At 52.7% G+C, this 57,671-nt stretch carries 50 protein-coding genes and 1 pseudogene (1 of these 51 only partly in view); 29 read left to right on the top strand and 22 right to left on the bottom strand.

Annotation, left to right across the window (positions count from 1 at the left end; all coding sequences use genetic code 11):
* From ACLJTG_RS03220 to narK, 7 genes and pseudogenes are all read right to left on the bottom strand, one after another.
* Window positions 1-80 (bottom strand): annotated as a pseudogene (locus ACLJTG_RS03220) (hypothetical protein); the annotation flags it as partial.
* Window positions 81-181: 101 nt separating this feature from the next.
* Window positions 182-1,711, bottom strand: coding sequence for a tetratricopeptide repeat protein (locus tag ACLJTG_RS03225; protein WP_001212711.1), 1,530 nt, complete (start codon window positions 1,709-1,711; stop codon window positions 182-184).
* Window positions 1,712-1,952: 241 nt separating this feature from the next.
* A complete protein-coding gene (gene narI / locus ACLJTG_RS03230; protein ID WP_000545594.1) occupies window positions 1,953-2,630 on the bottom strand; it encodes a respiratory nitrate reductase subunit gamma in 678 nt (225 codons plus the stop codon).
* Entirely contained in the window at window positions 2,630-3,340 is a 711-nt protein-coding gene (gene narJ, locus ACLJTG_RS03235) for a nitrate reductase molybdenum cofactor assembly chaperone (RefSeq protein WP_000571667.1), read from the bottom strand. Before narJ ends, narI begins: the two co-directional genes overlap by 1 nt.
* Window positions 3,337-4,872 carry a nitrate reductase subunit beta gene (narH, locus tag ACLJTG_RS03240; protein ID WP_001525419.1) on the bottom strand — a complete coding sequence of 512 codons (1,536 nt, stop codon included), beginning with the start codon at window positions 4,870-4,872 and terminating at the stop codon, window positions 3,337-3,339. The genes narJ and narH overlap by 4 nt, the downstream gene beginning before the upstream one ends.
* Window positions 4,869-8,612 (bottom strand): nitrate reductase subunit alpha, encoded by a 3,744-nt coding sequence (locus tag ACLJTG_RS03245; protein ID WP_000032883.1) that lies wholly within the window; start codon window positions 8,610-8,612, stop codon window positions 4,869-4,871. Before ACLJTG_RS03245 ends, narH begins: the two co-directional genes overlap by 4 nt.
* Before the next feature lie 387 nt (window positions 8,613-8,999).
* The gene (narK, locus tag ACLJTG_RS03250) at window positions 9,000-10,397 is read right to left on the bottom strand and encodes a nitrate transporter NarK (protein ID WP_000019848.1); all 1,398 of its coding nucleotides are present in this window, start codon (window positions 10,395-10,397) and stop codon (window positions 9,000-9,002) included.
* 340 nt (window positions 10,398-10,737) lie between these two features.
* On the opposite strand from narK, the gene narX reads away from it, so the two are divergent.
* Both narX and narL read left to right on the top strand, forming a co-directional pair.
* Complete coding sequence (gene narX, locus ACLJTG_RS03255; protein ID WP_000476244.1) at window positions 10,738-12,534, top strand: nitrate/nitrite two-component system sensor histidine kinase NarX; 1,797 nt, start codon at window positions 10,738-10,740, stop codon at window positions 12,532-12,534.
* Window positions 12,527-13,177, top strand: a complete 651-nt coding sequence (gene narL / locus ACLJTG_RS03260; RefSeq protein WP_001064598.1) for a two-component system response regulator NarL — start codon at window positions 12,527-12,529, stop codon at window positions 13,175-13,177. Before narX ends, narL begins: the two co-directional genes overlap by 8 nt.
* On the opposite strand, the gene ACLJTG_RS03265 is transcribed toward narL, so the two are convergent.
* On the bottom strand, window positions 13,178-14,602 hold the full coding sequence (locus ACLJTG_RS03265) for a YchO/YchP family invasin (protein ID WP_001116350.1): 1,425 nt from the start codon (window positions 14,600-14,602) through the stop codon (window positions 13,178-13,180). It lies immediately after the preceding gene.
* A 176-nt stretch (window positions 14,603-14,778) separates the two neighbouring features.
* Here ACLJTG_RS03265 and ACLJTG_RS03270 point away from each other — a divergent pair, with 176 nt between their 5' ends.
* Window positions 14,779-15,132, top strand: a complete 354-nt coding sequence (locus ACLJTG_RS03270) for a DsrE/DsrF/TusD sulfur relay family protein (protein ID WP_001179794.1) — start codon at window positions 14,779-14,781, stop codon at window positions 15,130-15,132.
* 79 nt (window positions 15,133-15,211) lie between these two features.
* On the opposite strand, the gene chaB is transcribed toward ACLJTG_RS03270, so the two are convergent.
* Window positions 15,212-15,442, bottom strand: a complete 231-nt coding sequence (chaB, locus tag ACLJTG_RS03275; protein WP_001146392.1) for a putative cation transport regulator ChaB — start codon at window positions 15,440-15,442, stop codon at window positions 15,212-15,214.
* Window positions 15,443-15,708: 266 nt separating this feature from the next.
* Between chaB and chaA the strand changes: the two genes are divergently transcribed.
* A complete protein-coding gene (gene chaA / locus ACLJTG_RS03280) occupies window positions 15,709-16,809 on the top strand; it encodes a sodium-potassium/proton antiporter ChaA (protein ID WP_000148418.1) in 1,101 nt (366 codons plus the stop codon).
* 53 nt (window positions 16,810-16,862) lie between these two features.
* Here chaA and kdsA read toward each other — a convergent pair whose 3' ends face one another.
* The 6 genes from kdsA to hemA are packed head-to-tail and all read right to left on the bottom strand — an operon-like array spanning window position 16,863 to window position 22,166.
* A complete protein-coding gene (kdsA, locus tag ACLJTG_RS03285; protein WP_254494010.1) occupies window positions 16,863-17,717 on the bottom strand; it encodes a 3-deoxy-8-phosphooctulonate synthase in 855 nt (284 codons plus the stop codon).
* Window positions 17,718-17,754: 37 nt separating this feature from the next.
* Window positions 17,755-18,564 carry an invasion regulator SirB1 gene (gene sirB1 / locus ACLJTG_RS03290; protein ID WP_001257065.1) on the bottom strand — a complete coding sequence of 270 codons (810 nt, stop codon included), beginning with the start codon at window positions 18,562-18,564 and terminating at the stop codon, window positions 17,755-17,757.
* Between the two features lie 3 nt (window positions 18,565-18,567).
* Window positions 18,568-18,957 (bottom strand): invasion regulator SirB2, encoded by a 390-nt coding sequence (gene sirB2, locus ACLJTG_RS03295; RefSeq protein WP_000150667.1) that lies wholly within the window; start codon window positions 18,955-18,957, stop codon window positions 18,568-18,570.
* Entirely contained in the window at window positions 18,954-19,787 is an 834-nt protein-coding gene (gene prmC, locus ACLJTG_RS03300) for a peptide chain release factor N(5)-glutamine methyltransferase (RefSeq protein WP_000347310.1), read from the bottom strand. Before prmC ends, sirB2 begins: the two co-directional genes overlap by 4 nt.
* A complete protein-coding gene (gene prfA, locus ACLJTG_RS03305) occupies window positions 19,787-20,869 on the bottom strand; it encodes a peptide chain release factor 1 (RefSeq protein ID WP_000804703.1) in 1,083 nt (360 codons plus the stop codon). The genes prmC and prfA overlap by 1 nt, the downstream gene beginning before the upstream one ends.
* Before the next feature lie 40 nt (window positions 20,870-20,909).
* A complete protein-coding gene (hemA, locus tag ACLJTG_RS03310; protein ID WP_000173208.1) occupies window positions 20,910-22,166 on the bottom strand; it encodes a glutamyl-tRNA reductase in 1,257 nt (418 codons plus the stop codon).
* A 313-nt stretch (window positions 22,167-22,479) separates the two neighbouring features.
* On the opposite strand from hemA, the gene lolB reads away from it, so the two are divergent.
* From lolB to dauA, 4 genes are all read left to right on the top strand, one after another.
* Window positions 22,480-23,103: a lipoprotein insertase outer membrane protein LolB gene (gene lolB / locus ACLJTG_RS03315; RefSeq protein ID WP_000174484.1), complete on the top strand. Its 624-nt coding sequence runs from the start codon at window positions 22,480-22,482 to the stop codon at window positions 23,101-23,103.
* Complete coding sequence (gene ispE, locus ACLJTG_RS03320; protein ID WP_000988258.1) at window positions 23,100-23,951, top strand: 4-(cytidine 5'-diphospho)-2-C-methyl-D-erythritol kinase; 852 nt, start codon at window positions 23,100-23,102, stop codon at window positions 23,949-23,951. Before lolB ends, ispE begins: the two co-directional genes overlap by 4 nt.
* Window positions 23,952-24,216: 265 nt before the next feature.
* Window positions 24,217-25,164: a ribose-phosphate diphosphokinase gene (gene prs / locus ACLJTG_RS03325; RefSeq protein ID WP_001518537.1), complete on the top strand. Its 948-nt coding sequence runs from the start codon at window positions 24,217-24,219 to the stop codon at window positions 25,162-25,164.
* A 124-nt stretch (window positions 25,165-25,288) separates the two neighbouring features.
* Window positions 25,289-26,974 (top strand): C4-dicarboxylic acid transporter DauA, encoded by a 1,686-nt coding sequence (dauA, locus tag ACLJTG_RS03330; protein ID WP_001037182.1) that lies wholly within the window; start codon window positions 25,289-25,291, stop codon window positions 26,972-26,974.
* A gap of 44 nt (window positions 26,975-27,018) precedes the next feature.
* Here dauA and ychH read toward each other — a convergent pair whose 3' ends face one another.
* Entirely contained in the window at window positions 27,019-27,297 is a 279-nt protein-coding gene (gene ychH, locus ACLJTG_RS03335) for a stress-induced protein YchH (protein ID WP_000823878.1), read from the bottom strand.
* Window positions 27,298-27,572: 275 nt separating this feature from the next.
* Here ychH and pth point away from each other — a divergent pair, with 275 nt between their 5' ends.
* The 4 genes from pth (at window position 27,573) to ACLJTG_RS03355 (ending at window position 31,238) form a co-directional block, all read left to right on the top strand.
* Complete coding sequence (gene pth, locus ACLJTG_RS03340; RefSeq protein WP_000985595.1) at window positions 27,573-28,157, top strand: aminoacyl-tRNA hydrolase; 585 nt, start codon at window positions 27,573-27,575, stop codon at window positions 28,155-28,157.
* 116 nt (window positions 28,158-28,273) lie between these two features.
* Window positions 28,274-29,365, top strand: a complete 1,092-nt coding sequence (ychF, locus tag ACLJTG_RS03345) for a redox-regulated ATPase YchF (RefSeq protein ID WP_000505850.1) — start codon at window positions 28,274-28,276, stop codon at window positions 29,363-29,365.
* Window positions 29,366-30,123: 758 nt separating this feature from the next.
* Window positions 30,124-30,744, top strand: coding sequence for a hypothetical protein (locus ACLJTG_RS03350; RefSeq protein ID WP_198898145.1), 621 nt, complete (start codon window positions 30,124-30,126; stop codon window positions 30,742-30,744).
* Between the two features lie 38 nt (window positions 30,745-30,782).
* On the top strand, window positions 30,783-31,238 hold the full coding sequence (locus tag ACLJTG_RS03355) for a hypothetical protein (RefSeq protein WP_079951504.1): 456 nt from the start codon (window positions 30,783-30,785) through the stop codon (window positions 31,236-31,238).
* A gap of 474 nt (window positions 31,239-31,712) precedes the next feature.
* Here ACLJTG_RS03355 and ACLJTG_RS03360 read toward each other — a convergent pair whose 3' ends face one another.
* Window positions 31,713-32,978, bottom strand: a complete 1,266-nt coding sequence (locus ACLJTG_RS03360) for a DUF4427 domain-containing protein (protein ID WP_079951503.1) — start codon at window positions 32,976-32,978, stop codon at window positions 31,713-31,715.
* A gap of 494 nt (window positions 32,979-33,472) precedes the next feature.
* Here ACLJTG_RS03360 and hyaA point away from each other — a divergent pair, with 494 nt between their 5' ends.
* From hyaA to ACLJTG_RS03415, 11 genes are all read left to right on the top strand, one after another.
* Complete coding sequence (hyaA, locus tag ACLJTG_RS03365) at window positions 33,473-34,591, top strand: hydrogenase 1 small subunit (RefSeq protein WP_001058308.1); 1,119 nt, start codon at window positions 33,473-33,475, stop codon at window positions 34,589-34,591.
* Complete coding sequence (hyaB, locus tag ACLJTG_RS03370; protein WP_000070982.1) at window positions 34,588-36,381, top strand: Ni/Fe-hydrogenase large subunit; 1,794 nt, start codon at window positions 34,588-34,590, stop codon at window positions 36,379-36,381. Before hyaA ends, hyaB begins: the two co-directional genes overlap by 4 nt.
* A gap of 18 nt (window positions 36,382-36,399) precedes the next feature.
* A complete protein-coding gene (hyaC, locus tag ACLJTG_RS03375; protein ID WP_000147031.1) occupies window positions 36,400-37,131 on the top strand; it encodes a Ni/Fe-hydrogenase b-type cytochrome subunit in 732 nt (243 codons plus the stop codon).
* Window positions 37,128-37,724: a hydrogenase 1 maturation protease gene (gene hyaD, locus ACLJTG_RS03380; RefSeq protein ID WP_000993807.1), complete on the top strand. Its 597-nt coding sequence runs from the start codon at window positions 37,128-37,130 to the stop codon at window positions 37,722-37,724. The genes hyaC and hyaD overlap by 4 nt, the downstream gene beginning before the upstream one ends.
* Window positions 37,714-38,118, top strand: a complete 405-nt coding sequence (gene hyaE / locus ACLJTG_RS03385) for a hydrogenase-1 operon protein HyaE (RefSeq protein ID WP_052932118.1) — start codon at window positions 37,714-37,716, stop codon at window positions 38,116-38,118. Before hyaD ends, hyaE begins: the two co-directional genes overlap by 11 nt.
* Window positions 38,115-38,963, top strand: a complete 849-nt coding sequence (locus tag ACLJTG_RS03390; RefSeq protein WP_000063377.1) for a hydrogenase expression/formation protein — start codon at window positions 38,115-38,117, stop codon at window positions 38,961-38,963. Before hyaE ends, ACLJTG_RS03390 begins: the two co-directional genes overlap by 4 nt.
* 75 nt (window positions 38,964-39,038) lie before the next feature.
* Window positions 39,039-40,583 carry a cytochrome bd-II oxidase subunit 1 gene (gene appC / locus ACLJTG_RS03395; protein WP_079951502.1) on the top strand — a complete coding sequence of 515 codons (1,545 nt, stop codon included), beginning with the start codon at window positions 39,039-39,041 and terminating at the stop codon, window positions 40,581-40,583.
* A gap of 11 nt (window positions 40,584-40,594) precedes the next feature.
* Window positions 40,595-41,731 carry a cytochrome d ubiquinol oxidase subunit II gene (gene appB / locus ACLJTG_RS03400; protein ID WP_000888118.1) on the top strand — a complete coding sequence of 379 codons (1,137 nt, stop codon included), beginning with the start codon at window positions 40,595-40,597 and terminating at the stop codon, window positions 41,729-41,731.
* A gap of 12 nt (window positions 41,732-41,743) precedes the next feature.
* Window positions 41,744-41,833, top strand: a complete 90-nt coding sequence (cbdX, locus tag ACLJTG_RS03405; protein WP_000270301.1) for a cytochrome bd-II oxidase subunit CbdX — start codon at window positions 41,744-41,746, stop codon at window positions 41,831-41,833.
* A 393-nt stretch (window positions 41,834-42,226) separates the two neighbouring features.
* On the top strand, window positions 42,227-43,501 hold the full coding sequence (locus ACLJTG_RS03410) for a Glu/Leu/Phe/Val family dehydrogenase (RefSeq protein WP_001526439.1): 1,275 nt from the start codon (window positions 42,227-42,229) through the stop codon (window positions 43,499-43,501).
* 213 nt (window positions 43,502-43,714) lie between these two features.
* Window positions 43,715-45,427, top strand: coding sequence for an alpha,alpha-trehalase TreA (locus tag ACLJTG_RS03415; protein ID WP_198898153.1), 1,713 nt, complete (start codon window positions 43,715-43,717; stop codon window positions 45,425-45,427).
* A gap of 62 nt (window positions 45,428-45,489) precedes the next feature.
* Here ACLJTG_RS03415 and ACLJTG_RS03420 read toward each other — a convergent pair whose 3' ends face one another.
* Window positions 45,490-45,744: a GlsB/YeaQ/YmgE family stress response membrane protein gene (locus ACLJTG_RS03420; RefSeq protein WP_000511323.1), complete on the bottom strand. Its 255-nt coding sequence runs from the start codon at window positions 45,742-45,744 to the stop codon at window positions 45,490-45,492.
* A 168-nt stretch (window positions 45,745-45,912) separates the two neighbouring features.
* On the opposite strand from ACLJTG_RS03420, the gene ycgR reads away from it, so the two are divergent.
* Window positions 45,913-46,647 (top strand): flagellar brake protein YcgR, encoded by a 735-nt coding sequence (ycgR, locus tag ACLJTG_RS03425; protein ID WP_079951501.1) that lies wholly within the window; start codon window positions 45,913-45,915, stop codon window positions 46,645-46,647.
* 13 nt (window positions 46,648-46,660) lie between these two features.
* Here ycgR and emtA read toward each other — a convergent pair whose 3' ends face one another.
* Window positions 46,661-47,272, bottom strand: coding sequence for a membrane-bound lytic murein transglycosylase EmtA (gene emtA / locus ACLJTG_RS03430; protein WP_000776974.1), 612 nt, complete (start codon window positions 47,270-47,272; stop codon window positions 46,661-46,663).
* 170 nt (window positions 47,273-47,442) lie between these two features.
* Between emtA and ldcA the strand changes: the two genes are divergently transcribed.
* Both ldcA and ACLJTG_RS03440 read left to right on the top strand, forming a co-directional pair.
* The gene (gene ldcA, locus ACLJTG_RS03435) at window positions 47,443-48,357 is read left to right on the top strand and encodes a muramoyltetrapeptide carboxypeptidase (protein ID WP_000051615.1); all 915 of its coding nucleotides are present in this window, start codon (window positions 47,443-47,445) and stop codon (window positions 48,355-48,357) included.
* A gap of 96 nt (window positions 48,358-48,453) precedes the next feature.
* Window positions 48,454-50,187 carry a potassium/proton antiporter gene (locus ACLJTG_RS03440; protein ID WP_000338376.1) on the top strand — a complete coding sequence of 578 codons (1,734 nt, stop codon included), beginning with the start codon at window positions 48,454-48,456 and terminating at the stop codon, window positions 50,185-50,187.
* Window positions 50,188-50,248: 61 nt separating this feature from the next.
* Here the strand turns inward: ACLJTG_RS03440 and dadX are convergent, their stop codons facing one another.
* Together dadX and ACLJTG_RS03450 are read right to left on the bottom strand one after the other, a co-directional pair.
* On the bottom strand, window positions 50,249-51,319 hold the full coding sequence (gene dadX / locus ACLJTG_RS03445) for a catabolic alanine racemase DadX (protein ID WP_000197908.1): 1,071 nt from the start codon (window positions 51,317-51,319) through the stop codon (window positions 50,249-50,251).
* 13 nt (window positions 51,320-51,332) lie between these two features.
* Entirely contained in the window at window positions 51,333-52,631 is a 1,299-nt protein-coding gene (locus ACLJTG_RS03450) for a D-amino acid dehydrogenase (RefSeq protein ID WP_001266937.1), read from the bottom strand.
* Window positions 52,632-52,953: 322 nt separating this feature from the next.
* On the opposite strand from ACLJTG_RS03450, the gene ACLJTG_RS03455 reads away from it, so the two are divergent.
* Window positions 52,954-54,486: a SpoVR family protein gene (locus ACLJTG_RS03455; RefSeq protein ID WP_001240762.1), complete on the top strand. Its 1,533-nt coding sequence runs from the start codon at window positions 52,954-52,956 to the stop codon at window positions 54,484-54,486.
* Window positions 54,487-54,532: 46 nt separating this feature from the next.
* Here the strand turns inward: ACLJTG_RS03455 and fadR are convergent, their stop codons facing one another.
* A complete protein-coding gene (gene fadR, locus ACLJTG_RS03460; protein ID WP_000234826.1) occupies window positions 54,533-55,252 on the bottom strand; it encodes a fatty acid metabolism transcriptional regulator FadR in 720 nt (239 codons plus the stop codon).
* A 219-nt stretch (window positions 55,253-55,471) separates the two neighbouring features.
* Here fadR and nhaB point away from each other — a divergent pair, with 219 nt between their 5' ends.
* Window positions 55,472-57,016, top strand: coding sequence for a Na(+)/H(+) antiporter NhaB (nhaB, locus tag ACLJTG_RS03465; protein WP_000406446.1), 1,545 nt, complete (start codon window positions 55,472-55,474; stop codon window positions 57,014-57,016).
* Window positions 57,017-57,157: 141 nt separating this feature from the next.
* Window positions 57,158-57,671, top strand: partial view of a disulfide bond formation protein DsbB gene (gene dsbB / locus ACLJTG_RS03470; protein WP_410958890.1) — the 5' portion only. The gene runs 17 nt beyond the window's last position; the window shows 514 of its 531 coding nt (coding positions 1-514); its start codon is at window positions 57,158-57,160; its stop codon lies off the right edge, out of view.

Raw genomic sequence — 57,671 nt, forward strand, 5'->3', positions numbered from 1 at the left:
CGCAGCGAGAAAGCGTTGCCGCAGGCAACGACCCGAAGGGCGAAGCGCGCAGCGCTGAGTCATCCTTCCCCCACCACCATTACTTCATAAGGCACCAATTTCAAATCAATCAGCACTGCCCCGTATCCTTACCCCACAGGCAGACTGCACTCCATGGCGCCATGGCTTATTGGCTATCTTATCAATACTTCTTCCTGGCAATCTTTTTCGCCTCCTTTGATTGGTTGATTTTTCGCCTGATGAGATCAAAGGCGGCATATGTCTCGCTAAGTTGATCTGGGGTGAGCGTTCCCTTGAGTCGGTTTCTTTCGGCAATGAGCGCTGAACAATCATCCTTAGATTTTTCCGTATATATACTTGCCATGTAATACCAAATATAGGCCTGCTTATTATCTTTAGGCACACCCTGGCGCCCATGAGCATAAATTTCCCCAAGCGCTGATTGTGCCGGAGTAAACCCCTGCTCTGCCGCTTTGAGGTACCACTTCAGCGCATTCCGGCTATTTTCAGGCACGCCTCTTCCCGTGCTATATGCTACGCCAAGCTGATATTGCGCTTTCGCAAAATCCTGTTTTGCTGCTTTTCGATACCATGCGATAGCCTGTCTGTCGCTTTGCGCGACGCCGCGACCAAATGCAGACATGATGCCCAGATGCGTTTGCGCAGCAGGCAGCCCCTGGCGAGCGGCTTTGCGATACCACGCCAGCGCCTGTTGGTAGTCCTGAGAAACGCCCTCACCCTGCATAAACATCACGCCGATCGCATCCTGCGCCTCGGCCAATCCTTGCGCTGCAGCTCTGCGATACCACTCCAGCGCCAGGTTGTGATCTTTCAATAAGTGATAACCGTTGTAATACCATACGCCAAAATTGTACTGTACCTTTGCCATCACGCGTTGCGCTGTTTTTCGATACCACGTCTGAGAGTGAACCCGGTCAGCGGGATGCGCTTTATCATAGAGCGCATTCAGCGGAATGTGGCCTGGCGTATAGCTGCCTGGTATACCTTCATTAAGCCAGTAAACTGCCTGACGATAATCCTGAGGCACGCCTTCACCATAAAAATAGGCAACGCCAAGATAAAGTTGCGCGGGGTAGTACATATTTTCCGCCGCTTTACGCATCAAGATCGCCGTTTGCTGATAATCCTGAGGAACGCCCTGACCGTGGGCGTACATTACTCCAAGCTTAAATTGTGCTGACGAAGCTGAACCCTGTCCGCGGACAACGCCCGCATCATTGGTTGGAGAGGCGGCTTTTCGATACCACTCCAGCGCTAGCTGGGTATTTTGGGGAAACCCATCGCCATACATATAGGCGTCACCGAGAATTTCTTGCGTACTACTATCCCCTAGCTCTGCCGCCTTGCGATACCACTCCAGCGCTTTTTGTCGACTAAGTGGAAAATTTTCACCATAGTTGTAATGATAGCCAAGGATGAAATAGGAAAAATCCGAACCTTGTTTACCCGCTTTCTCCAGCCATTTTATGGCTAGTTTATAATCAGGCTTAACGTATCGCCCCTCCGCATACCAGCTTCCAAGCGAGAACTGCGCGCTTTCATCTCCTTGTTCCGCTTTTTGCTCTAATTCCTGAACGTACTGGCATTCTTCTGAGTCGGCGGGATAGCGCTCCTCGCAGACAGCAGCGTGAGCCATTTTTGAAATAAATATATTTAATATTATTATTTTGAAAATTGATGAAAAACGCATACAACTATCCTTATTGTCGTTTATGGCGTGATTATATGCTGCATCATCCTTTTTCTGCTTACAAAAAACTCGCACAGATGCTGAATAAACCCAAAAACAAAGAGTACGGATTCAGATGCCAGACATGGCAGACCCGCTGTAAACGAAACAAGGCGGCGGTCGATAAGGCATTTATGCCGCACTCCGGCAAACAGCCATAAAAAAACTCCGCCGAAGCGGAGTTTAGGGCATCGAGAGAAAATCAGTGACGTGCACGAACAATCTGGTATTTGCGGGTCAGATACTCGACCGGCACGCTCCAGATATGCACCAGGCGCGAGAATGGGAACAACAGGAACAGCGTCATCCCCAGTACCAAGTGCATACGGAAGATAAAGGCTACACCATCCAGATGTGCGGATGCGCCACCGTGGAAGGTCACAACTGACTGCGCCCACCCGACCAGCTTCATCATTTCACTCCCGTCCATATGCTGGGCGGAAAACGGAATGGTCAGCAGGCCCAGCGCGCACTGAATCACCAGCAGCGAGAGAATCAAAATATCGGCGCCGGTAGTGGTGGCGCGGACACGTGGGCTAAACAGACGACGCTTGAGCAGTAAAATACCGCCAACCAGTGTCAGCACGCCGCAGGCGCCGCCGGCAATCATCGCCATCTTCTGCTTCACGTCGACCGGCAGAAAAGCTTCATACATCCAGTGCGGCGTTAACATGCCCAGGAAGTGACCGGCGAAAATACCCAGAATCCCAATGTGGAACAGGTTTGACGCCAGGTTCATTCCTTTGCGATCCAGCATCTGACTGGAAGCCGCCCGCCAGGTGTACTGGCCGTAGTCGTAACGTAACCAGCTACCGATCAGAAATACCGATCCGGCAATGTACGGGTAGATATCAAAGAAGAACATATTCAGGAAGTGCATTAGTGCTGTCCTCCGGTGGTGATATTCAGATATTGCGGCGCCACGGCCCCGGCAAAACGACGCTGGTGAGCGGAGATTTCCGACTCGCCACACCCTTGATCGGCGAAGAATTTCACCTGCTCTTCTTCCCAGACCGCATCCAACGCCTGTGGGGTATCATCACGTGCTTCATTCGCAATTTTTTCAGCCACTTTGTCGCTGTCGATAACGGTATTCGCCAGTTTTAACAGCAGATCGAACAGCACCGCATAACGGCTGTCACGCTGTTGCAAACGTGCGCTGAGCAGCGCCAGAATCGGCGCGATATCCTGTAAACCCCCTAACGCTTCGCTTTTCGGCAACTGCGCAAGGTATTCCAGATACAGCGGCAGATGATCGGGAAGTTCGCGGCTGTCGAGCTGCAAACCGTGCTGTTCATACTGTGCCATCAGGTCAACCATCGCCTGACCGCGATCGCGGGATTCCCCGTGTACATGTTCAAACAGCAGCAGCGATGTGGCACGGCCACGGTCAAACAGTTCGCTATAAGCGGCCTGTACATCCAGCAGGTCCTGCGCGGTTAAATCGCGCAGGAAAACGCCCAGAGTCTGGGCATCCTCTTTATCCAGGTTCTCAGATGACGCGAGCGCATCGAACAACTCCTGCTGATGCTGCCACAGGGCAGCATCCGGGTACTCGAGCAGACGCGAAACAATGACGAGTTCAATCATGCGTGCGGCTCCGTTTTGCTGGTCACATCAACAGCGTCGATGCGGCGGCTGTTGAACAGATTGAATTTGGTATCAGACCCGTGGCAACCATCGCCGAAGGTAAAGCCACAACCGCTTTTCTCCGGGAATGCGTCACGCGCCAGTTCACGATGGCTGCTCGGCACCACAAAGCGATCTTCATAATTAGCAATTGCCAGGTAACGATACATTTCCTGCGCCTGGGCTTCGCTTAAACCCACCTCTTCCAGCGCGCGGGTATCCACTTTACCGTCTACGGTTTCCGCACGTTTGTAGTGACGCATCGCCAGCATCCGTTTCAGCGCCAACAGTACCGGCTGGGTGTCGCCAGCGGTCAACAGGTTCGCCAGGTACTGCACCGGGATACGCAGACTGTCTACATCCGGCAGAATACCGTTGCTGCCAAGTTCGCCCGCATCGGCGGCAGACTGAATCGGTGACAAAGGCGGTACGTACCAGACCATCGGTAGCGTGCGGTATTCCGGATGCAGCGGCAGCGCCAGCTTCCAGTCCATCGCCATTTTGTACACTGGCGATTGCTGCGCCGCATCGATCACGCTCTGCGGCACGCCGTCCTTCAGCGCCTGCTCAATGACAGCCGGATCGTTTGGATCGAGGAACACGTCCAGTTGACGCTGGTACAGATCTTTTTCGTTTTCCGTACTGGCAGCGCTTTCAATGGCATCGGCGTCATACAGCAGTACGCCAAGATAACGGATACGGCCAACACAGGTTTCCGAGCAAACAGTCGGCTGACCGGCTTCGATACGCGGGTAGCAGAAGATGCACTTCTCGGACTTGCCGCTCTTCCAGTTGAAGTAAATCTTCTTGTACGGGCAGCCGGTGATGCACATCCGCCAGCCGCGGCACTTGTCCTGGTCGATCAGCACGATGCCATCTTCTTCACGCTTGTAGATAGCACCGCTCGGGCAGGTCGCCACGCACGCCGGGTTAAGGCAGTGCTCGCACAGGCGCGGCAGGTACATCATGAAGGTGTTTTCGAACTGGCCGTACATCGCCTTCTGCATGTTTTCGAAGTTCTGGTCTTTGGCGCGTTTTTCGAATTCGCCACCCAGAATCTCTTCCCAGTTTGGCCCGCTGGTAATTTTGTCCATCCGCTGGCCGGTAATCAGCGAGCGCGGACGCGCGATCGGCTGATGTTTGCTTTCCGGCGCGGTGTGCAGATTCTGATAGTCGAAATCAAACGGCTCGTAGTAGTCATCCATACCCGGTAGATGCGGGTTAGCAAAGATTTTTCCCAGCAGCAGCGCACGGTTACCCATGCGCGGTTGCAGTTTACCGTTGATTTTACGGATCCAGCCGCCCTTCCATTTTTCCTGATTTTCCCAGTCATTCGGAAAACCAACGCCAGGCTTACTTTCTACGTTGTTGAACCACGCGTATTCCATACCTTCGCGACTGGTCCAGACGTTTTTACAGGTGACTGAACAGGTATGACAGCCGATGCACTTATCGAGATTCAGCACCATGCCGACTTGTGAACGAATTTTCATTTTACGCTCTCCTGTACCTGGTCATTGCCTTCGCCATCCAACCAGTTAATGTTCTTCATCTTACGTACCACCACAAACTCATCGCGGTTGGAGCCGACGGTGCCGTAGTAGTTAAAGCCGTAGGCTAACTGCGCATAGCCGCCGATCATATGGGTCGGTTTCGGCGTAATACGGGTCACCGAGTTATGAATACCGCCGCGCTGCTGGGTAATTTCCGACCCCGGCAGGTTTACGATACGTTCCTGCGCGTGGTACATCATGGTCATACCCGCCGGTACACGCTGGCTGACCACTGCGCGTGCGGTCAATGCGCCGTTGCTGTTGAAGACTTCGATCCAATCGTTATCTTCAATGCCCAGCTCTTTGGCGTCGGTTTCGCTCATCCATACAATCGGGCCGCCACGCGACAAGGTCAGCATCAACAGGTTATCGCTGTAGGTCGAGTGGATACCCCATTTCTGGTGCGGCGTCAGGAAGTTGAGCGCCTTCTCCGGATTACCGTTGGATTTACGCCCCATCACCGCTTTCACCGAGCGGGTGTCGATCGGTGGGCGATACACCAGCAGACTTTCGCCGAAGTCGCGCATCCACTGGTGATCCTGATACAACTGTTGACGACCAGACAGCGTACGCCACGGGATCAGCTCGTGAACGTTGGTATAACCGGCGTTATAAGAAACATGCTCATCTTCCAGACCAGACCAGGTCGGGCTGGAGATAATTTTGCGCGGCTGGGCCTGAATATCGCGGAAGCGGATTTTCTCTTCTTCTTTATTGGTTGCCAGATGCGTATGGTCGCGACCGGTAAACTCGCTCAGCGCCGCCCAGGCTTTCACCGCCACCTGACCGTTGGTTTCCGGCGCTAACGTCAGGATCATCTCTGCCGCGTCAATCGCCGTGTTGAGCATCGGCTGACCTTTCGCCGGACCGTCCGCTTTGGTGTAATTAAGCTTACGCAGCAAGTCCATTTCGCTCTGTGTGTTCCAGGCAATCCCTTTCCCGCCGTTGCCGATTTTCTCCATCAGCGGGCCGATAGAGGTAAAGCGTTCGTAAGTCGCCGGGTAATCGCGCTCAACGGTCATGATGTGCGGCGCGGTTTTCCCTGGAATCAGATCGCATTCGCCTTTTTTCCAGTCTTTCACGTCCAGCGGCTGCGCCAGTTCAGCGGCAGAATCGTGCTGGATCGGCAGCGTCACGACGTCAGTCTCTTTACCCAGGTGGCCTACACAGACTTCGGAGAATTTCTTCGCAATGCCTTTGTAGATTTCCCAGTCGCTTTTCGATTCCCAGGCCGGATCTACGGCGGCAGACAGCGGATGAATAAACGGATGCATATCCGAGGTATTCATATCGTCTTTTTCATACCAGGTGGCGGTCGGCAGTACGATATCGGAGTACAGGCAGGTGCTCGACAGGCGGAAGTCCAGCGTCACCACCAGATCCAGTTTGCCGTCCAGGCCATTGTCACGCCACTCCACTTCTTCCGGCTTCACACCGCCCTGTTTACCCAGATCCAGCCCCTGAATACCATGCTCAGTACCCAGCAGATATTTCAGCATATACTCGTGACCTTTACCGGAAGACCCAAGCAGGTTTGAACGCCAGATGAACAGGTTACGCGGGTGGTTTTTACCGTTTTCCGGCTGCTCGGCGGCAAAGCGAATCGAACCCTCTTTCAGGGATTTGACGGTATAATCTACCGGCGTCATACCGGCTTTTTCCGCTTCACGCGCAATATACAGCGGGTTAGTGCCTAACTGCGGCGCCGACGGCAACCAGCCCATACGCTCGGCGCGCACATTGAAGTCAATCAGATGGCCGCTATAGCGGGATTTGTCCGCCATCGGCGACAGTAATTCCTCGGCGGTCACCGTCTCGTAGCGCCACTGGCTGGAGTGGTTATAGAAGTAAGAGGTGCTATTCATGTGACGCGCCGGACGCTGCCAGTCAAGGGCAAACGCCAGCGGCTGCCAGCCGGTCTGCGGACGCAGTTTTTCCTGGCCGACGTAGTGCGCCCAGCCGCCGCCGCTCTGACCAACGCAACCACAGAACACCAACATATTGATCAGCCCGCGATAGTTCATATCGAGGTGATACCAGTGGTTCAGACCAGCGCCAACGATAATCATTGAACGTCCGTGCGTTTTATCCGCGTTATCGGCGAATTCCCGGGCGATACGGATGATCTGCGCCCGCGGCACGCCGGTGATCTGCTCGGCCCATGCTGGCGTATACGCTTTGGTATCATCATAACTGGCGGCACAATTTTCATCGTTCAGTCCGCGTTCCAGACCATAGTTCGCCATGGTCAGGTCATACACGGTGGTGACTAACGCTGAAGAACCATCGGCCAGTTGCAGACGTTTTGCCGGCAGTTTATGCAGCAGGACGTTATCCAGCGCCACATGATTAAAGTACTCTGAACCCTCGCCGCCGAAATACGGGAAGCCCACGTCAGCAATCTCATCCTGGCTGCCCAGCAAGCTGAGCTGCAATTCAGTTTCTGCACCGGTAGTCCCGTCGCGCTGTTCGAGGTTCCATTTGCCTTTTTCGCCCCAGCGGAAACCAATTGAACCGTTTGGCGCCACCATTTCACCGTTGCTGTTGATAGCGACGGTTTTCCATTCCGGGTTATTTTCCTGCCCCAGCGAATCAACGAGATCGGCAGCGCGCAACATACGACCTGCGGCATAATAACCATCACGCTCTTCAAGCATCACCAGCATTGGCATGTCGGTATAGCGACGGACATAATCGGTGAAGTACTGGCGCGGGTTGTCGAGGTGGAACTCGCGCAGCATGACGTGGCCCATCGCCAGCGCCATCGCCGCATCGGTCCCCTGCTTCGGCGCCAGCCACAGATCGCACAGTTTGGCGATTTCAGCATAGTCCGGCGTCACCGCGACGGTTTTAGTGCCTTTGTAACGTACTTCGGTAAAGAAGTGGGCATCCGGCGTACGGGTTTGCGGCACGTTAGAGCCCCAGGCGATAATATAGCTGGAGTTGTACCAGTCAGCGGATTCCGGCACGTCGGTCTGCTCGCCCCAGGTTTGCGGAGAGGCTGGCGGCAGGTCGCAGTACCAGTCGTAGAAGCTCAGGCAGGTACCGCCAATCAGTGAAAGATAACGTGCGCCGGAAGCGTAGGAAACCATCGACATCGCCGGAATGGGTGAGAAGCCCGCGACGCGGTCAGGACCATAGGTTTTCACGGTGTACACGTTGGAGGCGGCGATCAGCTCGTTCACTTCCTGCCATGAGGAGCGAACAAAGCCGCCACGACCACGCGCCTGTTTGAAGCTTTTGGCTTTATCGGCATCTTCAATAATGGAGGCCCATGCCTCTACCGGATCGCGATGCAGTTTTTTCGCCTCGCGCCACATCTTCATCAGACGTTTGCGCATCAGCGGATATTTCAGTCGGTTAGCGCTGTAGAGATACCAGGAGTAGCTTGCGCCGCGCGGGCAGCCGCGAGGTTCATGGTTTGGCATATCAGGACGGGTGCGCGGGTAATCGGTTTGCTGTGTTTCCCAGGTCACCAGACCATTTTTGACATAAATTTTCCAGCTACAAGAACCGGTGCAGTTCACCCCATGGGTTGAGCGCACAATTTTGTCATGCTGCCAACGTTGGCGGTATCCGTCCTCCCAGTCCCGGTTTGTTTCGAGAAGCTGGCCGTGCCCATCGGCAAAGGTTTCGCCCTTCTGCTTGAAGTAGCGAAACCGGTCCAGGAATTTACTCATCGGGTTTCTCCTGTGTGGAACCTTACGGCTCTCTGATAAATCGACATTGCTTAACTAAGGGCGAAGGTAACGCGCTGAATGGGCGTGAGAATTGATAACGATCAAGGCGGACAGGGATGCAAATGGCGCGCAAACCTCCTGCATACTCCTTTTGGAGGAGGAGTTTTATTTATATATATTACTGATTTAATTACATAAAATTAAATTTACGCACAAATTGAATGTTAAATTTTCAACAAGTGGGTATTAAGGGGTATCCCCCTGGATGACCGATAAAAATGTGCGTGGTCAGCCCTGTCGCGCCTCTCTTCTTGACTATAAGTATGTTGTAACTAAATACAGGTAAAAAAAAGCACGGTCTAACGCCGCGCAAAGGATAATCAAAAATTACTTTTTATTTTTAGAATGACGTCCATATACCGCCCAGGTAATAACGACGCAGGCGATATAGAAAATAAGAAAGACTTTCATCGCGCCGACTGGAGAACCAGTTAATGCTAAAGATGAACCAAACGCTTTCGGAATAAAAAAGCCGCCAATCGCGCCAATCGCGGAAATAAAGCCCAGCGCCGCCGCCGTATCGGTCGCCGCTTCACGCATGGCTCTTTCGTCCGACCCGCCTTCCGCTTTAACCCGGTCCATTGTCAGTTTACGGAAGATAACAGAGATCATCTGGAAGGTAGAACCACTCCCCAACCCAGCCGTCAGGAACAGCGCCAGAAATACCCCGTAGAACGCGATAAAGCTACCGCCAACGCCGCCAGTAGGTAATGTCAGGAACAGCAGACCGCTGAAAATCGCCATCAGGACAAAGTTGATAAGCGTGACGCGAGTCCCCCCCAGACGGTCAGAAATTGCGCCGCCTGCCGAACGCGCCAGCGCGCCGATAAACGGACCGAAAAACGCATAATGCAGGATCTGCACATCCGGGAATTGCGTTTTAGACAGCATAGCGAACCCCGCGGAGAAACCGATAAACGATCCGAAGGTCGCCAGATACAGCAGACTCATGATCCACAGATGACCACGTTTGAGCACCGGCAGTTGCTCTTTTAGCGAGGCCTTAGACGTCGCCAGTTCGTTCATGCCGAACCACGCCGCCAGCGTAAAAATGGCCAGGAAAGGCACCCAAATCCAGGCTGCGTTCGCCAGATAGAGCTGAGAACCGTCCGGCTGCTCTACACCGTGGCTGCCAAAGGCGGCAAAGATAGAGAGCGAAACCACCAGCGGCGCAACCAGCTGCATCACGCTCACGCCCATATTGCCCAGACCGCCGTTCAGACCCAGCGCGCCGCCCTGCTTTTGTTTAGGAAAGAAAAAGCTGATGTTCGCCATACTGGAGGCAAAGTTCGCGCCGGCAAAACCACACAGCAAGGAAATAATAATGAAAGTGCTAAAGGGCGTACTGGTATCCTGAACGGCAAAGCCTAACCATACGCAAGGCACGATGAGGATACCGGTACTGAACGCTGTCCAGCGACGTCCGCCAAATAGCGGCACCATAAAGGAGTAAGGCACCCGTAGCAGCGCGCCGGAAACAGATGGCAGCGCAGTCAACATAAAGAGCTGATCGGTCGTAAAATTAAATCCCACTTTCGGCAGGTTCACCGCCACTGCGCTGAATAGCATCCAGACGCAAAACGCCAGCAGTAAACACGGGACAGAAATCCACAAATTACGGCTGGCGACACGATGGCCGCGCTGCTGCCAGAATGCCGGATCTTCCGGACGCCATTCCGTGATAACAGCGCCAGTTGCCCTTTCCGGGGCGGATGAGTGACTCATAGACACCTCTGATTCTTGATTTGATGTCTGCCACATTAGGGTTTACTGCCGAAGGTAAGTTGATATAAATCAAAGGAAAAGTCGTCATCACCGGCGACTAAAAAGCGTTATTACCCTTAATGAGTAGGCTATTTTGGTAAAAAAGCTGTGGTTTTTCACCATGCTGTGTCTGTCTACTCCTTCCCGTCGCAGATACCTCTTTACGGCGGCAATTAAGGAGTAACTCGTTATAGGTATGGGTATACTCCGCTGTATCGTTGAGAATAGCGGCACAGCCGATTGACGCCCCTCTTTTTTGCTACGTTTTTTCGGCGACATTACCCCGAAGAAAGAAGGTAACATGTTTAAACGGTGTTTCTCTCCTCTTACGCTGGTTAACCAACTGGCGCTGATTGTCATGCTCTCTACCGCTATCGGCGTGGCGGGGATGGCGGTTTCCGGCTGGCTGGTTCAGGGCGTGCAGGGTAGCGCTCATGCGATTAATAAAGCGGGCTCATTGCGTATGCAAAGCTATCGACTACTGGCCGCTGTCCCGCTGGATGCTAAAGATCAAAAGCTGCTGGATGAGATGGAGCAAACGGCATTCAGCCCGGAACTGACCCGCGCCGCTGAGCGAGACGGGCAGCAGAAGCAGCTTAAAGCGTTGCAGGATTACTGGCATAACGAACTCTCGCCAGGGCTACAGCACGCGCAAAACGCGCACGCGGTCGCAGAAGATGTCACGCGCTTTGTGGCGGGCCTGGATCGCCTGGTGACGTCGTTCGACCATACGACTGAATTGCGTATCGAACGCGTGGTATTAGTTCACCGGGTAATGGCGATCTTTATGGCGCTATTGCTGGTATTTACGATTATCTGGCTACGTGTTCGCCTTTTGCAGCCCTGGAAACAGTTGTTATCAATGGCGCGCGCCGTCAGTCAGCGCGACTTTACCCAACGTGCCAATATCAGTGGACGCAATGAGATGGCCGCGTTGGGTTCTGCGCTCAATAATATGTCTGAAGAACTGGCCGAAAGTTATGCGGTACTGGAACAGCGCGTACAGGAAAAAACAGCCGGTCTGGAACATAAAAACCAGATTCTCTCGTTTTTGTGGCAAGCCAACCGCCGACTGCATTCACAGGCCCCGCTATGTGAACGTCTTTCACCGGTACTGAATGGCCTGCAAAATTTAACCCAGTTGCATGATATTGAGCTGCGGGTCTATGACCTGGAAGATGAAGATAATCACCAGGAATTTACCTGTCAGTCGGACATCAGTTGCGATGATAAAGGCTGCCACCTTTGCCCACGTAGCGCCCTGCCGATGATTAACGGCGGCACCACCTTAAAATGGCGGCTCACCGACTCTCACACCCAATACGGTATTTTGCTGGCGACGCTGCCCTATGGACGCCATCTCAGCCACGATCAGCAACAGTTGGTGGACACGCTGGTTGAACAGCTTACCGCGACTCTGGCGCTCGACAGGCATCAGGAGCGCCAGCAGCAGTTGATTGTCATGGAAGAGCGTGCCACCATTGCCCGCGAACTGCATGATTCTATTGCCCAGTCGCTCTCTTGTATGAAGATGCAGGTGAGCTGCCTGCAAATGCAGGGCGACGTGTTACCGGAAAGCAGCCGTGAGTTACTCAGCCAAATTCGCAATGAGCTGAACTGCTCCTGGGCGCAACTGCGCGAACTGTTAACCACTTTCCGCTTACAGTTGACGGAACCCGGGCTACGTCCGGCGCTGGAAGCAAGCTGCCAGGAGTTCAGCGCCCGGTTTGGCTTTACGGTAAAACTGGATTATCAGCTTCCCCCCCGCCTGGTGCCTTCACACCAGGCGATACACCTGTTGCAAATTGCCAGGGAAGCCCTCAGCAACGCCCTTAAACACTCTCATGCCGACGATGTGGTGGTGACAGTGACGCAATGTGGCAAACAGGTCAAACTAAAAGTGCAGGATAATGGCTGCGGTGTCCCGGAAAACGCCGAACGCAGTAATCACTACGGCATGATCATCATGCGCGATCGGGCGCAAAGTTTGCGCGGCGATTGCCAGGTACGCCGACGCGAGACTGGCGGAACAGAGGTCACTGTTACTTTTATTCCAGAAACAAACTTCACAGAAACCCAGGGAGATACCCATGAATAATCAGGAACCGGCAACCATCCTGTTAATCGATGACCATCCGATGCTACGCACGGGTGTAAAGCAGCTTGTGAGTATGGCGCCCGATATCAGCGTGGTCGGAGAAGCCAGCAACGGTGAGCAGGGTATTGACCTGGCGGAATCGCTCGATCCCGATCTGATCCTCCTTGATTTGAATATGCCGGGAATGAATGGTCTCGAAACGCTGGATAAATTACGCGAAAAAGCGCTGTCAGGACGTATTGTCGTTTTCAGCGTATCCAACCATGAAGAAGATGTCGTCACGGCGCTAAAGCGCGGCGCGGATGGTTATCTGTTGAAAGACATGGAGCCGGAGGACTTGCTCAAAGCGTTACAACAGGCCGCCGCCGGCGAAATGGTATTAAGTGAAGCGTTAACGCCGGTACTGGCGGCCAGCCTGCGGGCCAACCGCGCCACCACCGATCGCGATGTAACGCAACTCACCCCGCGTGAGCGCGATATTCTGAAGCTCATCGCGCAGGGATTGCCGAATAAGATGATTGCCCGGCGTCTGGATATCACCGAAAGTACGGTCAAAGTGCACGTGAAACATATGCTCAAGAAAATGAAGCTGAAATCGCGCGTGGAGGCCGCCGTCTGGGTACATCAGGAACGCATCTTTTAATTATTGCTCCTGGAACGGTTGCCAATGCGGATTATCGTCCGGCATCGTGATAAACGGTTCAGTCAGCGCGAGCGTGATCTCATTGGAAGAGACACGCTGACCTTTTTCATCCTCAACCACCACCGATAAACGCCAGCGATTTGCCGCGCCTTCGCGGTGATCCCAGGCCGGCATAATGATTGTCCAGCCCTCGGTACTGCGGGTGTCCGTTCCTGCCGTCAAACTTAAGGCCTGTGTATCGCCTTGCCAGCTCAAATGACGAATACCGTGCACGCTGCGCACCTGCAATTTTAACGCAACCGTCTCACCAGGCGTAAGATCCCAGGGCGGCGTCGCCAGAAAAACCGTTAACGTTTTACGCTGCCGATACTCCATTGTCGGCAGCGAGTTACGTTGCGGCGTATCATAGCGGCTACCGCGTAATGACTGGCTTTGCGCCACTTCACTGGCGGCAAGCTGCTTTTTGAGCGGCACGCCGAAGCGGTAGTTAAGCGTCAGCCCCAGGTTATTTTGACTGACCCCGCTCTCGCCCTGTTTGTGCTGGGCGGTCATGGTAAGCAAAGGTACTGGCGTATAGTTGAGACCCAGTTTTAACGCGACAGGATTGTGATACCCCGTTCCGGAGTCAAACAGATCCACGCTATCGCCAAAGTACTGCTCCAGACTAACGCTGGTATTGATATGCTGGTAAAACGGCAGGCGCATTTGCGCGTTGATATCATATCCGCGCGCCATTCGCTGTTCTAAGGTCGCCGTATGCGTCTGCCAGTCGGCAAAAGGCTGATAATAGTTGGCGGATAAACGCAAATATTCTCCCCACGCCTCCGCGCCAAAGCCGGCGCGCTGTAGATTTTCATCCAGCAGATTATCGTAAAAGGTATTATAGCCAAGAAGCCAGCCATCCTGCGCCCAGCGCTGTCCTACGCCAATGTTGCTTACCAGTCCGTCAGTCTGTTGCGTAAGACCAAGCTGGCTCCAGGTCAGATAGCGCTGTTTATCCTGTAAAGGGATAAACCAGCTTCCGCGACTGCCGTTAAAATGACCTTCGTTATCGACGTTAATATCCACGCTGGCGCTGCCCCAGGCTGATAGCCAGCTTTCAAGCTGCTGGTTAACCTGCTCGCTGACCACATCGCGTACCTGTCCGAAAGCGAATTGCCGCGCCTGTTCACCAGTATCCAGATCGTTATTTTTCATGCTGGCTTCGCCAAACGCTTTGGCCATCTCGGCAAAATGCTTTTCCCCTTCGTGGGATTCCGGCATCATGCCTAAATCCGGCAGACGGTTTTGCGTGAAAGGATCTTGCGCCTGCGCACGGATCGTACCGCTGGCAGCCAGCAAGAGAAGCGAGAGTGAGAATGAACGAAAAACAATACGGCTCAACGTGTCGGCAACTTCTACAACAAAAGATAAGAGGAATGGCATCAGAGTAAACCATAACGTGTCCGGACAGGTTTTGCAGCCTTTTCTCGTGCTTCCAGGAATATCCTTATTTTTTCCGCAGAGCGTCCCGGGATTTTATCCACGCATTTGGCGGTACCCGGTTCCCGAGGTAACATAACGCCATTGCCGACAAAATTTCTCAAGGAGAAGGGTTATCCATGCAAAATATCGTCATTATCGCTAACGGCGCCGCCTACGGCAGCGAATCATTATTTAATAGCCTGCGTCTGGCCATTGCGCTGCGCGAGCAGGAAAGCCATCTCGATTTACGCCTGTTTTTGATGTCAGATGCCGTAACCGCAGGGTTACGCGGTCAAAAACCAGCCGAAGGCTACAATATTCAGCAAATGCTGGAAATTCTGACCGCGCAAAACGTACCGGTAAAATTATGCAAAACCTGTGCGGACGGACGTGGTATCACTCCCCTGCCGCTGATTGACGGTGTGGAAATCGGAACGCTGGTCGAGCTGGCGCAATGGACGCTGGCGGCGGACAAAGTGCTGACATTTTAAATCTGTACGCGGGAAAAGCTCCCGCGTCAGGATAGACTTCCAGCAAGAAAATCAGGCTAACACGCGAGTAATACCGCGTTTATTTTTTCTTATGCCATTTATCATCCTCGCCTTTTTCATAATCGTTTTTAACCGCCGCCCAGGCGACTTTGTGTGCGGTTTCCTCGCGGCTGGCGTCATCACGACGATCGGCTTTATCTTTATATTGCTCCCAGGCGCTATTAAAGGCTTCTTTGTAAATGTCCTGGGCATGGGCTGGAAGAACATTCCGCACATTATCGGGTAAATCACTTTTGGCTTTATACGGCATCCGCACCTCCGTCTTCAGGGAAAACATTAAGTGTGGTAAACAATGCGTTATTACGCCAGTCGAGGAGGATTTTTGCTTTTTACGGAAATTAACTTTTTGTTATTTAAACACTGTTAAAACAAGATCGTTGTTTTACTGACCTTGAAAGAAAAAAATCGTCTACGCCGTAAAACTACGTAAAAAACCACTAAAAAAATACAAATTTCTGCTATTTTTACCTTCTCTACTCTTTCCAAAATATTAACACCTGCACAAGGGAGACCCTCATGACGCATGCCTGTGAGGCGGTGAAAACCCGCCATAAGGAGACTTCGCTTATTTTCCCGGTTCTTGCGCTGGTAGTGCTGTTCCTTTGGGGAAGCAGCCAGTCACTACCAGTGGTTATTGGCATCAATATCCTTGCACTTATTGGTATTTTAAGCAGCGCATTTAGCGTGGTCCGTCATGCCGATGTATTAGCGCACCGACTCGGCGAACCCTACGGATCGCTTATTTTAAGCCTGTCCGTCGTTATTCTTGAGGTGAGTTTAATTTCAGCGCTGATGGCTACCGGCGATGCTGCGCCAACGCTTATGCGCGATACGCTCTACTCTATTATTATGATTGTCACCGGGGGACTGGTCGGTTTCTCGTTGTTGTTGGGCGGGCGTAAATTCGCAACGCAATATATGAATTTATTTGGGATTAAGCAGTATCTTATCGCGCTGTTTCCGCTGGCGATTATTGTGCTGGTTTTTCCAATGGCATTGCCGCAAGCCAATTTCTCTACCGGTCAGGCATTATTGGTCGCGTTAATTTCCGCCGCGATGTACGGCGTATTTTTGTTGATTCAAACCAAAACGCACCAGAGCTTATTTATCTATGAACATGAAGATGAAGGCGATGATGACAATCCACACCACGGTAAACCCTCCGCGCACAGTAGCGGTTGGCATACGGTCTGGTTACTCATTCATTTAATTGCGGTCATTGCCGTTACCAAAATGAATGCCAGCCCGCTGGAGGCGTTGCTGACCAGCATGAACGCCCCGGTCGCCTTTACCGGTTTCCTGGTCGCGCTGTTAATTCTCTCGCCGGAAGGACTGGGCGCGCTGAAGGCGGTACTGAATAATCAGGTTCAGCGGGCAATGAATCTGTTCTTCGGCTCGGTGTTGGCGACGATTTCATTAACCGTGCCGGTCGTCACGCTCATCGCCTGGGCGACAGGTAATGATCTGGTATTTGGTTTAGGCGCGCCGGAAATGGTAGTGATGGTGGCCTCGTTAGTGCTGTGCCATATTTCGTTCTCTACCGGACGCACCAACGTGCTAAACGGCGCGGCGCATCTGGCTTTATTTGCCGCCTATCTGATGACGATTTTTGCCTGATATAAAAAAGCCGGATAGTATCTTATCCGGCCTACACAAGCTAAAAACCGCAATCAGTTCTCGGTATCCAGCTCGTCGAAGCTTTTCACCAAATCATCAATCGCTTTTATCTGGGTCAGGAGCTGCTCCAGTTTCGCCAGCGGCAGCGCGGAAGGACCGTCGCACTTCGCGTTAGCCGGATCCGGATGCGACTCCAGGAACAGGCCCGCCAGACCGACAGCCATACCGGCGCGCGCCAGCTCGGTCACCTGACCACGACGACCACCAGAGGCGGCGCCAAATGGGTCGCGGCATTGCAGCGCGTGGGTGACGTCGAAAATCACCGGCGAGTTGCCGGAGACCTTTTTCATCACGCTAAAGCCCAGCATATCCACCACCAGGTTGTCATAACCGAAGTTCGCGCCGCGATCGCACAGAATCACCTTATCGTTACCACCCTCATGGAACTTATCCACGATATTGCCCATCTGACCCGGGCTTACGAACTGCGGCTTTTTCACGTTAATCACAGCGCCGGTTTTCGCCATCGCTTCCACCAGGTCGGTCTGGCGCGCCAGAAACGCCGGGAGCTGAATCACGTCAACCACATCAGCAACAGGCTGCGCCTGGCTGGCTTCATGGACGTCAGTGATCACTTTTACGCCAAATGTCTGCTTGAGTTCCTGGAAGATTTTCATCCCTTCTTCCAGACCCGGCCCACGGTAAGAGTGAATAGAGGAACGGTTGGCTTTATCAAAAGAGGCCTTGAACACGTAAGGAATACCCAGCTTCTGGGTAACGGTTACGTAGTGCTCACAAATGCGCATTGCCAGATCGCGTGACTCCAGCACGTTCATACCGCCAAACAGCACAAACGGCAGGTCATTTGCCACCTTAATGTCGCCAATGTTAACCACTTTTTGTTTCATAGGATCGCCTTACACTTATAGGTAAAATGTCGGTTAATTAATGTAGAACAATTTGCTTGTGCGCAATGGTGTTGATCTGCGCACGAATCATTTCGCTGATCGGGTCTTCCGGACACTGTTCAACGAAGTAGCTTAAATCAGTCAGCGCAACGTGTTCACACTCAAGCTGCGCGTAGATCAACCCGCGGTCACGGATTTCGTAAGGATCTTCCGGGTTAAATTGCAACAATGCTTCGCTAACGCGCAGCGCCAGCTCCATTTGCCGTTCCTCCATCAGCGAGGATTTCAGCGTATCCAGTAGCTTACGAATCACTTCGGCGTTATCCGCCTCGTCCAAATCTTCATTAAACAACTCGGCGACCGGACTAATATTGCCTTTTAACCAGACTTCCAGAGTATGTTCATCAAGCGTTTCACCGTTGAACGGGTTAATCAGCCACATTTCCCCTTCCAGCGATTCAATACGCAAAATCAACTGCGTTGGGAAGATAACGGGCACCAACGGCAAATCAAGACGGTTTGCTATCCATAATAAAATAGCGCCCAACGATACCGCGCTCCCCTGGCGTTTTTTCAGGACTTTATCGAGCCATAAAGCATCAGAAAGACGGTAGACGCCGCGGGAATCCGTGAACCCCCACTCGCCGTAAAAAAGTGCCAGCAATTTTTCCAGTTGCTCATCCTGAGACAGGAGCTGGCTAATTTCTTCCTGCGCCAGACTGACCAGACGTTCCAGTTCGTCGTAGACAAACTGCGTGGGAAAATCCAGGCGAATCATCTCTGATGCCAGGATCATGCCATCACACAGCGGCGCATTGTTAAATTCGAAATCAGCTAACGACCTCATGACTTACCCCAGTAACGGTATTTTTGTGGTGGCGAGTTTAATGATGATGTACAGCACCACCAGCGCCAGCGGGAAAGCGATAAAACGCGCCTGCTGGCTGCGCGCCTGACGATAATCAAGCGCAATAAAACCCAAAACGATGTAGATGATAACGCCAAACAGTTTTTCAGTCAGCCATGAGCCCGACTCCGTGAATGGCAGGATGTGCGTTTTAACGATTAACCCAATACCGCTAAGCAGTAACAGGGTATCTATGACGGGAGGCACGATTCGTGTCCAGCGCGCGGCGGCCAACGCATGGCCGCAATAGCGCCACCAGTAACGAGCGACAAACAAACTGACGGAGAGCGCAACACAGATAAGATGAAGCGTGAGCAACATTGCAATTGTCATGGCGTAAAACGTCCGCAGGTCACGCGTTCATTACCACCATAATCACGACACGTTTCTACATCCGAGTAACCAGACCGCCTGAAAACCGCTCTTACCGCTTCGCCCTGCTGCCAACCGTGTTCCAGCAGCAGGAAGCCGCCGGGCGTTAACATCTGGCGGGCGTTATCGATAATATGCGTAAGATCCGCCATACCGTTTTCGTCCGCCACCAACGCCGAGCGCGGTTCAAAGCGTACATCGCCTTCGCTAAGGTGCGGGTCCTGCGCGTCAATGTAGGGCGGATTGCTGACAATCATGTCGAACTGCTGCCCCGATAGCGCGCTGAACCAACAACTTTGCAGTATACGCACATTCCGGATAGCCAAATGTTCCGCGTTGCGTATCGCCAGCGCAACCGCATCAGGCATACGATCGACCGCAGTCACCTCGCAATCCGGTCGCTCGCAGGCCAGCGCCAGCGCAATCGCGCCGGTTCCGGTGCCTAAATCCAGAATACGACAGGTTTTTACCGGCAATCGCGCCAACGCCTGTTCAACCAGACATTCGGTATCCGGGCGCGGGATTAGCGTGGCGGGAGAAACGAAGAGCGGCAGCGACCAGAATTCGCGTAAGCCCGTCAGGTACGCAATAGGTTCGCCCTGTTTACGCCGCTGCAGCAGGTCCGCGAGCTGTTGTTGCTGGACGTCGGTAAGCGGCGTTTCGCCAAAGGCCATGATATACGTCCGCCCCTTGCCCGTAACGTACTCTAGCAGGATCTCGGCGTCGCGCCGGGGGCTGTCGCTGTCCCGGAGCTGGTTTACCGCCTCATGCAGCCAGTGCTGAAAATCCATTATTCCTGCTCGGACAACGCGGCTAACAGGTCAGCCTGGTGTTCCTGAACAATCGGCTCAATCAGCATATCCAGCTTGCCTTCCATCGTTTCATCAAGGCGATATAACGTCAGATTAATACGATGATCGGTCACTCGCCCCTGCGGGAAATTATAGGTCCGGTTACGATCGCTGCGATCGCCGCTGCCAAGCAGGTTGCGGCGCGTTGACGCCTCGGCCTGCTGGCGTTTTGCCGTTTCGGCGGCGTGAATGCGCGCCCCGAGCACCGAGAGCGCTTTCGCTTTGTTTTTATGCTGCGAACGCTCGTCCTGGCATTCCACCACGATGCCGGTCGGCAAGTGGGTAATACGGATAGCGGAGTCGGTGGTGTTAACGTGCTGACCGCCCGCGCCGGAAGAACGAAACGTATCAATGCGCAGATCCGCCGGGTTAATATCCGGCAGCTCGGCTTCCGGCAGCTCCGGCATCACGGCGACGGTACAGGCGGAGGTATGGATACGCCCCTGCGACTCGGTCGCCGGAACACGCTGTACGCGGTGTCCGCCGGACTCAAATTTCAGTCGGCCATACACGCCGTCGCCGCTGATTTTGGCGATGATCTCTTTATAACCGCCATGCTCGCCTTCGCTCATGCTCATGATCTCCACGCGCCAGCGGCGCGCTTCGGCATAACGGCTGTACATGCGGAACAGATCGCCGGCAAACAGCGCGGCTTCGTCGCCGCCGGTACCGGCGCGAACCTCAAGGAACGCGTTTCGTTCATCGTCCGGATCTTTCGGCAGCAGCAGTACCTGTAACTGTTGCTCCAGTTGTTCGCTTTTTTCTTTCGCTTCGCGCAGTTCTTCCTGCGCCATTTCTCGCATTTCAGGATCGTCGAGCATCATCTGAGCCGTCTCGATATCGTCCTGAACCTGTTGCCAGTCCGTAAAACAGCGAGAAACGTCGCTTAATTGCGCATATTCGCGCGACAATGCGCGAAAGCGGTCCTGGTCGGCGATAATTCCCGCATCGCCCAGCAACGCCTGAACTTCCTCATGGCGTTCGTGCAGGGCTTCCAGTTTGGCAACGATAGAAGGCTTCATAGGCGTAAATTCACCCTGTAAAAAAGTGTGGTGTGTGCTGCTACTCCAGCCCGAGGCTGTCGCGCAGAATATTCAGGCGTTCGTCATCCCCGTCACGGGCAGCCTGTTGAAGTGATTTAGTTGGCGCATGAATCAGGCGGTTGGTCAGTTTCCATGCCAGATCCTGCAAGATGGCTTGCGCATCACCGCCCTGTTGAAGGGCCGACAGCGCTTTGGTAGTCAGTTCGTCACGAATCTGCTCCGACTGACTACGGTATTCCCGAATGGTCTCGCTGGCCCCTTGGGCGCGTAGCCAGGCCATAAACTCGCTGGCTTCCTGCTCAACAATCGTTTCCGCTTCTACCGCCGCAGCCTGACGCTGCGCCAGATTATGCGAAATGATGCTCTGTAAATCATCGACGCTATAAAGATAAGCGTTCGCCAGTTTGCCGACTTCCGGTTCAACGTCGCGCGGTACGGCAATATCCACCAGCAGCATCGGCTGGTTGCGACGGCTTTTTAATGCGCGCTCCACCATGCCTTTACCGATAATCGGCAGCGGGCTGGCGGTCGAACTGATAATAATATCGGCATCCTGCAAACGGGCGTCGATATCGCTGAGCGAGATAACCTCAGCGCCTACCTCATCCGCCAGGGCTTGCGCGCGCTCGCGGGTTCGGTTGGCGATAATCATCTTTTGTACTTTATGCTCGCGCAGGTGACGCGCCACCAGTTCAATGGTTTCGCCCGCGCCAACTAACAGTACGGTGACCGTCGAGAGCGATTCAAAGATTTGGCGGGCGAGCGTACAGGCGGCAAACGCGACGGAGACGGCGCTAGCGCCGATATCGGTTTCAGTCCGCACTCGCTTAGCGACGGAAAAAGACTTCTGAAACATTCGCTCCAGCGCGCTGGCGTTAAGGTGGCCTTTTTGCGAATCCGCAAACGCTTTTTTCACCTGACCGAGGATTTGCGGTTCGCCCAGCACCAGTGAATCCAGACCGCTGGCGACGCGCATCAGGTGGCTGACGGCGTCATTATCCTGATGCCAGTACAGACTGTTGCGCAGATCGTCCTCGTTCAGGTTATGGTAATCGCATAACCAGCGGATCAGCGCTTCTTGCAGGTTATCCTGCTCTTCCACGCTCAGATACAGCTCTGTACGGTTACAGGTTGACAGCACGACCCCGCCCTGCACCATTGGCTGCGCAAGCAGGCTGTCCAGCGCCTGATCAAGCGTGTCCGGCGAAAACGTTACGCGTTCTCGCAGCGATACAGGTGCCGTTTTATGGTTAATACCGAGCGCTAAAAGGGTCATGTCTGCGGGAGTAGTACCAGCGTTGATATGGTTAGTATGCTTGCATCATACAGGATGCGCGTGGTCAATAAAAGAGAGAGCCCCCTTTTGGAGTAATTGGCAGCGCTCGCTAATTTGATGATTTAAGACAACTTGAAAGTAGACGATGTCACCAGGCGGCGCTAGCATTAAAGGCTATAACTGTAACCGATAGCAAAAATTTGCCGAATCGCGGCGCGAACGTTTTTACAGCCTGCAGGTTCAGTTTTCAGGCCTGATAAGCGTAACGCCATCAGGCAATTATTGCACCGTATCACAAGGATTCGTCATCACTATGACCCTGCCCGATTTTCGCCTGATTCGTCTACTGCCGTTAGCAAGCCTGGTTCTCACCGCCTGTACGCTTCCTGGGCATAAAGGCCCGGGCAAGAGCCCGGATTCCCCTCAGTGGCGCCAGCATCAGCAAGAGGTGCGTCATCTGAATCAATACCAGACGCGCGGCGCCTTTGCTTACATCTCAGATGATCAGAAAGTCTATGCGCGCTTCTTCTGGCAACAGACCGGACAGGATCGCTACCGCCTGCTGCTTACCAACCCGCTGGGCAGCACCGAGCTGGAGCTTAACGCCCAGCCGGGCAACGTCCAGTTGGTGGATAACAAAGGCCAGCGTTATACCGCCGATGACGCCGAAGAGATGATCGGCAAACTCACCGGGATGCCGATTCCGTTAAACAGCCTGCGGCAGTGGATCCTCGGTCTGCCTGGCGATGCCACTGACTACAAACTGGACGACCAGTACCGCCTGAGCGAAGTGAACTATCGCCAGGATGGTAAAAACTGGAAAGTGGTTTACGGCGGCTATGACAGCAAAACGCAGCCTGCCATGCCTGCCAATATGGAGCTTTCCGACGGCAGTCAGCGCATTAAGCTGAAAATGGATAACTGGATTGTGAAATGATGACCCATTGGCCTTCTCCGGCAAAATTAAATCTGTTTTTATATATCACCGGACAGCGTGCAGACGGCTACCACACGCTGCAGACGCTGTTTCAGTTTCTGGATTATGGCGACACACTCCACATCGAACCGCGTCGCGATGGCGAAATCCATTTATTAACGCCGGTTAACGGCGTTGAAAATGAAGACAATCTGATCGTCCGCGCCGCGCGGCTGTTGATGAAAATCGCCTCGGAGAGTGGACGCCTGCCCGCCGGAAGCGGCGCGGATATCAGCATTGAGAAGCGCCTTCCCATGGGCGGCGGTCTGGGTGGCGGCTCGTCTAACGCCGCGACCGTTCTGGTGGCGCTCAATCATCTTTGGCAATGCGGGCTTTCCATTGATGAACTGGCGACGCTCGGCCTGACGCTCGGCGCCGACGTCCCGGTCTTTGTTCGTGGCCACGCCGCGTTTGCCGAAGGCGTAGGCGAAATATTAACGCCGGTGAATCCGCCGGAAAAATGGTATCTGGTCGCGCACCCTGGCGTAAGCATTCCGACGCCGGTTATCTTTAAAGATCCTCAATTGCCGCGTAATACGCCAAAAAGGTCAATAGATACGTTACTAAAATGTGAATTCAGCAATGATTGCGAGGTTATCGCAAGAAAACGTTTTCGCGAGGTTGATGCGGCGCTTTCCTGGCTGTTAGAATACGCGCCGTCGCGCCTGACTGGGACAGGGGCCTGTGTCTTTGCTGAATTCGATACAGAGTCTTGTGCTCGCCAGGTGCTTGAGCAAGCCCCGGAATGGCTCAATGCTTTTGTGGCGAAGGGTGTCAACCTCTCCCCATTGCATCGAGAGTTACTCTAACGCATTCGGGTTTCAGGAAGATGGCGAAATGACGAATCGCCGGTCATATATGCCGTATTTGACCGGTGTGAGGCATCGATACCAGCGCACATGAAACGTGAATGAAGACGAGTAAGCCGGGCAAGCTGAGCTTCGGTGACAACGTCACCTTGTTCCAGACGTTGCATCGCGCTCTTTAATACACCGCCTGGATAGGATTTTGCCTGGCCCGCACAGTTTTCGGCAGATTCTTTCCACCAATGGACGCATGCCTGAGGTTCTTCTCGTGCCTGATATGAAGCTTTTTGCTGGTAACGCCACCCCGGAACTAGCACAACGTATTGCCAACCGCCTGTACACTTCTCTCGGCGACGCCGCCGTAGGTCGCTTTAGCGACGGCGAAGTCAGCGTACAAATCAACGAAAATGTACGCGGTGGTGATATTTTCATCATCCAGTCCACTTGTGCCCCAACCAACGACAACCTGATGGAATTGGTCGTTATGGTTGATGCCCTGCGTCGTGCTTCCGCAGGTCGTATCACCGCCGTTATCCCCTACTTTGGCTATGCACGTCAGGACCGTCGCGTACGTTCCGCCCGTGTGCCGATTACCGCAAAAGTTGTCGCTGACTTCCTGTCCAGCGTCGGCGTTGACCGCGTTCTCACCGTAGATCTGCATGCTGAACAGATCCAGGGCTTCTTTGACGTTCCGGTTGATAACGTGTTCGGTAGCCCAATCCTGCTCGAAGATATGTTGCAACTGAATCTGGATAACCCGATCGTGGTTTCTCCGGATATTGGCGGCGTGGTTCGTGCCCGCGCTATCGCTAAGCTGCTGAACGATACCGATATGGCTATCATTGATAAACGTCGTCCGCGCGCGAACGTTTCTCAGGTGATGCACATCATCGGCGACGTCGCTGGCCGTGACTGCGTGCTGGTTGATGATATGATCGATACCGGCGGTACTCTGTGCAAAGCAGCAGAAGCATTGAAAGAACGTGGCGCTAAACGCGTGTTTGCCTACGCGACGCACCCGATCTTCTCAGGCAATGCGGCAAACAACCTGCGCAACTCCGTCATTGATGAAGTCGTTGTCTGCGACACCATTCCGCTGACCGACGAAATCAAAGCGCTGCCGAACGTGCGTACTTTGACCCTGTCAGGTATGCTGGCCGAAGCGATTCGCCGTATCAGCAACGAAGAATCGATTTCCGCCATGTTCGAGCATTGATCGAACCCGGATCTGAAACCCGCTGCGGCGGGTTTTTTTGTCTGTAACACCCTTTTGTATGACTTATGCCTCCTTCACCTGCCATTTAGTTGACAGATGATGCGCTCATGGATGAAACATTATTGTGAACAAATTATTTTCCTCACATGTGATGCCTTTCCGCGCTCTCATCGATGCTTGCTGGAAAGAAAAATATACCGCCTCCCGGTTCACCCGTGATGTGATAGCCGGGATCACCGTCGGGATTATTGCTATCCCGCTGGCGATGGCGCTGGCAATTGGCAGTGGCGTTGCGCCGCAGTATGGCCTCTATACCTCCGCTGTCGCCGGGATCGTGATCGCGCTAACCGGCGGCTCGCGCTTTAGCGTTTCCGGCCCTACCGCCGCGTTTGTGGTGATTTTGTATCCGGTATCGCAACAGTTTGGTCTGGCGGGCCTACTGGTCGCCACGCTGATGTCGGGCTTCTTCCTGATCCTTTTCGGCCTGGCGAGACTGGGGCGATTGATTGAATATATCCCGGTGTCGGTCACGTTGGGTTTTACCTCAGGGATTGGTATTACCATCGGTACCATGCAGATTAAAGATTTTCTTGGTCTGCAGATGGCCCATGTGCCAGAGCACTATTTGCAGAAAGTCGGCGCGCTGTTTATGGCGTTGCCCACCGTCAATATTGGCGATGCCGCCATTGGCGTGGTAACGCTGGGAACGTTGATTTTCTGGCCGCGTCTCGGTATTCGTCTGCCAGGACATCTTCCCGCGCTGCTGGCCGGTTGCGCCGTAATGGGGATTGTTAATCTGCTGGGCGGCAATGTGGCGACTATCGGCTCACAGTTCCATTACGTTCTGGCTGACGGCACTCAGGGCAACGGCATCCCGCAGCTCCTGCCGCAACTGATGCTGCCGTGGAGTCTTCCTGGCTCCGATTTCACGCTAAGCTGGGATTCACTGCGCGCGCTGCTGCCAGCGGCCTTCTCGATGGCAATGCTGGGGGCAATCGAATCATTGCTCTGCGCCGTCGTGCTGGACGGCATGACCGGCACCAAACATAAAGCTAACAGCGAACTTATCGGCCAGGGGCTGGGGAATATGGTCGCGCCGTTCTTTGGCGGCATCACCGCCACCGCCGCGATTGCCCGCTCTGCCGCCAACGTCCGCGCTGGCGCGACCTCTCCCATCTCGGCGGTAATTCACGCTATCCTGGTCATTCTGGCGCTACTGGTCTTGGCCCCGCTACTCTCCTGGCTGCCGCTTTCCGCGATGGCGGCGCTACTGCTGATGGTGGCATGGAATATGAGTGAAGCCCATAAAGTGGTGGATCTGTTACGCCATGCGCCGAAAGACGACATTATCGTTATGCTGCTGTGCATGTCATTAACGGTTCTGTTTGATATGGTCATCGCCATCAGCGTGGGGATTGTCCTTGCTTCTCTGCTGTTTATGCGCCGTATTGCGCGAATGACTCGACTTGCGCCGGTCAATGTCGATGTGCCTGAAGATGTGCTGGTGCTGCGTGTTATCGGTCCGCTCTTTTTCGCCGCGGCGGAAGGGCTGTTTACCGACCTTGAGTCACGTATTAAGGGCAAACGTATCGTCGTTCTGAAATGGGACGCAGTACCAGTGCTGGATGCAGGCGGGCTTGATGCTTTTCAGCGTTTTGTGAAGCGTCTGCCGGAGGGTTGCGAATTGCGTATCAGTAACCTGGAGTTCCAACCGCTGCGCACAATGGCGCGTGCCGGTATCAAACCTATTCCTGGGCGTCTGACCTTCTTCCCGAACAGGACGGAGGCGTTAGCGGATTTACTCAGTTAATGGACAATGCCCGGTGGCGATAACGCTTACCGGGCCTGAACCGGTTAGCTATGACGACGATTGTCGTTACGGCGGCAACGTTTGTCATAGTGACGTACCCACCAATATTTGTCGCTCACCTGCTCATGCCCCCCTACACGAGCCCCTGCCAGCCAAAGAACTGCCCCGACAAAAATGCTCAGTATTGCGCCATGCGCAAAAAATTGCGGCAAATTAAACTGCGGCAGTTGGTTTAAAATAGAGTAACCCACGCCGACAACCATCACGACCAGCCCCAACCCCATCAGCACGTTACCGAATAACGAAGCGTTTTTGCGTTTCATATGTCACCTCCGGAACTTTTGGGTTGTTTTTAGGAAATCCCCCTAAACTTTATGTGTAAAGTATAGACAACACTTCCATTTGTAAGTGCGGGTGTGATCACAAATGTAAAGTTTCATTTAACAAAACTTTACAAATAACACTCTGAACAGTTTACATTTTTAATAATCAATGCTGGCAATTATTTAATTTACTTCAGAGTGTCGCTGTGTTTTGTCAAGCGGGCAGACAGACAGTAAACTACGCGCCAGTTATGGATCTACTCAGGACAAAAAACGTGGCAATTAAATTGATTGTTGGTCTGGCGAATCCCGGCGCGGAATATGCCGCGACGCGACACAATGCAGGCGCATGGTACGTCGATTTACTGGCGGAGCGCCTGCGCGCGCCGTTGCGTGAAGAGCCTAAATTCTTTGGCTATACCTCACGCATCACGCTGGAAGGGGAAGATGTTCGCCTGCTGGTACCCACCACGTTCATGAATCTCAGTGGTAAAGCAGTTGGCGCAATGGCCAGTTTTTACCGTATTCAGCCGGACGAAATTCTGGTCGCTCACGACGAGCTGGATCTCCCGCCGGGCGTCGCGAAATTTAAACTTGGCGGCGGCCACGGCGGTCACAATGGTCTGAAAGACATCATCAGCAAGCTAGGCAATAACCCCAACTTTCACCGATTACGCGTTGGAATTGGTCATCCAGGCGATAAAAATAAAGTTGTTGGTTTCGTGCTGGGTAAACCCCCTGTTTCTGAACAAAAATTAATTGATGAGGCCATTGACGAAGCGGCACGCTGTACGGAATTGTGGTTCAAAGAGGGTCTGGCCAAAGCAACAAGCCGTTTGCATACCTTTAAGGCGCAATAACCAGTGATGTGCGGCATTTTTGCCGCACGCCGTGTATAATAGGCGAAGTTATTTCCATTTCTGCAATCTGTTTTCTATAACAGGTTGATTATTAAGATATTAAGGTGAGTTAAATCATGGGATTCAAATGCGGTATCGTCGGTCTGCCCAACGTCGGGAAATCCACCCTGTTCAACGCGCTGACAAAAGCCGGTATTGAAGCGGCAAACTTTCCGTTCTGCACTATCGAACCGAATACCGGTGTCGTGCCGATGCCCGATCCGCGTCTGGACCAGTTGGCTGAGATTGTTAAACCGCAACGCATTCTACCAACCACGATGGAGTTCGTGGATATCGCCGGTCTGGTAAAAGGCGCATCCAAAGGCGAAGGGTTGGGTAACCAGTTCCTGACCAATATCCGTGAAACTGAAGCTATCGGTCACGTGGTTCGCTGCTTTGAGAACGACAATATCATCCACGTGGCGGGTAAAGTAAATCCGGCAGAAGATATTGATGTTATCAATACCGAACTGGCGCTGGCTGACCTCGATACCTGCGAGCGCGCGATCCATCGCGTACAGAAGAAAGCCAAAGGCGGCGATAAAGACGCCAAAGCGGAACTGGCCGCGCTGGAAAAATGCCTGCCGCACCTGGCCGAAGCGGGGATGCTGCGTTCGCTGGACCTGACGGACGAAGATAAAGCGGCTATCCGTTATTTAAGCTTCCTGACGCTGAAGCCGACAATGTATATCGCTAACGTCAATGAAGACGGTTTTGAAAATAACCCGTATCTGGACCAGGTTCGCGAAATCGCCGCGAAAGAAGGTTCGGTCGTGGTTCCGGTGTGTGCCGCCGTCGAAGCTGATATTGCTGAGCTGGATGATGACGAGCGCGACGAATTTATGGCTGAACTGGGTCTGGAAGAGCCGGGGCTGAACCGCGTTATTCGCGCGGGTTATCGCCTGCTGAACCTCCAGACCTACTTTACCGCCGGGGTGAAAGAAGTTCGCGCATGGACCATTCCGGTTGGCGCAACCGCGCCGCAGGCAGCAGGTAAAATCCATACCGACTTTGAAAAAGGCTTTATCCGCGCCCAAACTATCGCTTTTGACGACTTTATTACCTATAAAGGTGAACAAGGCGCGAAAGAAGCCGGTAAGATGCGAGCGGAAGGCAAAGATTACATCGTTAAAGATGGCGATATAATGAACTTCCTGTTCAACGTCTAAATAACATTCGTTGTCTCATGAGGTTTTGCTGAATCTCATGACAGCGGTAAAACCCTATAAAATCCACGCCATTGCGTGGATTTTTCATTTCATAATGTCTCAACTCATCTCGTAACAATGCTGTCAAAAATGAGTACAACATTTTTCCATCTTCATTTTAAGTGAGTACAATAACGGTATAATAAATAAACAAGACCCCGTTATGCTCACTGATACGCAATGCCGCACTGCCAGGGCCATAGTGTGAATGTTGTTTCGTCTAAGGTTTTGACTCTATACCAACTAAAAGCTTTTTAGAAAGGTATAGATACCGTATGGCCTGTTTGGGTTAACTCATATCACAGTATCGCACATAGCCTCAGATCTGGTTCAGGCGTTCCCCCTACACTCGCCACCGAGGATCTTAGGCCAACTGCATGAACTACAAAATTATAATCATTTTGCAATTCTGAAACTAAATATAATTTGCGATTGCACTGCCATTAATTTAATACGCATAATGAATGAATAAAAAATCATTAAAATCGTAGACTGTAATATTCTAAGAGTCTCGTGAAGGAATTCATATTAAAATATTGAGATGATTTTTTAACAAAGAATCAACTCTGTTTGCTCTGTGACTATAAAGAAATACCGAAAGTTTTATTTTTGATCAAATCCAACCGGCTGGACGCACCATCATCAATTTTAGATTGACATTCATTAATAATAGTAGAATAGTGACCATAGAAATTTCGGTAGATATACAGGATGATGCCGTGGATAGTTTTATTTCTAATTTAATCATTTTATTATTTATTGCCTTTTTGATAACGTTTTTTATATTCACACAAAGAATAAAAGCTAAAGCAATAGATAAAATTGACAATAGTTTGACGCTTTACAGCATTATCTTTAACAAGGGCGTTCAGGACCATGTCACATCTCCTCAGAATATCATATCACATTTAAAAATCGATCGTTTTTACCCGTTGGTCACTTACCTCCCTGCAATCCCACTCTTTTTTCTTGTTTTATATTGCCAGGAAGGCTTGTCATTAGCAATATTAACAATTTCCATCATAGCATTACTTTCATTTGCTGCATTGAGTCTTACAATGTCACTTGATATATATGAAAATGCTATTGTTCATAATACTTTGCTAAGGAAAAGAGTCTTTTTATTTAGCCAACTTGACTCTATTGATGAAAAAATAGACTATGACGGTGTTCCAAACACAAAAGAAGAAGCACTAATGTATCCAAGATATTATGCCATAGTAAAAAATGGGCGAGTCATCTTTTGCATACCGAAAACACTTAGCAATTACTCCAGTTTCAAAAAAAATTTCAATGAATCGTCTATTTTTATAAAAGAAATAATAGGCAACGAATATTAACCAGATAATTAACCCATTATTTATCAGGAAGGTATAAAATGTTTCAGAATTCAGGCGAAGTGATTATGTACTTCGGTTGTTTTTTATTTTCCTTACCATTCATCCTTGTTTTAATCAGAAAAGTACTTTTTTTTGTGGGGCTACAATATAATTTCCTTCATAGCCACAAAGCAGGTGTCTCTTTTGGATTGCTACTTATATATGGACTTATCATCGCATACATAGGGCAGTCGTATAAAGACAGGATCTGCAATGATGTGATGCTTTCTTATTATGAACAAGGTATAAATTATTCTGAGCTAACGCCATCGCAGAGGATAAATATATTATATGCGAGTATTCATATGCCTATAGATTTCAAAAAAGGTAACGACGTCTCTAAGTACTTACCTGCGTTAGAAAAATACACATACCAATCAAAAATATATAAATATAAATCAATAGAAAAGGCCAAAGAAGAGACAAATCAATTTATGAAAACATTCACACAATAATTATACATACTGCATACCAAGCCACAAGTGCGGTAAACACATCGACCTTTGGTGTACATTAACACTAAGAGCCTATCCCACCAGGCGTTATTGGCGCAGCCAGTTTGGACACGGACAGCGCGCAAAAACCGGAGCGTACACGTAGTACGTGAGGTTTGACTCGCTACGCTCGCCCTTCGGGCCGCCGCTAGCGGCGTTCAAAACGCTAACTCGTTTTGGCGAGCACTGCCAGGACCAAAATGGCAAGTAAAATAGCCCTAATGGGATAAGCTCTAAGCGTCAATCCCTCTTACACAGTTATAGCAGCGCACCAGGTACAATGCATTGATACTTAAAGACTGGTGTAGAAATTCATAATTGGAAACATCGAAGATTCAGAGTTTTCGTCAGAGATCGGGCCAGGGTCAATCTGGCCGGGATCTCAAAAATGCATGGAGCTAAAACGAGTCTATTTACAGTAAGTTCTTTTCTTAATTACCAGTCGACATTCACTGTATGATTATAAAAAGGATGCTGGTCCTTTAGCGGCGTCTCATAACTTGGGATCGCATCATAATCATCTTTTCCCCAAACGGAATACCTTCCCGCTTCGATATCAAAACGATGTTTGAGCCATCCCGCAACATGACTTGCGAAAGCCTCTTTTCTTCTTAATGGCCAATCGACAGAAGCCAAATTAACATCTAATAAGTACCGCCCTTCTTTATTAACGTTGATCATTCCAGCCTGTAGTAACGCCCGTACCACCTGGGATTGGTTATCATGAATCCAGACCCAGGCATTTCCAAATTCCATTGCATAACTATCATTTAGAAAATCTTTTTTTGAGTATAATTCATTTACATAATCATTGATAGAATCAGCATAATTTTTTACTTTAGATGCAGATAAATCAAAAAAAGATTCAAATCCGAAAGTATTATCATTAATACAAGACAGTAACGCGCCCGGTTCCGAGAGCTGGGTCCATGATTGTAAACTCTCTACAGCTATAATGAATTTGAAAGTATTTCTTCCAATGACACCCCGGTCAATTAAAGTTAAAATATCGTGAGCTACGGTAGGGATATCTTCTGCAAACGGGACGATTATCCCCGCACCACTTATTTCGCTTGATCTAAAATCAAATCCTGGGGTACTTTCAATGTTTTCCGGAATACCATACTCTTTAATATGATTAAGGAAATTATTAATATCGCCACGATATGGCCATCGCCATTCACGTTCATGTGTCCAGTCAATCTTACCTGGAACATAAGTAACATATCTATATTGTTCAATCAAAGGAAGAGCCGTTTCATCAAGAATACGATCCCCGTTTCTGCCTTGCGAGCATCGAGCATTGTTATGCTGATCTAACCCATATATTACTGGCCTTGCCCCATAATTAAACATTTGCTCTTTAGGTAAAACGATTGCATATAAACCGATTTTTTCATTTCGTTCTAATCGGCGAACACCAGTCTCTAAATAAGCTGCAATCGGCATATCTGTAAAGCATACCACCGGGGAGTCACCATATACGGTTCGTTGCCCATTTCGGTATGACCAGGACGAGAAAATTTTATGACTGCGTAAAGATAATCGAAGTAAATATTTAGCATCAATGAAACATGCGTGGTGCTGATTATTAAAACCACAGTGCTCAGGCAAATAAATATGGCTACCGGTCTCTAGATTAACGTCCCGAAAAAAATGAATCAAATAATCGGATAAGTCAAATCTGATGTTATTTTTCATGGGACGCCCTCTTTCAAACAGTCTCTTTTTTGCATTCCTTTAAAACCAGCACCACTATTTTATATAAAAATCATCACGAAGTATGCTTCTTTTAACGATGACCTCAAACCCTCCCTCCCTTTGCATCAACTTACGTATCCCTGAAATAGCGAGACCAGGCTAAATCTACCCGAGGTGGCTCGCTAAAAACCTCATCCTGGAACAAGCTCAACCGCCCTTCCCCGCCACGGCCCTTTCGCCGAAAAACCGATAATGGGTATAAATATACCGCTATAAGCTATACCCACACACTTCACATTGTTTCTTATCGTTAATCCGATACGCTTTTTTCACATTATTTCTGGCGGTATACGCCGGTGCAAAGTGAATCGGGCTCGTTTCCGCGCTCGCGCGTAACACAATGATTTACCTTGCTGGCGGAACGTCAACGGACCCGCAAAAGCGCCTTATGCCCCTGGCGGAGCGTGGTGCAAAAAGGAGAAAAAATACGCGTTATGAATAACGAGGAGACCTTTTATCAAGCCATGCGTCGTAAGGGAGTGACCCGACGCAGCTTTCTCAAATTCTGTAGCCTTGCCGCCACATCGCTGGGACTGGGCGCCGGAATGACGCCAAAGATCGCCTGGGCGCTGGAGAATAAACCGCGGATTCCGGTGGTCTGGATTCATGGACTGGAATGCACCTGCTGTACCGAATCCTTTATCCGTTCCTCACACCCGCTAGCCAAAGATGTGATCCTCTCGCTGATTTCCCTTGATTATGACGACACCCTGATGGCCGCCGCCGGCGCACAGGCCGAAGAAGTCTTTGACGATATTACCACTCGCTACGCCGGGAAATACATTCTGGCGGTGGAAGGCAATCCGCCGTTAGGAGAGCAAGGAATGTTCTGTATCAGCGGCGGCCGCCCGTTTATTGAAAAACTGAAGAAAGCCGCCGCAGGCGCCAGCGCTATTATCGCCTGGGGAAACTGCGCCTCCTGGGGTTGCGTCCAGGCCGCCCGCCCCAATCCAACCCAGGCAACGCCTATCGATAAAGTGATCACCGACAAGCCGATCGTGAAAGTCCCTGGATGTCCGCCAATCCCGGATGTCATGAGCGCCATTATCACCTATATGGTGACGTTTGATCGTCTGCCGGAACTCGATCGCATGGGCCGTCCACTGATGTTCTATGGTCAGCGTATCCACGATAAATGCTACCGCCGCGCCCATTTTGACGCCGGTGAATTTGTCGAGAGCTGGGATGACGCCGCCGCCCGCAAGGGATACTGCCTGTACAAGATGGGCTGTAAAGGGCCAACCACCTATAACGCCTGCTCCTCCACACGCTGGAATGACGGCGTCTCCTTTCCTATCCAGTCCGGTCACGGATGTCTGGGATGCTCAGAAAATGGTTTCTGGGATCGCGGCTCGTTTTATAGCCGCGTGGTGGATATTCCCCAGATGGGTACCCATTCAACCGCCGATACGGTGGGGCTGACCGTGCTAGGCGTGGTCGCGGCGGGCGTTGGCGGTCACGCTATCGCCAGCGCGCTCAACCAACGTAAACGCCACAAACAACAGTTAGCGCAAGCCGAACAACAGCCGGACAATGAGGATAAACAGGCATGAGTAACCAGTATCAAACCCAGGGTTATACCGTTAACGACGCCGGCCGTCGTCTGATCGTGGACCCGATTACCCGCATCGAAGGGCATATGCGCTGCGAAGTGAACATTGATGAGCAAAACGTCATTACCAATGCCGTTTCCTGCGGCACAATGTTCCGCGGGCTGGAGATCATTCTGCAAGGCCGTGACCCGCGTGACGCCTGGGCGTTTGTTGAACGTATTTGTGGTGTCTGTACCGGGGTACATGCTCTGGCATCGGTGTACGCTATCGAAGATGCGATTGGTATCCAGGTGCCGGATAACGCCAATATTATACGTAACATCATGCTGGCTACGTTGTGGTGTCACGATCATCTGGTCCATTTTTATCAGTTAGCCGGTATGGACTGGATTGATGTTCTGAATGCGCTGAAAGCCGATCCGCGCGCCACCTCGCAGTTGGCGCAAAGCCTTTCCGCCTGGCCGATGTCATCGCCGGGCTACTTCTTTGACGTACAAAATCGATTAAAGAAATTTGTCGATGGCGGCCAGCTTGGGATATTCCGTAACGGCTATTGGGGACATCCACAGTACAAACTGTCGCCAGAGGCTAATCTGATGGGGTTTGCCCACTATCTTGAAGCCCTCGACTTCCAGCGCGAGATCGTCAAAATCCATACCATATTTGGCGGTAAGAACCCCCATCCTAACTGGATCGTCGGCGGAATGCCGTGCGCGATCAATCTCGATCAAAGCGGCGCGGTTGGGGCTATCAATATGGAGCGCCTCAACCTGGTGCAGTCGATCATCACCCGCACCGCCGACTTCATTAACAACGTGATGGTTCCGGACGCGCTGGCTATCGGCCAGTTCAATAAAGCATGGAGTCAAATTGGCACCGGTCTGTCGGATAAATGCGTGCTGAGCTACGGCGCATTTCCGGACATTGCCAACGACTTCAGCCAGCAAAGCCTGTTAATGCCGGGCGGCGCGGTGGTCAATGGCGACTTTAAAAATGTCATGCCGGTAGATTTGGCCGATCCGCAGCAGATACAGGAGTTTGTGGATCACGCCTGGTACCGCTATCCGGACGATCGGCTGGGGCGTCATCCTTTTGACGGCATTACCGATCCCTGGTACAACCCGGGTGATGTCAAAGGCAGCGATACGCATATCCAGCAGCTCAACGAGCAGGAACGTTACTCCTGGATTAAAGCGCCGCGCTGGCGGGGTCATGCCATGGAAGTCGGCCCGCTTGCCCGAACGCTTATCGCGTACCACAAAGGGGACGCCGCCACCATAGAGTCAGTAGATCGCATGATGTCCGCCCTTAAACTGCCGCTCTCCGGTATCCAGTCTACGCTTGGCCGTATTTTATGCCGCGCGCACGAAGCGCAATGGGCCGTCGGTAAGCTGCAGTATTTTTTCGACAGGCTTATGACCAACCTGAAAAACGGCGACCTGGCCACCGCCAATACCGAGAAATGGGAACCGGCCAGTTGGCCGCAGCACTGCCGCGGCATCGGTTTTACCGAAGCGCCTCGCGGAGCGTTGGGACACTGGGCGTCAATACGCGATCAGAAGATTGAACTCTATCAGTGCGTGGTTCCCACCACCTGGAACGCCAGCCCGCGCGATCCTAAAAAACAGATCGGCGCCTATGAAGCGGCATTGATGGGAACGCAAATGGCGATTCCCGACCAACCGTTAGAAATCCTGAGGACGCTGCACAGCTTCGACCCCTGCCTCGCCTGTTCAACCCACGTGCTCGGCGACGACGGCAGCGAACTGATTGCCGTCCAGGTACGCTAAGCGTTAAGGAAAAGAACGATGACTGGAAAGCTATCTCCACGCGTCGGGGAGGCGCGTGATACTGCCGTCAGCCACTATGTGTTTGAAGCGCCGGTACGCCTGTGGCACTGGCTAACGGTGGCCTGCATGTTGGTACTGATGGTAACAGGCTACTTCATTGGCCGGCCCTTGCCGTCTGTGAGTGGCGAGGCGACCTATCTGTTTTACATGGGCTATATCCGGCTGATCCACTTTGCCGCCGCGATGATCTTTACCGTGTTACTGCTGGGGCGGATTTATTGGGCCTGTGTCGGCAACCGCTATTCGCGAGAGCTGTTTATCGTCCCGGTCTGGCGTCGCAGTTGGTGGCAAGGCGCTTTTTCCGTGGTCCGCTGGTATCTGTTTCTGGAGAAAAAACCGGGGAGCGACATCGGACATAACCCTGTCGCGCAGGCCGCGATGTTCGGCTATTTCCTGTTATCGGTATTTATGATCCTCACCGGTTTCGCTCTGTTTGGCGAGCATAGCCAGTACGCTATCTTTGCGCCGTTCCGCTATGTGGTTGAATTTTTCTACTGGACCGGCGGCAACTCCATCGATATTCACAGTTGGCACCGACTGGGCATGTGGCTGATCGCCGCCTTCATCGTCGGGCACGTTTACCTCGCTATCCGGGAAGACATTATGTCCGACGATACGGTGATCTCCACCATGATCAATGGCTATCGCAGCCACAAATTCCCCAAACCGCACGACAAGGAGCCCTCATGAATGCGCAACGCGTAGTGGTGATGGGATTAGGAAACCTGTTGTGGGCCGATGAAGGATTCGGTATCCGGGTCGCGGAGCGTTTGTATGCCCGATATCACTGGCCTGAAGAGGTAGAAATTGTGGACGGCGGTACGCAAGGGCTAAACCTGTTAGGTTATGTTGAGCAAGCCAGCCATCTCCTGCTCCTTGACGCGATCGATTACGGCCTGGCGCCGGGCAGCCTGCGAACCTATGCCGGCGAGAAAATCCCCGCGTATCTCAGCGCCAAAAAAATGAGCCTGCATCAAAACAGTTTTTCCGAAGTTCTGGCGCTGGCCGACATCCGCGGGCATCTGCCCTGTCACATAGCGCTGGTCGGTCTGCAACCGGCACAACTGGACGACTATGGCGGTAGCCTGAGCGAAATAGCTCGCGGCCAGCTACCGGCGGCGGAACAGGCCGCCCTGGCGCAACTGGCCGCCTGGGGGATCGTACCGCAGGCAAACGAGGTCGCACGCTGCCTGAACTATAAATGCCTGTCGATGGAAAATTATGAGGGAGTGCGCATACGTCAGTATCAGACACGTCTGGAGGGCAAAAGAAGTGGCGAATGACACCCCGTTCTCTGCACTATGGCAGCGCCTGTTAACCCGGGGATGGCAACCGGTAGAGGTTTCCACAGTAGACGACTGGATCAAACGGGTTGGAGATGGCGTCGTCCTGTTAAGTAGCGATCCGCGGCGTACGCCGGAAGTCAGCGATAACCCGGTGATGATCGCCGAACTTCTGCGTGAGTTTCCACAGTTTGACTGGCAGGTGGCGGTGGCCGACCTTGAACAAAGTGAAGCTATCGGCGATCGCTTTAATGTACGTCGGTTTCCGGCGACGTTGGTTTTTACAGACGGCGAGCTACGCGGCGCGCTCAGCGGCATTCATCCCTGGGCTGAACTGCTCACGCTGATGCGTTCGATGGTTGACACTCCCGCAGCGCAGGAGACAGCACAATGAGCAACGCCTTTTTTCATCTGCTGGGGCCAGGTACGCAGCCTGATGACGCCAGTTTCTCGATGAATCCCCTACCGCTCACCTGTCAGGTCAATGGCGACCCAAGTATGGCGGCGCTGGAGCGCTGCGCTCACAGCCCGGCGGTGATGGCATTGTTGACCGATCTGCGAGGTCAGCTTGCCCGGCGCATCCCGGAAGTCGGCGACGTGCTGGGATGGGAGTTATCTCCCCTGAATGCCGATGATCTCTCATTCCTCAATACGCTATTGGGCGAAGGCGAAGTCTCGGTACGCATTCAGCATCCGGACGGGAGTGAAAGCGAGATCCAGGAGACCATCTTCTGCGGCCTGTGGCGGGTACGCCATCTGCATAACCGACGTCTGCTGACGGATCGTCTGGAAGCGGGTAGCGCGCCCCTGACATTGTGGCAAGCGGCGACTGCCGATACGTTGCCTGACGACTCTCTGCTGCCTCCGCCTGTCGCTGGTCTGATGAATGGACTGCCGCTGGCCCATGAGTTATTGGCGCACGTACGCGATCCGGCGTTGCAACCTCACAGCATCAATTTGACCCAACTGCCGCTCAGCGAGGCCGATCGCCTTTTTCTGGCGCGTTTATGCGGACACGGGAACATCCAGATTCGCATCTCCGGGTATGGCGAAAGCCAAATCAACGCCACAGCATTGCGCCATCTCTGGCATGTGCGCTGTCTGGACGCCCTTAAAGGGCCGTTGCTCGATAGCTATGAGATTTGTCCTTTGCCGGAGCTGGTACTGGCGGCCCCGGAAGATCTGGCCGATTCGCGCCAGCGCCTGGATGAAGTCTGCCGATGGCTGGAGACGCGCTAACGCTCTCAACAGGAACGTCACCGGTGTCCGGTACTGATTAGCTTTTTTACTCTCTTTCTGCCTACAGGAGTTAGCATGTGGGATGTCATTGACTTATCGCGCTGGCAGTTTGCGCTGACCGCGCTGTATCACTTTTTATTTGTTCCTCTTACGCTTGGGCTGATTTTTTTGCTGGCCGTCATGGAGACGATCTATGTGGTGACGGGGAAAACCGTCTACCGCGATATGACGCGTTTCTGGGGCAAGCTCTTCGGGATCAATTTTGCTCTCGGTGTGGCTACCGGCCTGACCATGGAGTTTCAGTTCGGGACTAACTGGTCGCTCTATTCCAACTATGTGGGCGATATCTTCGGCGCGCCGCTGGCGATGGAAGCGTTACTGGCCTTTTTTCTCGAATCCACTTTTGTCGGCCTGTTCTTTTTCGGCTGGCAGCGGCTGAATAAATACCAACACCTGCTGGTCACCTGGCTGGTGGCCTTCGGCTCCAATATTTCAGCATTATGGATTCTGAATGCCAATGGCTGGATGCAGTATCCTACCGGCGCTCATTTCAACATCGATACGTTACGGATGGAAATGAGCAGCTTCAGCGATCTGGTCTTTAACCCGGTGAGCCAGGTGAAATTCGTCCATACCGTCATGTCCGGTTATGTCACCGGCGCCATGTTTATTATGTCCATCAGCGCCTGGTATCTGCTACGTGGCCGCGAGCGTGAGGTGGCCTTGCGCTCGTTTGCTATCGGCTCAGTATTCGGCACCCTCGCCATTCTGGGAACCCTGCAACTGGGGGACAGTTCGGCCTACGAGGTCGCCCAAATTCAGCCGGTGAAACTGGCGGCGATGGAAGGCGAATGGCAAACCGAACCCGCGCCCGCGCCGTTTCATCTGATTGCCTGGCCGCAGCAGGAACAGGAGCGTAATGCATTTGCCGTGAAGATCCCCGCTCTGCTGGGTATTCTGGCCACCCATTCGCTGGATACGCCGGTTCCGGGGTTAAAAAACCTGATGGACGACGCTCTGCCGCGCCTGAAGCGTGGCCGGGAGGCCTGGTTACTCATGCAGGAGATAGCGCAAGGCAATCGCTCGCCGCAGGTACTGAATGCGTTTCACGCCGTTGAGGGCGATCTGGGGTACGGCATTCTGCTGGCGAAATATGCCCCGGATATGAACCATGTGACGCCGGAGCAATATCGTGCGGCCCAGCGTGGCGCTATTCCTCAGGTGGCGCCGGTGTTCTGGAGTTTCCGTATTATGGTCGGCTGCGGTTCGCTGCTGTTAGTGGTGATGTTGATTGCGTTGATACAGACGCTGCGAATGCGTATCGACCAGCATCGCTGGGTATTGCGTATGACGCTGTGGAGCCTGCCGTTACCGTGGATTGCCATTGAAGCCGGTTGGTTTATGACGGAGTTTGGCCGTCAGCCCTGGGCGATTCAGGACATTCTGCCGACCTGGTACGCTCACTCCGCGCTGATGCCGGGCCAGTTGGCCTTCTCAATGGGGCTTATCCTCGGACTTTACACCCTGTTTTTAATCGCGGAAGTCTATCTGATGCAGAAGTACGCGCGTCTTGGGCCAAGCGCCATGCAACATCAACAACAAGCGCAACAACAGGGATAAAGGAGACAATCATGTTGGATTATGAAACGTTGCGGTTCATTTGGTGGCTGCTGATCGGCGTCATCCTGGTGGCATTTATGGTAACTGACGGGTTTGATATGGGGGTCGGTTGCCTGCTCCCGCTGATAGCGCGTAACGATGACGAACGCCGGGTGTTGATCAATAGCGTCGGCGCCCACTGGGAAGGAAACCAGGTATGGTTGATCCTCGCGGGCGGGGCATTATTCGCCGCCTGGCCACGGGTCTATGCCGCCGCGTTTTCCGGTTTTTATGTGGCGATGATCCTGGTGCTGTGTGCCCTCTTCTTTCGCCCGCTGGCCTTTGATTATCGGGGAAAAATCGCCAATGCCCGCTGGCGCGCGCTGTGGGATACCGGTCTGGTTATCGGCAGCCTGGTTCCCCCAGTCGTATTCGGCATCGCGTTCGGCAACCTGTTTTTAGGCGTGCCGTTTGCCTTCACGCCGCAGCTTCATGTTAACTATTTTGGCACCTTCTGGCAGTTACTCTCGCCCTTTGCCCTACTGTGTGGATTATTGAGTCTGTCGTTGGTGATTATGCAAGGAGGCGTCTGGTTACAGTTGAAAACGGAGGGCGTTATTCGTCAACGGGCTCTGTCGGCCACCCGCCACAGCGCGCTGCTGATCGTGATCTGCTTCCTGCTGGCCGGTTACTGGCTGTGGGCCGGCGTTGATGGCTTTGTCTTACTCACGCAGGATGCCAACGGCCCTTCCAATCCGCTCTTAAAAGGCGTGGCGATACTCCCTGGCGCATGGATGAACCACTTTATACGCTCGCCGCTACTGCTCATCATCCCGTTGCTCGGTATGATCCTGCCGATTCTGGCTTTCTATGCCTGCCTTCGCGGTCAGACTATTCGTGGATTTCTGTTCGCTTCCCTGACACAGGCCTGCGTCATCTTTACCGCCGGCATAACGCTATTTCCTTTTGTGATGCCGTCGAGTGTTAGTCCTCTCTCCAGCCTGACGGTGTGGGACAGCACCTCCAGCCAGATGACGCTCGAAATCATGCTGGTGATTGTGCTGATTTTTCTGCCAATCGTACTGCTCTATACGCTGTGGAGCTATTACAAAATGTTGGGGCGTATCAACCTGGAGACCCTCCGCCGCAACGATCATGAACTTTATTAGGGAGCGAGAGCGATGTGGTATTTACTGTGGTTTGTCGGCATTCTGCTGATGTGCTCACTGTCGACGCTGGCGCTGGTATGGCTTGAATCGCGTCAACAATAAAGAGGTAAACCGGGGCCAGTGCCGTCTGACTCCGGTTATTTTTATCTTTATACGCGCCTGGCGAAGACGTTCCCCGCCGACAGGACGACATAACATTGATACATGTCGTTATCATAACGTTTACTTTTAGAGGTGCGTCATAATTATGACAAATAGCCGCCTTGCACATATTACGCATATTTAAGCAAATAATTGCATAATTAGCGATATATCACCTCTTATAGCGGATAGTTAACCACTTCCCATTCAAAATCATAGCGAAAATCCAACTGCCTGCCATTTTTGATCTGAGTTAATTGTTTAAAAAAGTGTTAAATTTATCGCTACATGGTGTGATCTACTATGTACCACGGTCAATTAAAGAACATATTACTTTTATCACTAAGGTTTATCATGGATAAGTTATCTTACGCTTCAGATAGCAGCACATCTGCCTGGAATACCTACCTGCAACAAATCGAGCGTGTGGCCCCTTATCTGGGTGAGTTATCCCCCTGGGTGGATACTCTGCGCCACCCAAAACGCGCTCTGATCGTCGATATTCCGGTACAAATGGATGATGGCACTATTCGTCATTTCGAAGGATATCGCGTGCAGCACAACCTCTCCCGAGGTCCGGGTAAAGGCGGTGTTCGCTACCATCCTGACGTTGATCTCAATGAAGTGATGGCCCTGTCAGCATGGATGACCATCAAATGTGCCGCGCTGAATCTGCCGTACGGCGGCGCCAAAGGCGGCATCCGCGTCGATCCGTTCTCGCTGTCGGAAGGTGAACTGGAGCGTTTGACCCGCCGCTATACCAGCGAGATCGGCATTATCATCGGGCCGCAGAAAGATATTCCTGCGCCGGATGTCGGCACCAACGGTAAAGTGATGGCCTGGATGATGGATACGTATTCCATGAATCATGGCACGACGGTCACTGGCGTCGTCACCGGTAAGCCTATCCATCTTGGCGGTTCGCTGGGTCGTGAAAAGGCGACGGGGCGCGGCGTTTTCGTCAGCGGGCTGGAAGCCGCGCGTCGGGCGAATATCGCCGTTGAAGGCGCTCGCGTTGCGGTTCAGGGTTTTGGTAACGTCGGCAGCGAAGCCGCGCGTCTGTTTGCAGGCGCTGGCGCCCGTGTCGTGGCGATTCAGGATCATACCGCGACGCTGTTTAACGCCACCGGTATTGACATGAAGGCGCTCACGGCATGGCAGACAGAACACAAACAGATAGCCGGTTTCCCGGGCGCGGAAACTATCGCCAGCGATGCGTTCTGGCGTCTGGAGATGGATATTCTGATCCCGGCGGCGCTTGAAGGCCAGATAACTCGTCAGCGCGCGGAAGCCCTGACGTGTAAGCTGGTGCTGGAAGGGGCTAACGGCCCGACCTATCCGGATGCTGATGATGTTCTGGCCAGCCGTGGTATCCTTGTGGTGCCTGACGTGGTCTGTAACGCAGGCGGCGTAACCGTCAGCTACTTCGAATGGGTACAAGATATGGCCAGCTTCTTCTGGAGCGAAGAAGAGATCAACGCGCGCATGGACAAAATCATGACCGACGCGATCGTCCATGTCTGGGAGAAAGCGGCTGAGAAATCCTGCTCTCTGCGCACCGCAGCCTATATTGTCGCCTGTGAGCGCATTCTGTTGGCCCGTAAAGATCGCGGTATCTATCCGGGTTAAGGCTACAAGTTATTGCGCTAAAATCCACGTCCCGGCGTGGATTTTTTGTCTGTATCCCCCGTTTTCCACGCGTGCGCCGATAAACTCTGTCTGAATAAAATGTCTGTTTGTTCGCAAAATAGCGGTTCAATCACGCGTATCTGGTCATCGTAGACTAAGGTTTTGTCATGGTAAATGCCGTTGGCTTTGGCTCACCGCTAAGGAGATAACTTGATGATACCCCCAGAGATTCGCCGTTCTGTTCTACTGCAGAAAGCCATAAAACTGGCGCTGGCAGGGACGCTGCTGACGTTTGCATCGTTTTCGGCGACTGCCGCAGACCCGTCTTCCGACACTGAAACTCCGCAGCCGCCGGATATTTTGCTTGGCCCGCTCTTTAATGATGTCCAGAATGCAAAACTCTTCCCCGATCAGAAAACCTTTGCTGACGCCATACCTAATAGCGATCCGCTCATGATTCTTGCGGATTATCGTATGCAGCGGAACCAGTCCGGCTTCGATTTGCGCCATTTTGTTGATGTTAACTTCACCCTGCCGAAAGCGGGTGAAAAACATGTCCCGCCTGCCGGGCAGTCATTGCGTGAACATATTGATGGCCTGTGGCCGGTGCTGACCCGTTCAACTAAAAACGTCGAAAAGTGGGACTCGCTCTTGCCGTTGCCTGAATCCTATGTCGTACCGGGTGGGCGATTCAGAGAGATTTACTACTGGGACAGCTATTTTACGATGCTGGGGCTGGCGGAAAGCGGGCACTGGGATAAGGTGGCGGATATGGTGGCGAACTTTGGTTACGAAATTGACGCCTGGGGGCATATTCCTAACGGCAACCGTACCTACTACCTGAGTCGTTCGCAGCCGCCTTTCTTTGCGTTTATGGTTGAGTTACTGGCGCAACATGAAGGTGACGATGCGCTGAAAGAATACCTGCCGCAACTGCAAAAAGAGTACGCCTATTGGATGGAGGGCGTTGAGACATTGCAGCCAGGGCAACAAAACCAACGCGTCGTCAAACTGGAGGACGGCAGCGTTCTCAACCGCTACTGGGACGATCGGGATACGCCCCGCCCTGAATCCTGGGTTGAAGATATCGCTACCGCCAAAAGCAACCCCAACCGCCCGGCAACGGAGATCTATCGGGACCTCCGCTCTGCCGCCGCCTCTGGCTGGGATTTCAGCTCCCGCTGGATGGATAATCCGCAGCAGCTCAGTACCATTCGCACCACCACGATTGTCCCTGTCGATCTTAACGCTCTGCTGTATCAGCTGGAGAAGACCCTCGCCCGCGCCAGCGCTGCGGCGGGCGATCGGGCCAAAGCCTCGCAATATGACGCGCTGGCCAACGCGCGGCAAAAAGCCATTGAAATGCATCTGTGGAATAACAAAGAGGGTTGGTATGCCGACTACGATCTGCAGAACAATAAAATCCGTGACCAACTCACCGCTGCCGCACTGTTCCCGCTCTATGTAAACGCCGCCGCGAAAGATCGCGCCGCGAAAGTGGCGGCGGCGGCCCAGGCGCATCTGCTACAGCCTGGCGGGCTGGCTACCACCTCGGTTAAAAGCGGACAGCAGTGGGATGCGCCAAACGGCTGGGCGCCGTTACAATGGGTCGCTGCCGAAGGATTACAAAATTATGGGCAGGATGACGTGGCAATGGAAGTCACCTGGCGCTTTTTAACCAATGTGCAGCACACCTACGATCGCGAGAAAAAACTGGTCGAAAAATATGATGTCAGCAGTACCGGAACCGGCGGTGGCGGCGGCGAATATCCCCTTCAGGACGGCTTTGGCTGGACCAACGGCGTGACGCTGAAAATGCTCGATCTGATTTGTCCGCAGGAAAAACCGTGTGATAGCGTACCGTCTACTCGTCCGGCATCGTTAAGCGCAACGCCGACAAAAACGCCGTCTGCAGCGACGCAGTAACGCGTGTTTATAGTAGGTTGACCCGGCGCTGACCGGGTCAACGCTTACACGTTTTGCAGCGGTTAGCCGCGTCGCAGAAGGCGGAAAATCACCAGCACCACGATCGCGCCCACCACGGCGACCAGGAAACTGTGCAGATTGAAGCCGCTGATACTGCCGCCAATACCAAACATCGTCGCCAGCCATCCGCCAACGACCGCCCCGACGATACCGAGAATACAGGTCAGGATAAATCCCCCGCCATCGCGCCCCGGCATAAGCAATTTGGCGATAACGCCGGCAATCAAACCAAAAACAATCCAGGCGATAATTCCCATTTGCGAACCCTCTTTCCAGTAAAAACGTTTTAAGTATAGGCAAAGTCGAGCGTCGCATTTCTGAACACTGATTTATCTCGCGGACATAAAAATTTATTTATCGCTATTAAGTTCTTTCTACTGATGCCGATAACCCAACGATAGTCTGCGTATCAGGGGTTATTTCGTGTGAGTGGTTACAATGAGCAGTTCCTGAAAAAAAATCCATTAGCGATATTAGGCGTGCTACGGGATTTAAATAAAAATCAGGTTCCACTGCGTATTTCATGGGCGCATGGTCAATTCATCAGTAAAATTTTGGCGGTAGACCCGGAAAAACTCATCGTGGATTACGGCAGCCAGGAATACGAAAATAGCGCCGTATTACGTGCCGGGCAGGTAGCCATTATCGCAGAAACGCAGGGCGCAAAAGTCGAGTTCACGTTGCCGCAACTCGTTACAGGCGAATATCAGCGGCTGCCGGCCTTTATCACGCCCCTGCCGTCGTCACTGTGGTTTGTCCAGCGCCGGGAGTATTTTCGCATTGGCGCGCCGCTGTATCCGCCTTATTACGGCGTCACCACGCTACCGGACACCCGTACGTTACGTTTTCGCCTGTTTGATCTTTCCCTGGGCGGCATGGGCGCGCTACTGGAATCCGCCATCCCCGACGGACTAATCGAAGGCGCACGCTTTTCGCAGGTTGAACTGAACATGGGGCCATGGGGGATTCTTCACGTTGACGCCCAGCTTATCGCCATCAGCGAGCGTAAAGTGATTGATAGGAAAAATGAAACGATCACCACTCCCCGCCTGAGCTTTCGTTTCCTTAACGTTAGCCCGGCGGTGGAGCGGGAGTTGCAGCGGATTATTTTTTCGCTTGAGCGCGAGGCCCGAGAAAGAGCGAATAAAGTGCGAGAATAATCTTCACGCTAAACTACATGGCGTCCAGCGCCTGCTGAAGCTTCCAGATATAGCGCGGCGCCTGCGGCGCGGGATGATTATCAACAACATGTTCAAAAAACTCGTCCGCATCCAGATCGTTAATTTTTTCTATCGCCTTCTTCCTGTCGGATGAAAAAGTACGCAATAACGCGCCTGCGCCGTTAGCATAAGAGACGACCAGCGCATATTGCATCACCTGCGGATCTTTGATGCCGGCCAGCGGCCCATTTTCCAGAATGCTCAGATACGCCGCGCCCATTGAGATGTTACGCTCAGGGTTTTTCAGCTCGCTGGTGGTCGGTTCGCCACGCCAGCCCATGCGACGGTAAACGTCGCGCCCGGAGGTCGATGCCTTTAACTGCATCAGGCCAATCGCATTGGATTTACTGACCGCGTTAGGGTTGCCGCCGGATTCAATGGCGATAATCGCGGTGATTAAATGCGGATCAACCCCCCATGCCGCCCCGGCTTTTTCACTGATGGGCATCCACTGCATCGCACGCTTTACAGGCACTTCGGCATTCCACGGCGGATTCCTGTAATCCTGTTTTGAGCTACAGCCAGCCAGTATTACTACCAAAAAAGCAAACCATCTTAATTTCACGTCATCTATCCTTATAGCCGTAACTTATCTGCCGAAGAGGTCATACCGCCCCGGCCAGGCACTTAGGTTGCCTCCCTGGTGCGCATCCAGAAACGTCGCACAACGAGGGACATCGCCTAATATATGCGGCATGATATACATTTGCATTCTATTGTCAGCAAGGAATTACCATGTCTCTGTTTCATTTAATCGCCCCCTCGGGCTACTGTATTAACCAACAGGCCGCGTTACGCGGCGTTCAGCGCCTGACTGACGCGGGTCATCAGGTGGAGAATGACGAGGTGATTCGTCGCCGCTATCAGCGTTTTGCCGGTACGGACGCGGAACGGCTGGCCGATGTTAATTCGCTGGCCTCGCTAACTTCGCCGGATACGATCGTCATGCCGGTTCGCGGCGGCTATGGTGCCAGCCGCTTGTTGGATCGTATCGACTGGCAGGCGCTCGCCACCCGGCAACAGCGCGATCCCTTACTGATTTGCGGTCATAGCGATTTTACGGCGATTCAGGCTGGACTCCTGGCGCAGGTCAATATCATCACCTTTAGCGGTCCTATGCTGGCGGCAAATTTTGGCGCCGAAACGCTGAATACGTTCACCGAGCAACATTTCTGGCTGGCGCTACGCAAGGCGCAATTTACCGTAGAGTGGCAAGGCGACGGCCCTCAGTGCGACGTACAAGGCACCTTATGGGGCGGAAATCTGGCGATGTTGATTTCCCTTATCGGTACGCCCTGGATGCCGACTATCGATAAAGGAATTTTAGTGCTGGAAGATGTCAATGAGCACCCTTTCCGGGTGGAGCGTATGCTTTTGCAACTGGAGTACGCCGGAATTTTAAACCGCCAGAGCGCCATCGTTCTCGGCAGCTTTAGCGGCGCGGCGCCCAACGAGTATGACGCCGGTTATTCTCTGGAGAGCGTCTACGCGTTTTTACGTTCCCGTCTGTCCGTTCCGCTGATTACCGGTCTCGACTTCGGGCATGAACAGCGTACGGTGACGCTCCCTATCGGGGCAAACGCGACGCTTAAAAATACGCGCCAGGGGACTCAACTCACTTTATCTGGTCATCCTACGCTGCAATTGTAAAAAAAGTCCCCGACAGGCTAAGTAAAACGCTGCCCTGGCCGTTATTATGTTAATGTTAAATAATACGAAGTCGTGTGAGTCAGGAGATATAAAACGTTGGATGCTGCAACAATTATTAGTCTATTTATTTTAGGTTCCATCCTTGTAACCAGCAGTATCCTGTTAAGTTCATTCTCATCGCGACTGGGTATCCCGATTCTGGTCATTTTCCTCGCCATTGGGATGTTAGCGGGTGTGGATGGCATTGGCGGTATTCCTTTCGATAATTATCCTTTCGCTTATATGGTCAGTAACCTGGCGCTGGCGATTATTTTACTCGATGGCGGCATGCGCACCCAGGCCAGCTCTTTCCGGGTAGCGCTGGGCCCCGCGCTGTCGCTGGCAACGCTCGGCGTGCTGATCACGTCGGGGTTAACAGGTATGATGGCCGCCTGGCTGTTTCATCTGGATCTTATTGAAGGTCTGCTCATTGGCGCGATAGTCGGTTCCACTGACGCCGCAGCGGTCTTTTCTCTGCTTGGCGGCAAAGGGCTAAACGAACGTGTAGGCTCCACGCTGGAGATCGAATCGGGAAGTAACGATCCGATGGCCGTTTTTCTGACCATTACATTAATTGAGATGATCCAGAAACACGAAACCGGTCTGGACTGGATGTTTGCCGTCCATATTATCCAGCAGTTCGGTCTCGGTATTGTTTTTGGCCTGGGCGGCGGTTACCTGCTACAGCAGATGATCAACCGTATTTCTCTGCCCAGCGGCCTGTATCCGATGCTGGCGCTCAGCGGCGGTATTCTGATTTTTGCTTTGACGACCGCGCTTGAAGGCAGCGGCATTCTCGCGGTCTATCTGTGCGGATTCCTGTTAGGAAACCGTCCGATTCGCAACCGTTACGGCATCCTGCAAAACTTTGACGGACTAGCCTGGCTGGCGCAGATCGCGATGTTCCTGGTTCTGGGACTGCTGGTGACGCCTTCCGATCTGTGGCCGATTGCCGTCCCTGCGCTTATTCTCTCCATCTGGATGATTTTCTTCGCCCGCCCACTGTCGGTGTTTACCGGCCTGCTGCCATTTCGCGGCTTCAATCTTCGGGAGCGCATTTTCATCAGTTGGGTCGGACTGCGCGGCGCGGTGCCGATTATTCTCGCCGTTTTCCCGATGATGGCCGGGCTTGAAAACGCTCGCCTGTTCTTTAATGTCGCTTTCTTTGTGGTACTGGTGTCACTGCTCCTGCAGGGAACATCGCTGTCATGGGCGGCGAAGAGAGCCAAAGTGGTCGTGCCTCCGGTTGGCTGGCCAGTATCGCGCGTGGGGCTTGACATCCATCCTGATAATCCGTGGGAGCAATTCATCTATCAGTTGAGCGCCGACAAATGGTGCGTCGGCGCGGCGTTGCGCGACCTGCATATGCCGAACGAAACCCGCATTGCCGCGCTATTTCGCAATAATGAACTGTTTCACCCCACGGGTAGCACTCGCCTGCAGGAAGGCGACGTACTCTGCGTGATTGGCCGGGAGCGCGATCTGCCAGCGCTGGGCAAATTGTTTAGCCAGTCGCCGCCGGTTTCGTTAGATCAGCGTTTCTTTGGCGATTTTATCCTCGAAGCGAACGCGAAATTCGCCGACGTGGCGCTTATCTACGGGCTGGAAGAAGGAACGGAATACCGGGATAAACAACAAACTCTGGGTGAAATCATACAGCAGCTGCTGGGCGCTGCGCCGGTCGTCGGCGATCAGGTGGAGTTTGGCGGCATGATTTGGACGGTAGCTGAAAAAGAAGATAACGTGGTACGCAAGATTGGGGTACGCGTCGCCGAAGACGAAGCAGAATAAGGTCGCCGGACAACGTCGACCCGCCCCCGGTGGACCGGTCGACGCCTTAGCCTGAATTAGGTTACGTTGTCACAAACGGCACGCGCGGCGCTACGGCGCACAGTAGCTCATAGCCCAGCGTGCCTGACGCAGAGGCGACATCATCGACCTTAATTTCTTTGCCCCATAATTCAACCGGCGTGCCGATTCCCGCCTGCGGACACGGCATCAAATCCACCGCCAGCATATCCATTGAAACGGTGCCTACTGTTCTGGTACGGATACCGTCCACCAGCACGGGCGTCCCGGTCGGCGCATGGCGTGGATAGCCATCGGCATAACCCGCCGCGACGATGCCAATGCGTTGTTCCTGAGTCACAGAATACCCTCCGCCATAGCCTACCCTTTCACCCGCGCTCAGCGTCTGCACGCCAATAATTTCGCTACTCAGCGTCATCACAGGTTTTAGTCCGGTATCGGCAATATCCCGCCACTGTCCTGACGGCGACGCGCCGTACAAAATAATGCCCGGCCTGACCCAGTCATAATGCGCCTGGGGATGCCACAGCGTCGCTGCCGAATTTGATAACGAGTATGAACATTGAAGGCCTTCCGTCGCCAGCGCAATACGCCTCATCGCCTCCCCGATACCTTCCGGATGATCGGCCTGAGCGAAATGTGACATCAGGGTCATTTCACCGACATTGCGCATTGCCCGCAATTGCTGCCAGACGGTCTGCGCCCGCTCAGGCTGAAAACCGAGTCGGTTCATGCCGCTGTTGACTTTGACATAGATATCCAGCGGCGCGTTAAGCCGCGCATTTTGCAGCGCTTTCAACTGCCAGTTACTGTGGATGCAGGTGGTCAGCCGATAAGTGTCATACGCCTCCAGGTCTTGCGCATGGAAAAACCCCTCCAGCATCAATATCGGCCCTTTCCACCCGCGCTCACGCAGGGTAATCGCCTCTTCAAGGTTGAGCATAGCGAAACCATCTGTGGCGCCCAGCGCGCTCCAGACGCGTTCAATACCGTGGCCGTAGGCGTTGGCTTTCACTACCGACCAGACGCGCGCCTCTGGGGCCGCCCGGCGCACAATAGCCAAATTTTGTTTCATTACCTGTAAATCAAGGCTGGCCTGTATAGGGCGGGTCATTTCACTTCCTTTATCAGTTATGCGCGCTATGCAAACGTTGCGGGGGGGTGGGCGTAAAATCGGAACGGTATCGCGCCACGCTCAGATCGTCGTAGGGTATCGCTGGCGTGCGACCCGACAAGATATCGCTTAACAACTGGCCTGAACCGCAGGCCATCGTCCAGCCTAAGGTGCCGTGTCCAGTATTAAGCCACAGATTTTTATAACGGGTGCGTCCTACTACCGGCGTGCCGTCCGGCGTCATGGGGCGCAGGCCGGTCCAGAATGTGGCCTGCTCAATATGACCGCCGCGCGGAAAGAGATCGCGCACAACCATCTCCAGCGTCTCGCGGCGCGGTTGCAGTAAGTCGGTATTAAAGCCCACGATTTCCGCCATTCCCCCCACGCGAATACGCTTATCAAAACGCGTAATAGCGATTTTGTAGGTTTCATCAAGAATCGTCGATACCGGCGCGCCGTCTGGCTCGACGATTGGGATGGTTAATGAATAGCCTTTCAGCGGATACACCGGGATATCAACAATGCCTTTAAGCATCGCCGTCGAATACGATCCAAACGCCATAACATACGCATCTGCTTTAATGATCTCATCGGCGCATTTCACGCCGTAAATCTGATCATTTTCGTACAGTAATTTTTCCACGGGAGTATTAAAGCGAAAGGTTACGCCCGCCTGCTCCGCCATGCGCGCCAGACGCTGGGTAAAGAGCTGACAGTCCCCGGTTTCATCATTCGGTAAGCGCAGTCCGCCGGTTAATTTATGCGCAACCTCAGCCAGAGCGGGTTCAACTTCCGCCAGTCGGCTGGATTCCAGGAGCTGATACGGCACCCCGGCATCTTCCAGCACGGCGATATCACGGGTGGCGTTCTCATACTGTTGCGCGGTGCGGAAGAGTTGTAGCGTTCCCCCCTGGCGGCCTTCATATTCGATACCGGTCGCGGCGCGTAGCGTTTTCAGACAGTCGCGACTATATTCCGCCAGGCGCACCATGCGGCCTTTATTTTCCATATAATGCCGGGTATCGCAGTTACGCAGCATTTGCCACATCCACTTCAGTTGAAATGGGGTGCCATCCAGACGCACCGCCAGCGGCGCATGGCGCTGGAACATCCATTTTATCGCCTTCAGCGGTACGCCAGGGGCCGCCCAGGGCGCCGCATATCCCGGTGAAATTTGTCCGGCATTCGCCGCGCTGGTTTCTTGCGCCGGGCCGGATTCGCGATCGATGACGGTGACATCATGCCCCGCCTGACTTAAGTACCAGGCGCTGGTCACGCCAACTACGCCACTCCCCAGGATGACAACTCGCATAGCCACTCCGTTAATAGTAAAAGAACAATCTTCTGATTACATCTTGATAACCCAGATGAAAATATTATTCAACATATGACTTTTTTATGGTGACGTGCTTCACATATACCCTAAAGACAAGCGATCCCACTGGTTTGGGATCTCCTGCTACGCGGCATGGCTATACAGCATAAAATGATGCCAATACCCGATTTTTTGCCGTTCAATGTGGAGGAAACCGCAAAGAAAAGTTTTCACGATCAAGTCGTTTTTTAACATGGTGTTCTATGCTTGAAAGGAGGCGCTCCATACAGAGAGCGTCGCCAACAATGAGGGTGCGCGAATGGCAATGATTGATTCCATGAACAAGGACACCACACGTTTGAGCGATGGACCCGACTGGACATTTGATCTGCTGGATGTCTATCTGGCAGAGATAGACCGCGTGGCGAAGCTCTACCAACTGGATACTTACCCGCACCAAATTGAAGTCATCACTTCCGAACAGATGATGGACGCCTACTCCAGCGTCGGGATGCCGATCAACTATCCGCACTGGTCGTTTGGCAAAAAGTTCATTGAGACGGAACGTCTGTATAAGCATGGTCAACAAGGACTGGCTTATGAAATTGTGATCAACTCTAATCCCTGCATTGCCTACCTGATGGAAGAAAACACCATCACCATGCAGGCGCTGGTCATGGCGCACGCCTGTTACGGCCACAACTCCTTTTTTAAAAATAATTATCTCTTCCGGAGCTGGACGGATGCCAGTTCTATCGTCGATTACCTGATTTTCGCCCGGAATTACATTACCCGCTGTGAAGAACGCTACGGAGTGGATGAAGTAGAAAAACTGCTCGACTCCTGCCACGCGCTGATGAATTACGGCGTCGATCGCTATAAGCGCCCGCAGAAAATCTCGTTGCAGGAAGAGAAAGCGCGACAAAAAAGCCGGGAAGAGTATCTACAAAGCCAGGTGAATATGCTGTGGCGCACGCTGCCAAAACGCGAGGAAGAAAAAACTGTCGCCGAAGCACGCCGCTTTCCCGCTGAACCGCAGGAAAACCTGCTCTATTTTATGGAGAAAAACGCCCCATTGCTCGAGCCGTGGCAGCGCGAAATTCTGCGCATCGTGCGTAAAGTCAGCCAGTATTTTTATCCGCAGAAACAGACGCAGGTCATGAACGAGGGCTGGGCGACCTTCTGGCACTACACCATCCTGAACCATCTGTATGATGAAGGCAAAGTGACGGAACGCTTTATGCTGGAGTTTTTACACAGCCATACCAATGTCGTATTTCAGCCGCCCTATAATAGCCCCTGGTATAGCGGAATTAACCCCTATGCGCTCGGCTTTGCCATGTTCCAGGATATCAAACGTATTTGTCAGTCGCCCACGGATGAAGATAAATACTGGTTTCCGGATATTGCCGGTTCCGACTGGCTGGAAACGCTGCACTTCGCCATGCGCGATTTTAAAGATGAAAGCTTTATCAGTCAGTTCCTGTCGCCAAAAGTGATGCGTGATTTCCGTTTCTTCACGGTACTTGATGATGACAGGCATAATTATCTGGAGATCTCCGCCATTCATAACGAAGAAGGTTATCGGGAGATTCGATCAAAACTGTCGTCACAGTATAACCTGAGCAACCTGGAGCCGAATATTCAGGTCTGGAATGTGGATTTACGCGGCGACAGATCGCTGACGTTGCGTTATATCCCGCATAACCGCGCACCGCTGGATAAAGGCCGCAAAGAGGTGCTGAAACATGTGCATCGGTTATGGGGCTTTGATGTGATGCTGGAGCAACAAAATGAGGATGGCAGCGTAGAACTGCTGGAGCGTTGTCCGCCGCGCATGAACATGCTGTAATCGAGATGCTGCCCGGTAGTGTTTGCGCTTACCGGGCATCGCGGGATTATCGTCCCTGAATCGCTAAATCGCCGGGCAGATTTTTCTGCATCCGATGCCAAATCTCGCCGCTGTCATGCCCGTAACGTCGCACCGTTTCATACACCTGGTCGTGCGCGCCCTGCTCGCATAACGACGATAATTTATGATAGAAACCCAGTGCCAGACTGCGCGCTTCCGGATTGGCGAAATAGTGGCGACCAATGCGGGTGTATAACCCTTTCATGCCGTTCAGGATCAAGCCGTAAATAGGATTGCCGGAGGCGAATGCCAGACCACGAAAGATGTTATAGTCCAGATCGGCGAATGCATCGGCATGGTCGGCCACTTCGTGGGCAGTGGCCAGCACTTCCTGCGCCTTATCCGGGTGTTGACGCAACGCGGTACGAATAAAGATAGTAGAAATATTGGTACGCACCGACAACAAATTGTCGATCAGTTGCGGAACGCTTTCATGATCAAGGCGGGCCAGCGTTTCAAGGATATTCAGCCCTGACGTTTCCCAAAAATTATTAACCTTTGTCGGTTTGCCATGCTGAATGGTCAGCCAGCCATCTCGCGCCAGCCGCTGTAACACCTCGCGTAATGTCGTGCGCGTCACGCCGATCAGTTCGGAGAGTTCTCGTTCTGCCGGTAAGATCGTGCCAGGAGGAAAGCGGTTATTCCAGATACTTTCAATAATATACTCTTCCGCGAAACCCGCCGGGCTCTGCGCCTTAATGACCATAGTGAGATTTCCATTACACAGCAAAACATAGTTGCACTCATCATACCAGACGGGCGTAACACCTGATAGCGGACGCAATGAAGAAAAAGGGGATCAAGGCACCATTTCTGATATCGCCTGCCAATATCGTTAAGGACTTGCTTGCATTCGTCGCGCTCGCTACTCTCTGTGTTTAAACATAAAAACGCTATTTCATTTTTCTAGGTAAGGAAACATTTCATGGAGATCTCATGGGGTCGCGCCATGTGGCGCAACTTTTTAGGCCAGTCGCCCGACTGGTACAAACTGGCACTACTTGTCTTTTTAATTGTTAACCCATTCATTTTCTTAGCTAATCCCTTTGTTGCCGGTTGGCTGCTGGTGGCAGAGTTTATCTTCACTCTGGCGATGGCGTTAAAGTGTTACCCCCTGCTGCCCGGCGGGTTACTGGCCATTGAAGCCGTTATCATCGGTATGACCAGCGCCGCCCATGTACGTGAAGAGGTTGCCGCCAACCTGGAAGTCTTGCTGCTGCTGATGTTTATGGTGGCAGGCATCTACTTTATGAAGCAGTTATTGCTGTTTATTTTTACCCGTCTGTTACTCAGTATCCGCTCGAAGATGGTTCTGTCGCTGGCCTTTTGCGTCGCCGCCGCATTCTTGTCGGCTTTCCTTGACGCGCTTACCGTCGTTGCGGTGGTGATCAGCGTCGCCGTCGGTTTTTACGGGATTTACCATCGTGTGGCCTCATCGCGCGGCGAAGAGAACGATATGCTGGACGACAGCCATATCGATCCGCATTACAAAACGGTGCTGGAGCAATTCCGCGGATTCTTACGTAGCCTGATGATGCATGCAGGCGTGGGGACGGCGCTGGGCGGTGTCATGACCATGGTCGGGGAGCCGCAAAACCTGATCATCGCTAAAGCGGCTGGCTGGCATTTCGGCGACTTCTTTTTGCGGATGTCGCCTGTCACCGTCCCGGTACTGGTATGTGGACTGTTAACCTGTATGCTGGTCGAGAAAATGCGCTGGTTTGGCTATGGCGAAACGTTGCCCGAAAAAGTCCGCGATGTTTTACAGCAATTCGACGATCAAAGCCGTAAGAAGCGCACCCGCCAGGATAAAATTAAACTAATAGTCCAGGCGGTTATTGGCGTCTGGCTGGTTACCGCCCTCGCCCTCCATCTCGCGGAGGTGGGACTGATTGGTCTGTCGGTCATTATTCTGGCCACCGCGTTAACGGGTGTAACCGATGAACACGCCATCGGCAAAGCGTTTACCGAGTCGCTGCCGTTTACTGCGCTGTTAACCGTTTTCTTCTCCATTGTGGCGGTTATTATCGATCAACATCTTTTCGCGCCGATTATTCAGTTCGTCTTGCAAGCCTCTGAACACGCGCAGCTAACGCTGTTCTATCTCTTTAACGGCCTGTTGTCTTCCATCTCAGATAACGTCTTTGTCGGCACCATTTATATCAACGAAGCGAAGGCGGCAATGGAAAACGGCGCAATCAGCTTAAAACAGTTTGAGCTGCTAGCCGTGGCCATCAATACCGGTACTAACCTGCCATCGGTAGCGACGCCAAATGGTCAGGCGGCATTCTTATTCCTGCTGACCTCCGCGCTGGCGCCGTTAATCCGTCTCTCCTATGGCCGTATGGTCTGGATGGCGTTACCGTACACTATCGTACTGACCCTGATAGGGCTACTGTGCGTCGAATTCACTCTTGCGCCGGCCACCGAATGGATGACTCAGGCAGGATGGTTAGCAACGCTTTCGTAACGTTTGGCCGGGCAATACACCGCCCGGCTCCGATTTTTGCCTGATAATTATCCAATTACACATTATTTCATTTCCCGCTAGTGGCGCACGAATTGAATTGGTTTACACTGCGGTCTCTACGCATGTTGCAGGGAAATTATTATGTTGCGATTTTTAAACCAGTGCTCACGGGGTCGGGGCGCATGGTTACTGATGGCGTTTACCGCCCTGGCGCTGGAAATGGTGGCGCTGTGGTTCCAGCACATCATGTTACTTAAACCTTGCGTGCTATGTATTTACGAACGTTGCGCCCTGTTTGGCGTGATGGGCGCGGGTCTGGTCGGCGCAATAGCGCCGAAAACGCCGCTGCGATACGTGGCAATGGTTATCTGGATTTACAGCGCCTGGCGGGGTCTACAACTGGCGTATGAACATACGATGATTCAGTTGCATCCCTCGCCGTTCATGACCTGTGACTTTATGGCGCGCTTTCCAGACTGGTTGCCGTTGGGTAAATGGCTGCCACAGGTGTTTGTGGCATCCGGTGATTGCGCCGAACGCCAGTGGTCGTTTTTAACGCTGGAGATGCCGCAATGGCTGTTGGGGATCTTTGCCGCTTACCTTGTGGTGGCGATAGCCGTCGTCATAGCCCAGGCATTTAAGCCTAAAAAACGCG

It is taken from the genome of Salmonella sp. SAL00672 (assembly GCF_046552175.1).
GTDB classification, from domain to species: Bacteria; Pseudomonadota; Gammaproteobacteria; order Enterobacterales; family Enterobacteriaceae; genus Salmonella; species Salmonella enterica.

Bases quoted from the DNA above. Each gene is read 5' to 3' on its own strand.
- nhaB (WP_000406446.1), top strand. From the start codon at position 55,472: ATGGAGATCTCATGGGGTCGCGCCATGTGGCGCAACTTTTTAGGCCAG.
- hyaA (WP_001058308.1), top strand. From the start codon at position 33,473: ATGAATAACGAGGAGACCTTTTATCAAGCCATGCGTCGTAAGGGAGTG.
- narX (WP_000476244.1), top strand. From the start codon at position 10,738: ATGTTTAAACGGTGTTTCTCTCCTCTTACGCTGGTTAACCAACTGGCG.
- sirB2 (WP_000150667.1), bottom strand. From the start codon at position 18,957: ATGACAATTGCAATGTTGCTCACGCTTCATCTTATCTGTGTTGCGCTC.
- ychF (WP_000505850.1), top strand. From the start codon at position 28,274: ATGGGATTCAAATGCGGTATCGTCGGTCTGCCCAACGTCGGGAAATCC.
- ACLJTG_RS03455 (WP_001240762.1), top strand. From the start codon at position 52,954: ATGGCAATGATTGATTCCATGAACAAGGACACCACACGTTTGAGCGAT.
- ACLJTG_RS03420 (WP_000511323.1), bottom strand. From the start codon at position 45,744: ATGGGAATTATCGCCTGGATTGTTTTTGGTTTGATTGCCGGCGTTATC.
- narH (WP_001525419.1), bottom strand. From the start codon at position 4,872: ATGAAAATTCGTTCACAAGTCGGCATGGTGCTGAATCTCGATAAGTGC.
- ACLJTG_RS03450 (WP_001266937.1), bottom strand. From the start codon at position 52,631: ATGCGAGTTGTCATCCTGGGGAGTGGCGTAGTTGGCGTGACCAGCGCC.
- chaA (WP_000148418.1), top strand. From the start codon at position 15,709: ATGACGCATGCCTGTGAGGCGGTGAAAACCCGCCATAAGGAGACTTCG.
- narK (WP_000019848.1), bottom strand. From the start codon at position 10,397: ATGAGTCACTCATCCGCCCCGGAAAGGGCAACTGGCGCTGTTATCACG.
- fadR (WP_000234826.1), bottom strand. From the start codon at position 55,252: ATGGTCATTAAGGCGCAGAGCCCGGCGGGTTTCGCGGAAGAGTATATT.
- dadX (WP_000197908.1), bottom strand. From the start codon at position 51,319: ATGACCCGCCCTATACAGGCCAGCCTTGATTTACAGGTAATGAAACAA.
- ACLJTG_RS03270 (WP_001179794.1), top strand. From the start codon at position 14,779: ATGCAAAATATCGTCATTATCGCTAACGGCGCCGCCTACGGCAGCGAA.
- narI (WP_000545594.1), bottom strand. From the start codon at position 2,630: ATGCACTTCCTGAATATGTTCTTCTTTGATATCTACCCGTACATTGCC.
- cbdX (WP_000270301.1), top strand. From the start codon at position 41,744: ATGTGGTATTTACTGTGGTTTGTCGGCATTCTGCTGATGTGCTCACTG.
- hyaD (WP_000993807.1), top strand. From the start codon at position 37,128: ATGAATGCGCAACGCGTAGTGGTGATGGGATTAGGAAACCTGTTGTGG.
- ychH (WP_000823878.1), bottom strand. From the start codon at position 27,297: ATGAAACGCAAAAACGCTTCGTTATTCGGTAACGTGCTGATGGGGTTG.
- appC (WP_079951502.1), top strand. From the start codon at position 39,039: ATGTGGGATGTCATTGACTTATCGCGCTGGCAGTTTGCGCTGACCGCG.
- ldcA (WP_000051615.1), top strand. From the start codon at position 47,443: ATGTCTCTGTTTCATTTAATCGCCCCCTCGGGCTACTGTATTAACCAA.
- chaB (WP_001146392.1), bottom strand. From the start codon at position 15,442: ATGCCGTATAAAGCCAAAAGTGATTTACCCGATAATGTGCGGAATGTT.
- ACLJTG_RS03355 (WP_079951504.1), top strand. From the start codon at position 30,783: ATGTTTCAGAATTCAGGCGAAGTGATTATGTACTTCGGTTGTTTTTTA.
- ACLJTG_RS03360 (WP_079951503.1), bottom strand. From the start codon at position 32,978: ATGAAAAATAACATCAGATTTGACTTATCCGATTATTTGATTCATTTT.
- narJ (WP_000571667.1), bottom strand. From the start codon at position 3,340: ATGATTGAACTCGTCATTGTTTCGCGTCTGCTCGAGTACCCGGATGCT.
- ACLJTG_RS03245 (WP_000032883.1), bottom strand. From the start codon at position 8,612: ATGAGTAAATTCCTGGACCGGTTTCGCTACTTCAAGCAGAAGGGCGAA.
- ACLJTG_RS03225 (WP_001212711.1), bottom strand. From the start codon at position 1,711: ATGCGTTTTTCATCAATTTTCAAAATAATAATATTAAATATATTTATT.
- hyaB (WP_000070982.1), top strand. From the start codon at position 34,588: ATGAGTAACCAGTATCAAACCCAGGGTTATACCGTTAACGACGCCGGC.
- appB (WP_000888118.1), top strand. From the start codon at position 40,595: ATGTTGGATTATGAAACGTTGCGGTTCATTTGGTGGCTGCTGATCGGC.
- sirB1 (WP_001257065.1), bottom strand. From the start codon at position 18,564: ATGAGGTCGTTAGCTGATTTCGAATTTAACAATGCGCCGCTGTGTGAT.
- kdsA (WP_254494010.1), bottom strand. From the start codon at position 17,717: ATGAAACAAAAAGTGGTTAACATTGGCGACATTAAGGTGGCAAATGAC.
- ACLJTG_RS03410 (WP_001526439.1), top strand. From the start codon at position 42,227: ATGGATAAGTTATCTTACGCTTCAGATAGCAGCACATCTGCCTGGAAT.
- prmC (WP_000347310.1), bottom strand. From the start codon at position 19,787: ATGGATTTTCAGCACTGGCTGCATGAGGCGGTAAACCAGCTCCGGGAC.
- ispE (WP_000988258.1), top strand. From the start codon at position 23,100: ATGATGACCCATTGGCCTTCTCCGGCAAAATTAAATCTGTTTTTATAT.
- ACLJTG_RS03265 (WP_001116350.1), bottom strand. From the start codon at position 14,602: ATGCCATTCCTCTTATCTTTTGTTGTAGAAGTTGCCGACACGTTGAGC.
- narL (WP_001064598.1), top strand. From the start codon at position 12,527: ATGAATAATCAGGAACCGGCAACCATCCTGTTAATCGATGACCATCCG.
- lolB (WP_000174484.1), top strand. From the start codon at position 22,480: ATGACCCTGCCCGATTTTCGCCTGATTCGTCTACTGCCGTTAGCAAGC.
- ACLJTG_RS03415 (WP_198898153.1), top strand. From the start codon at position 43,715: ATGATACCCCCAGAGATTCGCCGTTCTGTTCTACTGCAGAAAGCCATA.
- prfA (WP_000804703.1), bottom strand. From the start codon at position 20,869: ATGAAGCCTTCTATCGTTGCCAAACTGGAAGCCCTGCACGAACGCCAT.
- hyaC (WP_000147031.1), top strand. From the start codon at position 36,400: ATGACTGGAAAGCTATCTCCACGCGTCGGGGAGGCGCGTGATACTGCC.
- hemA (WP_000173208.1), bottom strand. From the start codon at position 22,166: ATGACCCTTTTAGCGCTCGGTATTAACCATAAAACGGCACCTGTATCG.
- ACLJTG_RS03390 (WP_000063377.1), top strand. From the start codon at position 38,115: ATGAGCAACGCCTTTTTTCATCTGCTGGGGCCAGGTACGCAGCCTGAT.